Source organism: Kitasatospora sp. NPDC094019, from assembly GCF_044764505.1.
GTDB lineage: Bacteria > Actinomycetota > Actinomycetes > Streptomycetales > Streptomycetaceae > Kitasatospora.
Map to the genome: position 1 here is coordinate 115,344 of NZ_JBIWIF010000021.1, position 45,129 is coordinate 160,472.

General features: G+C 74.7%; 36 protein-coding genes and 1 rRNA gene (1 of these 37 cut by a window edge). 9 read left to right on the top strand and 28 right to left on the bottom strand.

Going from position 1 to position 45,129, the window contains the following annotated elements:
• The 3 genes from tesB to ACIQ9P_RS33370 form a co-directional block, all read right to left on the bottom strand.
• Positions 1–554, bottom strand: the 5' portion of a protein-coding gene (gene tesB / locus ACIQ9P_RS33360; RefSeq protein ID WP_402364795.1) for an acyl-CoA thioesterase II. The gene continues 307 nt to the left of window position 1, outside the view; only the first 554 of its 861 coding nucleotides appear in the window; it begins with the start codon at positions 552–554; its stop codon lies beyond the left edge, outside the window.
• Positions 555–735: 181 nt separating this feature from the next.
• On the bottom strand, positions 736–1,443 hold the full coding sequence (locus ACIQ9P_RS33365) for an alpha-ketoglutarate-dependent dioxygenase AlkB family protein (protein ID WP_402364901.1): 708 nt from the start codon (positions 1,441–1,443) through the stop codon (positions 736–738).
• 213 nt (positions 1,444–1,656) lie between these two features.
• Positions 1,657–2,457, bottom strand: a complete 801-nt coding sequence (locus ACIQ9P_RS33370; protein WP_402364798.1) for a transglycosylase family protein — start codon at positions 2,455–2,457, stop codon at positions 1,657–1,659.
• Between the two features lie 679 nt (positions 2,458–3,136).
• Here ACIQ9P_RS33370 and ACIQ9P_RS33375 point away from each other — a divergent pair.
• Positions 3,137–3,988, top strand: a complete 852-nt coding sequence (locus ACIQ9P_RS33375) for a hypothetical protein (RefSeq protein WP_402364801.1) — start codon at positions 3,137–3,139, stop codon at positions 3,986–3,988.
• A gap of 251 nt (positions 3,989–4,239) precedes the next feature.
• Positions 4,240–5,046 (top strand): hypothetical protein, encoded by an 807-nt coding sequence (locus ACIQ9P_RS33380; RefSeq protein WP_402364804.1) that lies wholly within the window; start codon positions 4,240–4,242, stop codon positions 5,044–5,046.
• Positions 5,047–5,217: 171 nt separating this feature from the next.
• On the opposite strand, the gene der is transcribed toward ACIQ9P_RS33380, so the two are convergent.
• The 3 genes from der to ACIQ9P_RS33395 all read right to left on the bottom strand — a co-directional run bounded on the left by der (position 5,218) and on the right by ACIQ9P_RS33395 (position 8,911).
• Positions 5,218–6,675, bottom strand: coding sequence for a ribosome biogenesis GTPase Der (der, locus tag ACIQ9P_RS33385; RefSeq protein WP_402364807.1), 1,458 nt, complete (start codon positions 6,673–6,675; stop codon positions 5,218–5,220).
• Between the two features lie 208 nt (positions 6,676–6,883).
• Positions 6,884–7,603: a (d)CMP kinase gene (cmk, locus tag ACIQ9P_RS33390; RefSeq protein WP_402364810.1), complete on the bottom strand. Its 720-nt coding sequence runs from the start codon at positions 7,601–7,603 to the stop codon at positions 6,884–6,886.
• 222 nt (positions 7,604–7,825) lie between these two features.
• Positions 7,826–8,911 carry a prephenate dehydrogenase gene (locus ACIQ9P_RS33395; RefSeq protein ID WP_402364813.1) on the bottom strand — a complete coding sequence of 362 codons (1,086 nt, stop codon included), beginning with the start codon at positions 8,909–8,911 and terminating at the stop codon, positions 7,826–7,828.
• 343 nt (positions 8,912–9,254) lie between these two features.
• On the opposite strand from ACIQ9P_RS33395, the gene ACIQ9P_RS33400 reads away from it, so the two are divergent.
• Genes ACIQ9P_RS33400 through ACIQ9P_RS33410 form a run of 3 tightly spaced genes read left to right on the top strand, consistent with a single transcriptional unit; the run spans position 9,255 to position 13,557 of the window.
• Complete coding sequence (locus ACIQ9P_RS33400) at positions 9,255–11,498, top strand: DUF4139 domain-containing protein (protein WP_402364816.1); 2,244 nt, start codon at positions 9,255–9,257, stop codon at positions 11,496–11,498.
• 3 nt (positions 11,499–11,501) lie between these two features.
• Positions 11,502–13,139, top strand: a complete 1,638-nt coding sequence (locus ACIQ9P_RS33405; RefSeq protein ID WP_402364819.1) for a DUF4139 domain-containing protein — start codon at positions 11,502–11,504, stop codon at positions 13,137–13,139.
• Between the two features lie 55 nt (positions 13,140–13,194).
• Positions 13,195–13,557, top strand: coding sequence for a DUF952 domain-containing protein (locus ACIQ9P_RS33410; RefSeq protein WP_402364822.1), 363 nt, complete (start codon positions 13,195–13,197; stop codon positions 13,555–13,557).
• Between the two features lie 78 nt (positions 13,558–13,635).
• On the opposite strand, the gene ACIQ9P_RS33415 is transcribed toward ACIQ9P_RS33410, so the two are convergent.
• The 10 genes from ACIQ9P_RS33415 to ACIQ9P_RS33460 form a co-directional block, all read right to left on the bottom strand.
• Positions 13,636–14,619, bottom strand: a complete 984-nt coding sequence (locus ACIQ9P_RS33415; protein WP_402364825.1) for a transcriptional regulator — start codon at positions 14,617–14,619, stop codon at positions 13,636–13,638.
• 216 nt (positions 14,620–14,835) lie between these two features.
• Positions 14,836–16,269, bottom strand: a complete 1,434-nt coding sequence (locus ACIQ9P_RS33420) for a pseudouridine synthase (RefSeq protein ID WP_402364828.1) — start codon at positions 16,267–16,269, stop codon at positions 14,836–14,838.
• Between the two features lie 63 nt (positions 16,270–16,332).
• Positions 16,333–16,926 carry an SMC-Scp complex subunit ScpB gene (locus ACIQ9P_RS33425; protein WP_402364904.1) on the bottom strand — a complete coding sequence of 198 codons (594 nt, stop codon included), beginning with the start codon at positions 16,924–16,926 and terminating at the stop codon, positions 16,333–16,335.
• 356 nt (positions 16,927–17,282) lie between these two features.
• On the bottom strand, positions 17,283–18,284 hold the full coding sequence (locus ACIQ9P_RS33430) for a segregation and condensation protein A (protein ID WP_402364831.1): 1,002 nt from the start codon (positions 18,282–18,284) through the stop codon (positions 17,283–17,285).
• Positions 18,285–18,540: 256 nt separating this feature from the next.
• Positions 18,541–19,173 (bottom strand): hypothetical protein, encoded by a 633-nt coding sequence (locus ACIQ9P_RS33435; RefSeq protein WP_402364834.1) that lies wholly within the window; start codon positions 19,171–19,173, stop codon positions 18,541–18,543.
• Positions 19,170–20,237 (bottom strand): ParA family protein, encoded by a 1,068-nt coding sequence (locus ACIQ9P_RS33440; protein WP_402364837.1) that lies wholly within the window; start codon positions 20,235–20,237, stop codon positions 19,170–19,172. Before ACIQ9P_RS33440 ends, ACIQ9P_RS33435 begins: the two co-directional genes overlap by 4 nt.
• A gap of 471 nt (positions 20,238–20,708) precedes the next feature.
• Entirely contained in the window at positions 20,709–21,824 is a 1,116-nt protein-coding gene (ald, locus tag ACIQ9P_RS33445) for an alanine dehydrogenase (protein ID WP_402364840.1), read from the bottom strand.
• 261 nt (positions 21,825–22,085) lie between these two features.
• On the bottom strand, positions 22,086–24,137 hold the full coding sequence (locus ACIQ9P_RS33450) for an AAA family ATPase (protein WP_402364843.1): 2,052 nt from the start codon (positions 24,135–24,137) through the stop codon (positions 22,086–22,088).
• Between the two features lie 394 nt (positions 24,138–24,531).
• Entirely contained in the window at positions 24,532–25,182 is a 651-nt protein-coding gene (locus ACIQ9P_RS33455; RefSeq protein ID WP_402364846.1) for an NUDIX domain-containing protein, read from the bottom strand.
• A 94-nt stretch (positions 25,183–25,276) separates the two neighbouring features.
• Complete coding sequence (locus tag ACIQ9P_RS33460) at positions 25,277–26,962, bottom strand: CTP synthase (protein WP_402364849.1); 1,686 nt, start codon at positions 26,960–26,962, stop codon at positions 25,277–25,279.
• A gap of 774 nt (positions 26,963–27,736) precedes the next feature.
• Here ACIQ9P_RS33460 and ACIQ9P_RS33465 point away from each other — a divergent pair.
• Entirely contained in the window at positions 27,737–29,752 is a 2,016-nt protein-coding gene (locus ACIQ9P_RS33465; protein ID WP_402364852.1) for a glycoside hydrolase family 15 protein, read from the top strand.
• A 19-nt stretch (positions 29,753–29,771) separates the two neighbouring features.
• Here ACIQ9P_RS33465 and ACIQ9P_RS33470 read toward each other — a convergent pair whose 3' ends face one another.
• The 3 genes from ACIQ9P_RS33470 to ACIQ9P_RS33480 form a co-directional block, all read right to left on the bottom strand.
• On the bottom strand, positions 29,772–30,941 hold the full coding sequence (locus tag ACIQ9P_RS33470; RefSeq protein WP_402364855.1) for a glycosyltransferase family 4 protein: 1,170 nt from the start codon (positions 30,939–30,941) through the stop codon (positions 29,772–29,774).
• Positions 30,942–31,119: 178 nt separating this feature from the next.
• On the bottom strand, positions 31,120–32,853 hold the full coding sequence (gene recN, locus ACIQ9P_RS33475; RefSeq protein ID WP_402364907.1) for a DNA repair protein RecN: 1,734 nt from the start codon (positions 32,851–32,853) through the stop codon (positions 31,120–31,122).
• 198 nt (positions 32,854–33,051) lie between these two features.
• Positions 33,052–33,849 carry a YitT family protein gene (locus ACIQ9P_RS33480; RefSeq protein ID WP_402364858.1) on the bottom strand — a complete coding sequence of 266 codons (798 nt, stop codon included), beginning with the start codon at positions 33,847–33,849 and terminating at the stop codon, positions 33,052–33,054.
• Between the two features lie 135 nt (positions 33,850–33,984).
• On the opposite strand from ACIQ9P_RS33480, the gene ACIQ9P_RS33485 reads away from it, so the two are divergent.
• Positions 33,985–35,508 (top strand): PLP-dependent aminotransferase family protein, encoded by a 1,524-nt coding sequence (locus ACIQ9P_RS33485; RefSeq protein ID WP_402364861.1) that lies wholly within the window; start codon positions 33,985–33,987, stop codon positions 35,506–35,508.
• Positions 35,509–35,563: 55 nt separating this feature from the next.
• Here ACIQ9P_RS33485 and ACIQ9P_RS33490 read toward each other — a convergent pair whose 3' ends face one another.
• The 4 genes from ACIQ9P_RS33490 to ACIQ9P_RS33505 form a co-directional block, all read right to left on the bottom strand.
• Entirely contained in the window at positions 35,564–36,466 is a 903-nt protein-coding gene (locus tag ACIQ9P_RS33490; RefSeq protein WP_402364864.1) for an NAD kinase, read from the bottom strand.
• Positions 36,467–36,558: 92 nt separating this feature from the next.
• Positions 36,559–37,365, bottom strand: a complete 807-nt coding sequence (locus tag ACIQ9P_RS33495; protein ID WP_402364910.1) for a TlyA family RNA methyltransferase — start codon at positions 37,363–37,365, stop codon at positions 36,559–36,561.
• A 45-nt stretch (positions 37,366–37,410) separates the two neighbouring features.
• On the bottom strand, positions 37,411–37,632 hold the full coding sequence (locus ACIQ9P_RS33500) for a hypothetical protein (protein ID WP_402364867.1): 222 nt from the start codon (positions 37,630–37,632) through the stop codon (positions 37,411–37,413).
• Positions 37,625–38,446 (bottom strand): hypothetical protein, encoded by an 822-nt coding sequence (locus ACIQ9P_RS33505; RefSeq protein ID WP_402364870.1) that lies wholly within the window; start codon positions 38,444–38,446, stop codon positions 37,625–37,627. The genes ACIQ9P_RS33500 and ACIQ9P_RS33505 overlap by 8 nt, the downstream gene beginning before the upstream one ends.
• A 184-nt stretch (positions 38,447–38,630) precedes the next feature.
• Here ACIQ9P_RS33505 and ACIQ9P_RS33510 point away from each other — a divergent pair, with 184 nt between their 5' ends.
• A complete protein-coding gene (locus tag ACIQ9P_RS33510; protein ID WP_402364872.1) occupies positions 38,631–38,978 on the top strand; it encodes an SCP2 sterol-binding domain-containing protein in 348 nt (115 codons plus the stop codon).
• Positions 38,979–39,015: 37 nt separating this feature from the next.
• Here the strand turns inward: ACIQ9P_RS33510 and ACIQ9P_RS33515 are convergent, their stop codons facing one another.
• Both ACIQ9P_RS33515 and ACIQ9P_RS33520 read right to left on the bottom strand, forming a co-directional pair.
• On the bottom strand, positions 39,016–40,056 hold the full coding sequence (locus ACIQ9P_RS33515) for an HAD-IIA family hydrolase (RefSeq protein ID WP_402364875.1): 1,041 nt from the start codon (positions 40,054–40,056) through the stop codon (positions 39,016–39,018).
• Between the two features lie 102 nt (positions 40,057–40,158).
• On the bottom strand, positions 40,159–40,776 hold the full coding sequence (locus tag ACIQ9P_RS33520; protein WP_402364878.1) for a tetratricopeptide repeat protein: 618 nt from the start codon (positions 40,774–40,776) through the stop codon (positions 40,159–40,161).
• Positions 40,777–40,869: 93 nt separating this feature from the next.
• Here ACIQ9P_RS33520 and ACIQ9P_RS33525 point away from each other — a divergent pair, with 93 nt between their 5' ends.
• On the top strand, positions 40,870–42,240 hold the full coding sequence (locus ACIQ9P_RS33525) for a DUF1015 family protein (protein WP_402364881.1): 1,371 nt from the start codon (positions 40,870–40,872) through the stop codon (positions 42,238–42,240).
• 120 nt (positions 42,241–42,360) lie between these two features.
• Here ACIQ9P_RS33525 and ACIQ9P_RS33530 read toward each other — a convergent pair whose 3' ends face one another.
• The 3 genes from ACIQ9P_RS33530 to rrf all read right to left on the bottom strand — a co-directional run.
• Positions 42,361–43,233 carry a tetratricopeptide repeat protein gene (locus ACIQ9P_RS33530; RefSeq protein WP_402364911.1) on the bottom strand — a complete coding sequence of 291 codons (873 nt, stop codon included), beginning with the start codon at positions 43,231–43,233 and terminating at the stop codon, positions 42,361–42,363.
• Entirely contained in the window at positions 43,125–44,918 is a 1,794-nt protein-coding gene (locus tag ACIQ9P_RS33535) for a hypothetical protein (protein WP_402364914.1), read from the bottom strand. The genes ACIQ9P_RS33530 and ACIQ9P_RS33535 overlap by 109 nt, the downstream gene beginning before the upstream one ends.
• Before the next feature lie 124 nt (positions 44,919–45,042).
• Positions 45,043–45,129, bottom strand: a 5S ribosomal RNA gene (gene rrf, locus ACIQ9P_RS33540); the annotation flags it as partial.

The following is a 45,129-nucleotide window of genomic DNA, read 5'->3' on the forward strand; positions in this document are numbered from 1 at the left end:
CCGTTGGTGCGCAGCCAGACGCCGCTGCGCGCCTCGACGCCGGCGAGCTCCTCGGTGCTCCAGCGCAGCCGGTCGACGTAGCGGATGTCGAACGGCTGGCGCCGGCTGATGAACGGGGGCAGCTCGCCGAGCCGGGAGCCGACCTCGTCCAGCGCGCTCGGCAGCTTCTCCGGGGCGGGCACCTCGGGCATCGGGTACTGGTGCTCGATGCTGTCGGGCTCCGGGGCGTGGAAGTCCGCGGTCAGCGCGAAGATCGACCGGCCGCCCTGGATCGCCAGCACCCGGCGGGTGGTGAACGAGCGGCCGTCCCGGAGCCGGTCCACCTGGTAGACGATCGGCACCCCCGGCACGCCGGGCCGCAGGAAGTACGCGTGCAGCGAGTGGACCGGCCGGTCGTCGTCCACGGTGCGCCCCGCCGCCACCAGCGCCTGGCCCGCGACCTGCCCGCCGAACGTGCGCTGCAGCGCCTCCTCGGGGCTTCGCCCGCGGAAGATGTTCAGCTCGATCTGCTCAAGGTCCAGCAGTGCGACGAGATCGTCGACAGGGGTAGCCATGGGACACGTCCTCTCCGGGCCGCCACCCGGGCCGGAGGTCTTCCGCCCCGCTGTCGGCAACCCGTTCTCTCGAATTCTCCAGCTCAATCGAATTCCTCAGCGAGCCGGGACATTCCCCTCCCCCGGGCCGACCGCACCGATTCACTCGAACGAGTTCGAACAGTAGCCCCTGCGCGGACGGTCACAGACCCGACTGCCGGACGGTGATGTTGAGCCGCCCGGTCAGCCCCAGCGCCGGGTCCGCGGTGCCCGGCAGGGTCCGCACCACACCGTGGTACGCGAACCGGGCCGGGCCACCGAACACCAGCAGGTCGCCCCCGCGCAGCTCCAGGTCCGTCCACGGTCCGGCCCTGGTCTCCGTGTTGCCGAGCCGGAAGACGCAGGTGTCGCCGAGCGACAGCGAGACCACCGGGGCGTCGGCGCGCTCGTCGCGGTCCTGGTGCAGACCCATCCGGGCACCGTGCGGGTAGTGGTTGACGATCGCGACGTCCGGCTCGTAGCCGACCGCCCCGGCGATACCGCCGACCGCACCCGCACCCCCGAGGTCGCCGGTACCCCCGACACCGCTGTCGGCGCCGGTACCGCCGCCGTCGACGCCCGCCCCGTACGCCTCGGCCACCGCCCGCCGGGCCAGCTCACCGAGCTCGGGCGGGAAGGGTTTGACCGGGGTGCCGTCCTCGGCCAGGCGCCGATAGCCGTACGGGTACCAATGAAGGCCGAGGCTGACCATCCGGACGGACATCGTCCCGCCGGTGGGCATCCGGACGGTGTGCATGCCCGCCGGCGGACGGGCCCAGCCGCGACAGGCGGCGAGCAGACGCAGTTGCGCCGCCGCGTCGAGCCAGCCGGGGAGCAGCACCGCCCCGGGGGCCGGCTCGAAGCGTCCGATCCCGGACCGTCCGCTCCCGGAGGTGGCGTCGAAGAGGTCGCCGAACAACTCGCCCTGGGTCACGCCCCCCATCCTCCCGCACGCCTCCGACAACGGCCGGAAACCCCCGACGGCCGTCCTCCCGCGGTGCGGGAGGACGGCCGTGGCGGCGTGGACCGGCGGGGTCGGACCGGACACTGCCGGACCGGACGCCGCCGGATCGACGGGGTCGGATCAGACGGTGAGGGTCTGGCCCGGGAAGATCAGGTCGGGGTTGGCGCCGATGACCTTGGCGTTGTTGTCGTACAGGGCGTGCCAGTCGACGCCCTGGGCGGCGGCGATGGTGCTCAGGGTGTCGCCGGCCTTGACGGTGTAGTTGCCGTTGACCTGCTTGGCGTCGTTCGAGGTCCAGGACTTGCCGGACTTCGCGGCCTTGTCGGCCTTCGGCGCGGCGTCGGTCTTCGGCGCGACATCGGCCTTCGGCGCGGCCTTGGGGGCCTCGACGGCCTTCGGGGCGGCGGTCTTCGGGGCCTCGACGGCCTTCGGCGCGGCCGGCTTCGGAGCCTCGGTCGCCTTGGGGGCGGCCGGCTTCGGGGTCTCGGTGGCCTTCGGGGTGGAGGTGTCGACCGCGGCGGCGGCGCCGCCCTTGGTCAGACCGGCCTTCACGGAGCAGACGGGCCAGGCGCCCGGGCCCTGCGAGGCGAGGACCTTCTCGGCGACGGCGATCTGCTGCGCCTTGGTGGCCAGGTTGGCCTGCGAGGCGTAGGCGGTGCCGCCGAAGGCGGCCCAGGTGCTGGAGGTGAACTGCAGACCGCCGTAGAAACCGTTGCCGGTGTTGATGGCCCAGTTGCCGCCGGCCTCGCACTGGGCGACAGCGTCCCAGGTGGAGACGGAGGCGGCCGAGGCCGAGGTGGCCGTGACGAGGCCGGCCACCGGCAGGGCCGCGACAGCGGCACCCGCCACGACAGCCATCCGGACGCGGTTGCGCTTGGTGGCGGTGGTGGTGGCAGCGGCGGTCTCGTTACGGAAGGTCATGAGGTTCCTCTCGACAGCCCCGGGAGGGCATGCGGAACCAAGCCCTGGAGGGTCTGGAATCGCTCGCCGCGTCCGTCGGGCGGCCGGAGACGTGTCGGACGTTCCGTGCCGCCCCGGCCACCCTCCACACACCGGCGACCTGTTCGAGCGGTCGCGTCGGCGGGCACCGCCGGCGCCGGTGCGAACCGGCGGGCTGTGCGTCGGGGGTGAACCCGGGTGGTGCTCGTTGCACCGCCAATGAAGCTACGAGGCGGGCGGCCGGGGTTCAAACAGCCGGAGGTCTCCCCAGCTCAGCACGGCGTTACCGGCGGTAACGACCATGCAATTATGTCCAATTTGTCCGTTTTAACCGTCATTTCCTAGATCAAACATCGACGGGCCGTGACTCACCTCACCGTTCCATTCCGGCAGTCCCGTCTCCGAGATCGACAGATTGCGACGCCGAGAACACCCTCCGCGATCGGATCCGAGGCAATTCCCGTCACCCCTGCCCCCCACCCGTGACCCCTGCCACAAGGGCCCGTTGGTAAGGGCGGCCGGGCCGCCGCCGCCTCCCGGCTCGAACAGGCCCGATCCTCCGGCTCCACCGCGTTCGACCCCCGGGCCCGCCCCGGAACCCCCGGGGACCCGCCCCGACCGTCCCCGCACCCGTATTCCCACACCGCACCGAGGAGACCCAGTGCCGCGCATGCTCGACGTCAGCGACGAGGTCCGATCCGAGATCGGCGACGACGAGGCCGACCGCCTGCTCGGCGGCGCCCACGCACCCGACAGCTACGAATGCACCTCCTGCCGCACCCCCGGCGACACCCTCCTGGAGCCGACCAGCACCGTGCTGTTCGTCGGCGACGAGACGGCGGTGCTCGCCTTCGCGCACGCCCGCTGCATCCCGTCCCAGGTGGTTCCGGTCGCCGAGGAGCAGTTGGCCGGCGCCGTCCGCAGCATCAGCCAGGCCCAGAGCGACGTGTCCGCCGACGCCGCCCGGCTGCAGCCGTCCCTCCCCGCCCAGGCCGCCCCCGCGCCGGCGTCCGACCCGGCCGGCCGGCCGGGCACCCCCGGCCAGGCCGCGATCCTCGGCATCACCTGCGGTCTGGTGCTGCACGGCGACACCGGCCACGCCTCGCTGGTCGTCGAGCCGACCGGACCGGTCGGCCGCCCCGGCAACACCACCGGTGAGGACGAGTTCCTCGACCTGCTCCAGGACGCGGGCTTCCAGCCGGTCACCGACCTCGACCGGACGCCGGACCAGCTGCCCGGCTGGTCGGTACTGGTCGCGATGGGCAAGCTGCACGCGATCCTCCAGCCGGCCGCGGCCGGGGGCAGCACCGGCTGGTGGCAGGCCCACCAGCCGCTCCAGGTGACCGACGCCTGGCGGTTCGCGGCCAACCAGCTCGGCGAGGTCACCATGTACGCCGTCCCGGCGGGGACGGTCGGCCGGCAGCCGCGGGAGGACCTGCTGCGCCAGGCGCTGGAGCGCGCGGTGGCGCTCGGCCAGGTCGTCTCCGCCTCCCTCCCGCTCGCCGGCACCTGAGCCGCGTCCGGGACCGCCGGGCCGGAACCGCTGCCGCCACAGGCACCCGGACCCCCGACGACCGGAACCCCCGCCGGTGGAGGCCGCCGCCCGAACGCGGCCCCACCGGCGGCGGCCCGGGCAGCCCCGACACCCTGGCCTCACACCCCGGCCTGACCCCGGCCGGTCCCCTTCCCCGACCGCCCGGCCCGGCCGGGCCCGCGGGCCCCCGCACCCCGCATCCCCCGGCGTCCTCGCTCGTTGGGCCCTGCGTGTACAGCTACGACGTCCCCGCAGCCCCCCGGCGGTCCACCGCCTCCCGCGCGATCCCGGGCATGCGCCCGTCGTACGACGCCGAGCACCCGCACTCGGCGACGCCGATCTACGACGAGCTGTACTCCGAGTACCGGCGCCTCTTCCGCGCCCTGCCCGGTGACCGCTCCGGTGAGGAGGACCTCGTCTTCGCGGGCTTCGCCGTCCGCGACAACGGACCGGGACGGGCCGACCACCGGGGCTACCCGCCGCAGCACCAGGCGTTCCAGACCTGGGCGGGCCAGGCGATCGGCCTCCCCCAGTTCATGCCGAGCCAGCCGGGCAGCCCCGACCACAACGGCCCCGCCGAGCACCACGGCCACACCGGACAGCACGGCGGCACGGGCCACAGCAGCCACACCGGCCAGCACGGCCAGCACGGCCACGGCGGACTCCCCGCCCTACCCGCCCAGATCCACGCGCACGACCAGGGCCACACCCACACCGGCCACACCGGTCACGCGCCGAGCCCGTACGCGACCGGCTTCCACCCCGTCGCCGCCCAGGCCCCGTCCCACCCCCAGAGCCCGGCCCAGGCCCAGTTCGGCACCGGCCAGGGCTGGGTGGCGGCCGGCTACCTCGGCTCCGTCCCTCACTCGACGGCGGCGCACCTGCCCGCGCCCGCCCCGGTGACGGTCCCGGTCCCGGCCCCCGTGCCGGCCATGGGCACCGCCCACGGCCCCGGCGGCGGACCCGGCACCACCAGTGGCGGCCGCCACCGCAGCCTGCTCTCCCTCCCTCCGGGCCGCAGCGGCGACCACCACTGACCCACCGCGCGTGCGGCACCCGCCCCGCACCCGCGGACCGCGCCCGGCCGGACACGACGAAGGACCCCGCCACCCGGTCCGAAGACCGGCCGACAGGGCCCTTCCGCCCGGGCTTCCGCCCGGCTCACCGCCGCAACGGCTCCACCGGAGCGTCAGCCGTCACCTCTCGCGTCACTTCTTCCGGCTGCGCTTCTCCCGCACCCGCACCGAGATCGAGATCGGCGTCCCGACGAAGCCGAACTCCTCGCGCAGCCGACGCTCGATGAAGCGCCGGTAGCCCGCCTCCAGGAAGCCCGAGGCGAACAGCACGAACCGCGGCGGGCGCGCGCCCGCCTGGGTGCCGAACAGGACGCGCGGCTGCTTGCCACCGCGGATCGGGTGCGGGTGGGCGGCCACCAGCTCACCGAGGAAGGCGTTCAGCCGCGCGGTCGGGATCCGGGTCTCCCAGCCCGCCAGCGCGGTCTCGATCGCCGGGACGAGCTTCTCCATGTGCCGGCCGGTCTTCGCCGAGACGTTGACCCGCGGCGCCCACTGCACCTGGACGAGGTCGCGCTCGATCTCGCGCTCCAGGTAGTAGCGGCGCTCCTCGTCGAGCTGGTCCCACTTGTTGTAGGCGATGACGACGGCGCGACCGGCCTCGACGGCCATCGAGATGATCCGGGTGTCCTGCTCGGCGAGAGTCTCGCTGCCGTCGATCAGGACGACGGCGACCTCGGCCTTCTCCAGCGCGGCGGAGGTGCGCAGCGAGGCGTAGAAGTCGGCGCCGGCGGTCATGTGGACCCGGCGGCGGATGCCGGCGGTGTCGACGAACTTCCAGGTCTTGCCGCCGAGCTCGATCATCTCGTCGACCGGGTCACGGGTGGTGCCGGCCAGCTCGTTGACGACGACGCGCTCCTCGCCGGCGACCTTGTTCAGCAGGCTGGACTTGCCGACGTTCGGCCGGCCGATCAGCGCGACCCGGCGCGGACCGCCGGGGGCGAGGTCGCCGAAGGTCTGCGGCGGGGCTTCGGGCAGGGCGGCCATCACCGCGTCGAGCAGGTCGCCGGAGCCACGGCCGTGCAGGGCGGAGACCGGGTAGGGCTCGCCCAGGCCGAGCGACCAGAGGTAGGAAGCCTCGGCCTCGGTGGACTGGCCGTCGACCTTGTTGGCGCAGAGCACGGTCGGCTTGCCGGCCCGGCGGATGATCTTGATCAGGGCCTCGTCGGTGTCGGTGGCACCGACGGTGGCGTCGACCACGAACAGCACCGCGTCGGCCTGCTCGATGCCCAGCTCGGCCTGGGCGGCGACCATGGCGTCGATGCCGAGGACGTCGATCTCCCAGCCGCCGGTGTCGACGACCTTGAAGCGGCGGCCGTTCCAGGTCGCCTCGTAGCTGACGCGGTCGCGGGTGACGCCGGGCTTGTCCTCGACGACGGCCTCGCGACGGCCGATGATGCGGTTGACCAGGGTCGACTTGCCGACGTTCGGGCGGCCGACGATGGCCAGCACCGGAAGCGGGATGTGGGTGCCGTCGCCGAAGCCGTCGACGTCGTCGAGGTCGAAGCCCTCCTCGGCGGCGAGCGCCATGAACTCGGCGTAGTCGGTGGCGTCCAGCTCGCCGTTGCCGGCGGCGGTGTGCTCTGCGGTCATGTTCGTACTGTCCGTTTCCCGGCGCGGCCCTTCCCAGGGGCGCGCCGTGCGTTCCTGCCCCTCCGGGGCAGCGCGAATGGTTCCGGGTGCCACCGTGGCAGCCCGTGGTCGTCGGAAGCGCCTCTCGGCCGCTCCCGACGGAAGCACTTCCCGGCAGTTCCTGCCGGGAGCTCTTGTCAGTGTGCCGGAGCGGAGGCTCCGGCCGGTCTCAGACCGTCGACAGCGCGGTCCCGGCCCGCTGCTCGACCAGCGTGGTGATCCGGTCGATCACCTGTTCCAGGGTGAGCTCGCTGGTGTCCACCAGCACGGCGTCCGCGGCCTGGGTGAGCGGCGCGGTCGCCCGCGAGGAGTCCGCCGCGTCCCGGCGGGCCAGATCGGCGGCCATCGCGGTGATGGTCGCCTCGTCCAGGCCCTTGGCCCGCAGCTCGGCCGCCCGGCGCTCGGCCCGGGCCACCTCCGACGCGGTCAGGAAGACCTTGACGGTGGCGGTCGGGAAGACCACGCTCCCCATGTCCCGGCCCTCGGCGACGATGCCGCGCCCGGCGACCCCGGCGCAGCCGCGCTGCAGCTCGACCAGGCGGGCGCGCACCGCGGGCACCGCGGAGACGGCGCTGACCTGGGCGGTCACCTCCGGGCCGCGGATCGGGCCGGAGACGTCCCGGCCGTCGACCGTGATGGTCGGGCCGTCCGCGTCCGTGCCGGACACGATCACCGGCTTGCCGCAGGCGACGGCCACCGCTTCCGGGTCGGCCACGTCGATGTCGTTGGCCAGCATCCACCAGGTCATCGCCCGGTACATGGCACCGGTGTCCAGGAAGCTCAGGCCCAGCCTGGCGGCGACCGCCCGGGAGACGGTCGACTTGCCGGAGCCGGAGGGTCCGTCGATGGCGACGACGACCGGGGCATGCGCTCGGTCGGCAGTGTCCACGGCCCGAACCTCTCTCTGGATCTCTGATGTCTGAGCACGGCGACCCGGATCTACGGGGCGACCGGGGATTGTCTCCTCCAAGGTTAATGGACCGGCGCCCGACCCGGCCCCGCCGGTGCCGGCCCCCTCCGGGCCGGGGCCGACACGACAACCCGGTCCCCGGAAATCGGTCCCGGACACCCGGTCCCCGAAGCCCGCTCCCGGACACTCACTCCTGGACGCTCAGTCCCGGACGCTCCACCCGGTCGCCCGCAGCGCCACCGTCAGCGCCCGGACCGCCCCCGGCGCCACCGCGAGCTGGACGAAGCCCACCTGCTGGCCGGTCGAGTGCTCGATCACGACGTCCTCGATGTTGACGCCGGCCGCGCCGACCTCACCGAACAGCCGGCCCAGCTCACCGGGCTGGTCGCCGAGCACGACGGCGACGGTCTCGTAGCGGGTGGGCGGTGCGCCGTGCTTGCCCGGGATCCGGGCCTGGCCGGTGTTGCCCCGCCGCATGACCGCCTCGATGTCGGCCGCGCCGCCCCGCCGCTCGGCCTCCTCGGCGGCCTGGAGGGCGCGCAGCGCGGTGACGGTCTCGCCGAGGTCGGTGGCGAGCTCCGCCAGCACGTCGGCCACCGCGCCCGCGTTGGCGGACAGGATGTCCACCCACATCGCGGGGTTGGAGGCGGCGATCCGGGTGACGTCCCGGACGCCCTGACCGGAGAGCCTTATGGCGGTCTCGTCGGCGTGCTCCAGCCGGGCGGCCACCAGCGAGGAGAGCAGCTGGGGGGCGTGCGAGACCAGGGCGACCGCGCGGTCGTGGGCCGCGGCGTCCATGACGATCGGCATGGCCCCGCAGAGCGCGACCAGTTCCAGGACGGCGTTCAGCGTCCCGGTGTCGGTGTCGGGGGTCGGGGTGAGCACCCACGGCCGGCCCTCGAACAGGTCGGCGCGGGCGGCCAGCGGGCCGGACCGCTCCCGGCCGGCCATCGGGTGGCTGCCGAGGTAGTGGACGGTGTCGCAGCCGAGCGCGGCGACCTCGGCCCGCGGGCCGGCCTTCACGCTGGCGACGTCGGTGTAGTACTGCGCCAGGCCGCGGCGCTGGCAGTCCGCGAGCACCTTGCCGACCAACGCGGGCGGGACGGCGATGATCGCCAGGTCCACCGGGCCGTCGGCCGGCTCGGTGATGCCGGCGCCCAGCGAGGCGGCGGTGCGGGCGGCGTCCGGGTCGGCGTCCTCCAGATGGACCGTCAGACCCCGTCCGGTGAGGGCGAGCGCGGCGGAGGTGCCGATGAGTCCGGTACCGACGACGACAGCTGTGCGCATGGCGGGTGGCTCTCCTCACAGAACGGAACGGAACAGCACGGGCGACACGGAACGACGCGGAACCGAACCGCGAACCGGGCCCGCCTCATCCTCCCCCATCGCCCCCACCCGCGCGGCCACCGTCCGGCCCCGACACCGGCCGCCACCGCGACCGCAACCGCTCCGGGCCCCGCGGCCGTCCCCCCTCACGCGGACCCGCACCACCCGCGCACCGGCCGACCGCACGCCACGCACGTCGGAAAACCGGGGACGCGGGAACCGGCACACGGCAGGATGGGCCGCCCGGGAGAAGGCTCGGCGCGCGGGCTCGGCGCCGAAGGTACGCGACGAAGGGGTTGGCCGGGTGAACGATCAGCACAGCAGCGACCAGCATCGACCGCAGGACAGCAGCACCACCGTTTCCTCCACCGGGGGCGCCGGAGCAGGAGACGAAGCTGGAAACGGCGCAGGAACCACCACCGTCCCGGCCGTCCCCTCGGTCCTGGACTCCGTCGTCGTCCACGCCGCCGGCGCGGTCTGCCGCCGCCTGGCCCGGGTGGCCCTGCCCCCGGACGGGCGGGTCCGGCTGACCGGCCTGCCCGGAAGACTCGACGAGCGCTCGCTGCGCGCCCGGGTGCTCTCCGGACCGGCCGGCACGGCCGTCACCGAGGCCCGGGTGGAGGCGGTCGCCGAACTCCGCGACCCCTCCGAGCTGCCCGAACTGCGCCTGCGGCTGGACGCGGCCCGGGAGCACGAGAGCACGCTGCGGGAACGCCTCCGACTGGTGCTCGCCGCCGTCGCCGAGACCACCGCGCTGCGTGCCGTCCCGCCGGCCCGGCGCCGCGACGACCCGCTGCGCCGCACGCCCGCCGACGCCTGGCTCGAACTGGCCGACTTCGTCGACGAACGCCTCTCGCGGCTCCACCGGCGCACCGAACTGCTCACCAGGGACATCGAACTCGCCGAGCACGAGACCGAGTTGCTCGCCGACCGGATCGCCCGCGCGACCACCGCCGACCCGCAGGAGGCGATCACGACCGCGATCACCGCCCTGCTCACCCTCACCACCGCCCCGGCCCCCACCGACACGGACACCGCCGACACCACCGACACCGCCCCCGAGCTGGACATCGAGCTGGAGTACACCGTCCAGGCCGCCCGCTGGGTGCCCTCCTACCGACTGTCCTACCGCCAGGGCGACGACACCGGCGACCTGGTCCTGCGCGCCTCCGTCGCCCAGCAGACCGACGAGGACTGGACCGGCGTCCGCCTCGCCCTCTCCACCGCCGACCTGGAACGCCGCACCGACCTGCCCAAGCTGCGCTCGCTGCGGATCGGCCGCAGCCAGCCGGCCCCGCTGCCCTCCGGCTGGCGCGAGCCCCCGGCCGGACTGTCCGACCTGTTCTCGGCCTACGACGCGGTCGGCCCACGCCCGGTGGCCGACCGCCCGCTCCGCTCGCCCCGGGCGCCGCTCGCGATGCCGGTCCCGGTCAGCCCGACCGTCGCCGCGCCGCCCCCGGCCCCCGCGGCGGCCTCGTTCCCCGCACGCCCGGCCGGCGGCGGAGCGCGCGGCGGCACCCAGGTCAGGATGCACCCGGCCCCGGAGCCGCCCGGCTTCGCCGGCTACGGCGGGGTACCGCTGCCGCCCGAGGCCCGCCGCGTCCGCTCGGCCTTGACCGCCGAGGGCGGCGGAGCCGCCGGCCCCTCCGGATTCGCCGAGGAAGCCGACTTCCTCCTCGCCGACGCGCCCGCCCCGTTCGCTCCCCCGCCCGGACCGCCGGTCCCGGACGAGCGGCTGCTCGACTACCCCGTGCTCGAACTGCTCGGCCCGGACGGCGACCCCGACCGGCGCGGCACCCTGCACCGGGCGTTCCGTCCGGGCACCGGCGCCCGGACGGCGGCCGGCCCGTACGGCGCCAGGCTGCAGCGCCTCCCGATGCCGCCGCACGCGGTGCCGCCACAGGTCTCGACCGGCTCCTTCGAGTACCGCTACGACGCCGCCGCTCCCGCCGACATCCCGTCCGACGGCACCTGGCACACCGTCACGATCGACGACATCGCGGTGAGCGTCCGGCCGGAGTACGTCGCCGTACCGGCGGTCGAGGAGCGGGTCTACGCGACCCTGGTGCTCACCAACGGCACCGCCCGCGCGGTGCTCGCCGGCCCGGTCGAGGTGACCGTCGACGACGAGTTCCTGCTCACCGGGGCCCTGCCCACCCTCGCCCCCGGCGGTGTGCGCCGACTGGGCATCGGTGTCGCCGAGTCGGTCGAGGTGACGCGCCGTACCGAGCTGCACGAGTCCACCGCGGGCATGCTGAACAGCAGCACCGTGCTCGACCACCGGGTGCGCGTCGAGCTGGCCAACCGGCTCGGCCGCCCGGTCACCGTCGAGGTCCGCGAACGGGTACCGGTCAGCTCCGACGCCGATGTCCGGATCGAGGAACGGCCCGGCTGGCACGCACCGGACGAACCGTCCGCCGAGTGCCCGCCCGGCACCCGGCTCCGGCGGGTCGACCTGCCGCCGGGCGGCCGGGCCGAGCTGGACGGCGGCTACCAGATCAGGATCCCGGCCGGAAAGGCCATCGTCGGCGGAAACCGGAGGAACTGAACGATGACCGTCACCCCCCTCCCCGGCGCCGCGAGCGCGGACGCCCCGGGGCCCGGCGCCCCGAACACTCCGGGCGTCCCGACCACCCCGGGCACCCCGCCCCCCGTGACGGCGCTCCCCGTCACCACCGTCACCTGCCTGGAGGACCGCGCCCGGATCGGGCGGACCGCCACCGCGGACCTCGCCGCCGGCGTCCAGCGGCTGCGGCTCGGCCCGCTCACCGCCCTCGCCGTCGACCGCACCCTGCGCGCCGAGTCGGACACCCCGGGCGTCCGCGTCCTGGACGCCCGGATCACCCGCACCTGGACCCCCCGCCCACCACTGCCGCCCGGCCCCGACGACTCCGAGCTGCGCCACCGGCTGCACGACCTGGAGGTCCGGATCCGTGAGGAGGAGCGGCTGGCCGACCGGCTGGAGGCCCGGCTGGCCCTGCTCGCCCAGCTCAGCACCGACCTGCTCCGGGAGGTCGGCGAGGGCGCCGGCGCCGGCGAGGTCGAGCGCACCCGCTGGCACCGCGAGCTGGACCGGGTCGACGCCGGCCGCGAGCAGCACGGCGAGGAGCTGCGGGCCTCCCGGGTCCGGCTGCGCCGGCTGGAGGTGGACCGCGCCGCGGCGCTCGGCGCCCTGGAGGAGTCCGAGGAGCGGCCCGCCGAACTGGTCGCCCACCTCGACCTCACCGTCGAGGCCGCCGCGGCCGGTCCGGCCCGCCTCACCGTGCACCACCTGGTGCCGTGCGCCCTGTGGCGGCCGTCCTACCGCGCCACCCTGGCCGACGGCGTGCTGCGGCTGGAGTCCGAGGCCGTGGTCTGGCAGCGCACCGGCGAGGTCTGGAACGGGGCCCGGCTGACCTTCTCCACCGCCCGGTCGGCGCTGGCCACCGAACCGCCGTCGCTCGTCGAGGACGTGCTGACGCTGCGCGAACGCACCAGCGAGGAGAAGCGCGCCGTCGAGGTCGAGCTGCGCGAGGAGGCGATCTCCGAGCTGGGGCCGGACGGCGTCGTGCCGGGCGTGGACGACGGCGGCGAGGTGCGGGTGCTGAGCGCCCCGGCCCCGGCGACGGTGCCGTCCGACGGGAAGGCGCACCGGGTGCCGCTGGCCTCCTTCGACGGTCCGGCGCGCAGCGAGTTCACCTGCGTGCCGGAGCTGTCGCCGCTGGTGACCCAGGTGGTCCGGTTCCGCAACACGGCCGGGCACCCGCTGCTCGCCGGGCCGGTCGAGCTGGTCCGCGGCAGCGGGTTCACCGGGCGCGGACAGCTGCCGTTCACCGCGGCGGGCGCCGACACCGAGCTGTCCTTCGGCAGCTCGGACGGCTACCGGGTGGTGCGGGAGACCGAGGAGCGCCGGTCCACCGCGGGTCTGAGCCAGCGTTCGGTGACCACCCGCACGGTGCGGCTGCACCTGTCCCGGTTCTCCGGCCCGGAGGAGCGGGACGAGCAGCTGGTCGCGGTGCGCGAACGCGTACCGGTCTCCGAGGTGGCGGCGGTGGAGGTGCGGCTGCGCAAGGAGGAGTGCTCACCCGTGCCGGACGCCTCCGACGCCGAGGGCATCGTCCGCTGGGACGTTCCGCTCGGCCCGGGCGCCCGCCGCACGCTGACCCTGGTGTACGAGGTCTCCGCCTCCGCGAAGGTGGCCGGCCTGTGAGCGGCGGCGGCCCGGGCGTCCGTCCGGGCCCGGCCGGAACAGGTACAACAGGAGCATGATCCTGCACCTCGCTCCCCTGGACGACTGGCTGGCCGACCCCGGGCGGCCGTACGCGACCGCCTCGCTGCTCACCGACGGGTTCATCCACTGCTCGGCGGACGAGCCGACCGCGCTGGCCGTGGCCAACGCCTTCTTCGCCGACACCCCCGGACCCCTGATGGTGCTGCTGATCGAGGAGTCGCTGGTGGAACCGATGGTCAAGTGGGAGGCCCCGAACGGCGCACCGCCGTCCGGGGCCACGCCCGGGGTGCTGTTCCCGCACATCTACGGGCGGCTGAACCGCACGGCGGTGGTCGGTCTGGAGAAGGTCGAACGCGGGCCGGACGGCCGTTGGGCGTCCCTCTCCCCCTGGAGCTGACTCCCCGCCCGGCCCACCGGCACCGGCCCGGCCGCCGCCACGCCAGCACCGGAAGCAGGGCCGGAACCGGGGCCGGAGCTACAGCCAGCCCCGCTCCCGGGCCGCCATCCCGGCCTGGAAGCGGGTGGTGGCCCCCAGCTCGCGCATCAGCGACTGGAGCCGGCGCTGGGTGGTCCGGGCGCTCCAGCCCAGCGAGCGGGCGATCGACTCGTCGGTGAGGCCGGCGGCCAGCAGGCCGAGCAGTTTGCGGTGGTCGGCCTCCGGCTCCAGCGCCCCGTCACCGGCGCCGAGCGCGGACTGCAACTGGACGGCGCGCTCCCACTCCGCCTCGAAGAGCGTGTCCAGGGCCTGGAGCAGCGCCGAGGGGTGGATCACGTACGCGGCGTCGAGCACGCTGTCACCGACGCTGATCGGGATGATCGCCATCCGGTCGTCCGACATCACCATTTTCATCGGGAGCACCGGCCGGACCCTGGCCTCCTCCCCGTCGGCGACGCCGACCAGGATGTTCTTCTCCAGCCGGCCCGGCCAGGCCACCGCCTCCCGGTCGTAGATGGTCCGGAACCGCACGCCCTCCCCCAGCCGCTGCCGCTGCAACGGGATGTTGGCCACCGGGTCCTGGATGTAGGGCGGGCAGTCGAAGCCGCGGATCTGGTACTGGCTGGTCCCGGTGATGTGCTCCAGCCGCTGGGCTATCGCCTCGCCGCCGGTCAGCACCTCGACCGAGTGCGCCGGGTCGGTGTACCGGGAAGCCTCCCGGAAGGCGTCCATCAACCGGTGCATCTCGGCCCGGGCGTGCCGCAGTTCGGACTCCCGGTGGCCGATCAGGGTGCCGATGGCGACGTCCGGGGCGACCGGCAGGAAGCGCTGGCGGTCCACCGGGGCCCGGGTGGCCATGCCCTGCTGGGCCAGCCGGTCCAGGGCCCGCAGGCTCTGCTGGAGGGTCAGGTCGCAGAGCCCGGCGAGGTCCTCGGCCGTGGACTGCGGGTTGGCCACCAGCGCCGCGTAGACCCGCCCGTCCGGCCCGGCCAGTCCCAGCGCGCTGAGTGGTGCATCGGACACGGCGTCGCTCCCGGTTCGCCTCTGGCCCCCCGCACGGGGTGGCGCACTCCCGCCACCCGGCGGATCGCGGTCAGGTGGCAATCCTCGGCCACGGATCACCGGGCTGACAAGGTGATCACCCCACGACGCGGTCCGCCGCGCAGCGGATACGCCGAACGACGGAGGGCCTCCCCGCCAGGTGGCGGGGAGGCCCTCCGGGGACCGCTGGGCCGGCTGTTACAAGCCGACCTCGTTCATCAGCTGACCGACCTCGGGGTTGGTCAGCCGGCGCAGCCAGCCGGACTTCTGGTCACCGAGCGCGATCGGACCGAAGTGGGTGCGCACCAGCTTCTCGACCGGGAAGCCCGCCTCGGACAGCATCCGGCGGACGATGTGCTTGCGACCCTCGTGCAGGGTCACCTCGACCAGGTAGTTCTTGCCGACGTTCGAGACCACCTTGAAGCTGTCGGCGCGGGCGTAGCCGTCCTCCAGCTCGATGCCCTTGGCGAGCTGCTTGCCCAGGTCGCGCGGGATCGGACCCTGGATGGCGGCCAGGTAGGTCTTGGTCACGCCGTACCGGGGGTGGGTGAGGCGGTGCGCCAGCTCGCCGTGGTTGGTGAGCAGGATGATGCCCTCGGTCTCGGTGTCCAGGCGGCCGACGTGGAACAGCCGGGTTTCCCGGTTGGTCACGTAGTCGCCGAGGCACTGGCGGCCGTCCGGGTCCTCCATGGTGGAGACGACGCCGGCCGGCTTGTTCAGCGCGAAGAACAGGTACGACTGGGTGGCGACGGTCAGGCCGTCCACCTTGATCTCGTCGTTCTGCGGGTCGACCCGCTTGCCCTGCTCGGTGACGCGCTTGCCGTTGACCTCGACCCGGCCCTGGTCGATCAGCTCCTCGCAGGCGCGGCGGCTGCCGATGCCGGCCCGGGCCAGCACCTTCTGCAGCCGCTCGCCCTCGGGCTCGCCGAAGGTCTTCGGCAGCTTCACGGCCGGCTTGTCGTGGCGGGCCAGCACCGCGTCCTCGATCCGGGCCTGGAGCTCGCGCGAGCGCTGCGGCTGGCGCCGCGGGTCGCCCGGGGCGCCCTGGCCCTCCCGGCGCGGGCGCGGGGCCGGGTTGGGCCGACGGCCGCTGAAGCCGCCGCGGGCCGGGGTGGCGTTGGGGCCGCCGCCGAACTCGGGGCGGTCGTACCGGCGCTCCTCGGGCCGCAGCGGGCGGTCCGGGAAGCGGCGGTCGTCACGACGGTCATCGCGCCGGTCGTCACGGCGGTCGTACGAGCCGGAGCCGGTACGACCCGCGCCGGAGCCACCGCGGGGCGCGCCGGAGCCGCCGCGGCCGGAACCGGAGCCACCGCCGTACGACCCGCCACGGCTCGCGCCGCCGCCGTACGAACCCCCGCGCTCGCCGGAGCCGCCGCGGCCCGAACCGGAGCCACCGCCGTACGAACCCCCGCGCTCGCCCGAACCGCCACGGCTCGCGCCGCCGCCGTACGAACCTCCACGCTCACCGGAGCCACCGCGGGGCGCGCCGGAGCCGCCGCCGTACGAGCCGCCGCGGCCCGCGCTCGAACCCGAGCCGCCCCCGTAGGAGCCGCCCCGGCCCCCGCCCTGTCCGCCGCGACTGCTGCCGCTGCCGCCGCCGCTGCTGTTCCTGCCGTTGCCACTGCTACGCATCAAAGTGTCCGTACGTCGTTACCGTCTGGGCTGTGCGGTCGTCTCGGCCGACCTCACCGCCCCCTACCGATCAGGCGCAGCCCGACCGGCCTCGCCACTGCCGTCCGCAGCCTTCGCGGCAGCGGCGGCGACCGCCTCCGCGATCATCGTGCCCTCAAGGGACTCCGCTTCCACGTCGTCGACCTCGGGCAGGAAGGGAGCAAGCTCCGGCAGCTCGTCCAGGCCGCGGAGCCCCATCCGTTCCAGGAAGTAGTTCGTCGTCCGATACAGGATCGCACCTGTTTCGGGCTCGGATCCGGCCTCTTCCACCAGTCCTCGCTGTACCAGGGTACGCATCACACCGTCACAGTTCACACCGCGGACGGCGGAGACCCGCGATCTGGACACCGGTTGCCGGTAGGCGACGACCGCCAGGGTCTCCAGCGCGGCCTGGGTCAGACGGGCCCGCTGGCCGTCCAGAACGAAGCGGTCGACGGCCGGAGCGCAGGTCGCGCGGCTGTGGAAGCGCCAGCCCCCGGCCACCTGCCGCAGGTCGAAGCCGCGCCCCTGGGCGGTGTACTCGGCGGCGAGCCCGCGCAGGGCAGAGGCCACTTCGGCGCGCGGCCGCTCCAGCACGGCGGCCAGGTGGGCCTCGGCGGCCGGCTCGTCGACGATCATCAGGATCGCCTCCAGCTCCGCCCGCAGGCCGGGCCCGTCCGCCGCCGGGGGGCCGCCGGGAGGGTCCCCGCGGAAGTCCTCGGGAAGGTCCTCGGCAAACTCCTCGGAAAAGTGCGCCGGAGAAGTCGACGGGGCCGACTTCTGGTGCACCACCTCCACCGGGGCCGCCTCCACCGCCACGGCCGCGACGGCGGCCATGACCGCGGGGACGGCCCCGGGAGGCCCGGGAGAAGGCGCCGGCCCGTCCTCCAGGACGCTCGGCGCGGGCTCCTGCCACTCCTCGGCCCTCGGCTGGCCCGGCACCCCCAGCGCCCGTCTGGTCGGCCGTCCACCGCCCGCCTCGCCGTTCCCGACCGTCATCGCTTGTCCTCCTCGCCCCGCACCGCTGCCGACGCCCCCGTCGAAGCCGTCGCCGACACCCCCGCCGAAGCCGTCGACGCCCCCTCCCCCGCCGGCCGGTCGAACTCGTCCGTCACCTCGATCGCGCCCCGGTCCGCCTCCGCCACCCAGCGCACCACCAGCTCGCCGAGCGCGTCCGGCTGCTCGAAGGCGAGCACCCGCTCCCGGTAGAGCTCCAGCAGCGCCAGGAAGCGGGCGACCACCACCATGGTGTCCGGCGCGTCCGCGACCAGCCGCTGGAAGGTGGCCTCGCCCAGCTCGGCCAGCAGGTCGACCACCAGTCCCGCCTGGTCGCGCACGCTCACCGGCGGGGTGTGGATGTGGTCGACGTAGACGGCCGGCGCGGGCCTGGGCGTCATCGCCCGGGCGGCGAGCTGCGCGAAGCGTTCGGTGCCGATGCCGATCACGACCTCGGGCAGCAGCGCGGCGTGCCGGGGCTCCAGGCCGACGCTGCGCGGTCGCCGGAGCAGCTCGGCGGCCCAGCGCTCGCCGAACAGAGCCGCAGCCCGCTTGTAGGCCCGGTACTGGAGCAGCCGGGCGAAGAGCAGGTCGCGCGCCTCCAGCAGGGCGAGGTCCTCCTCGTCCTCCACCTCGGCGGCGGGCAGCAGCCGGGCCGCCTTGAGATCGAGGAGGGTGGCGGCGACCACCAGGAACTCGGTCGCCGCGTCCAGGTCCCAGTCCGGCCCCATGGCCCGGATGTGGGCGAGGAACTCGTCGGTGACCGTCGCCAGCGCCACCTCGGTGACGTCCATCCGGTGCTTGGCGATCAGGCTCAGCAGCAGGTCGAAGGGGCCCTCGAAGTTGTCCAGCCGGACCCGGAAGCCGCCCTGCGGTCCGTCGGTGTCCGCTCCGCCACCGCTGTCGGCGCCCTCGGCGTCCACGGCGGGCGACGCGCCGGGCTCCGCCGCTGCGACGGCGGCGGCCTGGGCGACGACGGGGATCTCGGACGTGCTCGGCATGACGGTCCATCTTCGCCCGGCGGCCCCGGCCGCCCCGCATCGGGGCCACCGACACGCCGGTCCGCTCCGGGCCCCCGACCGACCGCGCGGCCCCGAGGCACCGGCCCGGCGCCCGCACGGCCGCCGTACCGGGGTCCGCCGACCCGACGGCGTCCCGGACCCGCCCGGACGACCCGCACGGCCCGCCACGGCCTCCCGCGACCACCGCACGGACCGACGGCCCGCCCCGGACCCCCCGCGGCCCCGAGGCGCGGGCTCAGCGCCCGCGCAGCCGCCGTACCAGGATGCTGGCCTCGCCGCGCTGCTCCAGGTCCGCCAGGACGACCGCGATGGCCTCCCGCACGATCCGGCCCCGGTCCACCGCCAGGCCGTGCTCACCGCGGAGCACCAGCCGGGTGTGTTCGAGGTCCATCAGCTCCTCGGCGGACACGTACACGGTGATCTTCTCGTCGTGCCGCTCGCGCCCGCTGGGACGGCGGGGGGCACGGCCACGCGGACGGGGCCGCCCCGCGGCACCCGTCTGTTCCTCGACCGCACCGGCGTGCTGGCGCGGGGCCGCGCCGCGGCCGCCCGGCTGCGCGGGGGCGGGCACGGACGCGCCCGCCGTACCGGCCTCGCGGCGGGTGCCCTGTCGGCCCTCCGCCTGCTCCCCGGCCCGGCCGGCGCCGCTCCCGGCGCGCTCCGGGTCCTCGCCGCCGTCGGCCGGGCCGACACCACCGGCCGCCGTGACCTCGTCGGCACCCTCGGCGCCGTCGGCGTCACCGGCGCCGTGGACCGCCCGGGCGGTCTCCGGTCTGGGGGCCTCGACGGCCGAACGCGACGCGAGGGACGGCGAGAGCGCCATCCCGCCGGTGGTTCGGAACAGCTCGTCGGCCCCCGGGAGACTCACTCGGCGGGGCGGCACCGGTCGAGCACCTCCCTGGCGAGCTGGCGGTAAGCGGCGGCACCGACCGAATTGGTCGCGTACGTCGTGATCGGTTCGCCGGCGACGGTGGTCTCCGGGAAGCGCACGGTCCGCCCGATGACGGTGTGGAAGACGTGCTCGCCGAACGCCTCGACGACGCGCGCCAGCACCTCGCGGCTGTGCACGGTGCGCGAGTCGTACATGGTGGCGAGGATGCCGTCCAGCCGCAGCTCCGGGTTGAGCCGCTCGCAGACCTTCTCGATCGTCTCGGTCAGCAGCGCGACACCGCGCAGCGCGAAGAACTCGCACTCCAGCGGCACGATCACGCTGTGAGCGGCCGTCAGCGCATTGACCGTCAGCAGGCCCAGCGAGGGCTGGCAGTCGATGATGACGAAGTCGTAGTCGGGCAGCAGCGGCTTCAGGGCGCGCGCCAGCGCGGACTCCCGGGCCACCTCGCTGACCAGCTGCACCTCGGCGGCGGAGAGGTCGATGTTGGACGGCAGCAGGTCCATGCCCGGCACGGCCGTCTTCAGCAGCACCTCATCGGCCGTCAGTCCGCGCTCCATGAGGAGGTTGTAGACGGTGACGTCGAGTTCCATCGGGTTGACGCCGAGTCCGACGGAGAGGGCGCCCTGCGGGTCGAAGTCGACCAGCAGCACCCGGCGGCCGTACTCGGCGAGCGCGGCACCCAGGTTGATGGTCGACGTGGTCTTGCCGACGCCGCCCTTCTGGTTGCACATCGCGATGATCTGGGCGGGGCCGTGCTCGGCCACCGGCGCCGGGATCGGGAAGTACGGCTGCGGACGTCCGGTCGGGCCGATCCGCTCGCGGCGCTGACGCGCGGCGTCGGGGGCGAGCGTGGCCGCGTACTCCGGGTCCGGCTCGTACTCGGCATCGGGATCGTCGTAGGCGCCGTAGGCGAATTCGCCGTAGGCCAGGCCGTGCGCCGGCAGTTCGACGTCGTAGTCGGTCACCGTGGTCACCTGTGCTGTGTTCTGGCGTGCTTCGAAAGTACGGAGAGCGACCGAGCCGACCTCGGCGGAGCCCACGGTGGCGTGCCTGGCCCCGGACTCCCCACTCGGCTGGCCGGCGGTGTGCTCCGCCAGCCCTGGCTGACCACCCCCGGGAGCAAATGTCGACTCATTCACAAGTCGTCTTACCTCCTTGGGCATCCAGGACTCTATGTCGATTCGTCAGCGTGGCAGCATGCCGACGGTTTGCGACTCTAGGCCGTTCAAGGCGTTCGCAGCAACACAATCCACGGTAGTGGGCCGGATGTGTCGACTATCGGGCAACCCTCTGTCAAGGGATGCGAGGGCCCTTGACCCTAACGTTTCTGCGGTGGGGTGACACGACCCACAGAAATTGACGACAGAGCGACCCGCCCGTTCCGCCCCCGAAGTCGTCACGGGCTTCACCCCTTGTTCACACCGTTCACGGGGACGCAGCGTGACCCCGTGGACGGGCATGCCGAAGCCCCCGGCCCGAGGTCATCGGGTCGGGGGCGACGCGGTTCGGGCTCAGGCGAGCACGGACTCCAGGGAGACCGACTCCAGGCCGAACGCCTCGGCGACGGCGCCGAAGGTGATCTGGCCCTCGTGGACGTTCAGACCCTTGGCGAGCGCGGCGTCGCGGCGCAGCGCGTCCTTCCAGCCCCGGTTGGCCAGCTCGACGACGTACGGCAGCGTCGCGTTGGTCAGCGCGTAGGTGGAGGTGTTCGGGACGGCGCCCGGCATGTTGGCCACGCAGTAGAAGACCGAGTTGTGGACCTGGAAGGTCGGCTCGGCGTGCGTGGTGGCGTGCGAGTCCTCGAAGCAGCCGCCCTGGTCGATGGCGATGTCGACGAGCACGGAGCCCGGCTTCATGCGGGAGACCAGCTCGTTGGTGACGAGCTTCGGGGCCTTGGCGCCCGGGATCAGCACCGCGCCGATGACCAGGTCGGCCTCGATGACGGCCTTCTCCAGCTCGAAGGAGTTGGACATGATGGCCTTGATCTTCGTGCCGAAGATCTTGTCGGCCTCGCGCAGCTTGTTGATGTCGCGGTCCAGCAGGGTCACCTCGTAGCCCATGCCGATCGCGATGGTGGCCGCGTGCCAGCCGGAGACGCCGCCACCGATGACGACGGCCTTGGCCGGGTGGGTGCCGGGGACGCCGCCGGGGAGGGTGCCGCGGCCGCCGGCCGGGCGCATCAGGTGGTAGGAACCGACCTGCGGGGCCAGCCGGCCCGCGACCTCGGACATCGGGGCGAGCAGCGGCAGGGCACCGTTGGCGAGCTGCACGGTCTCGTACGCGATGGCGGTGGTGCCGGAGGCGATCAGCGCGTCGGTACCGGCCCGGTCGGCCGCCAGGTGGAGGTACGTGAAGACCGTCTGGCCCTTGCGCAGGCGGTGGTACTCCTCCGCGATCGGCTCCTTGACCTTCAGCAGCAGGTCGGCGGTGGCCCACACCTCGTCGGCGGTGGGGAGGATGGTGGCGCCGGCGGCCACGTACTCCTCGTTCGGGATCGAGGAGCCGACACCGGCGTTGTCCTCGATGTAGACCTCGTGTCCGTTGCGGACCAGCTCATGCACGCCGGCGGGCGTGATGGCCACGCGGTACTCGTGGTTCTTGACCTCGCGGGGGATGCCGACCTTCACGGCTAAACACGTCCTCTTGCCATGGGGGTCCCTACCGGAGAAGACCGGCGGGCAACGCGCACGGGGGGAAGCCTCCGGATGGCACCGGGGCACGGCTCGATGCGCGCTTGAGTACGAGTGTAATGAAGCCCAGGCGGCCTGTCAGCCTTCCAAAATGAATAAATCTGCCGAGCTCATTGGCAGGTTCGTAGGCTTCCATCGCGATCTTCCTGCCAAAGCCGTGCCGACCGGACATCTTCGACAATACTCCCGAACCATCCCCTACCACCCGGCGGAGACCCGTTCCCGCAGCTCGGCGAGGGCGGTGGCGACGGCCTCCCGGCCCCGTTCGTCCCCGATGCGGCGCAGCACCGACAGGGACGCCCGGTACTCCCGCTCGGCCTCGTCGAACCGGCGCTGGGCCACGTGCGCCTCGGCCACCCGGGCCAGCAGCCGGGCCTCGGCGGCCTGGTCCCCCATCGACTGCCGGACACCCAGCGCCCGGCCGTACCAATCGGCGGCGCGCACGGCATCGCCGAGCGCCCGGTGACAGCCGGCCGCGCCCTCCAGCGCGCGGGCACAGAGCGCTTCGTCGTCGGCGGTCCTGGCGTGCTCCAGGGCGGCCCGGTAGTGCCCGGACGCCAGCTCCCAGCGGCCCGCGGCGGCCTGGAGGTCGCCCAGGTTGAGCAGCGCGGCCGAGGCCCGGCGCGGTCGGCCGTGGCGCTCGGCGACCGTCAGCACCAGCTCGTGCAGCTGGTGGAGGTCGGCCGGGGCGGCGGCGCCGGTCAGCGGCAGGGAGCGCAGCAGCGCGGTGACCAGCCGGCCCGCCGAGCCGTCGAGATCGCCCTGGCCGATCGCGTCGGCGACCGCGCCGAGCAGCGGGTCCCGCTCGCCGAGCAGCCACTCCCGGGCGTGGGCGGCGGACGTCAGCCGCAGCGGACCGGGCAGCGGATCGGGCCCGGGGGTGCCGGACGGGTCGAGCAGCGCCCGGGCCGCGTCGGTGAGCCGGACCAGCCGCTCCAGCAGCCTGGCCCGGGCCAGCTCGATCTCGGCGGGCCGGTCGTCCCGCTCGCGCAGCCGGACCAGCCGGGGGTGGAGCCGGCCGGGGACGCGGTAACGGGCGGTACCGTCCGCGGCGGGCGGCTCCTCGGCGAGCAGCTCCCGCTCGGCGAGGGCGGCCAGGGTGGTCGCGGCCTCCGGGGCCGGGCAGCCCACCAGGGCGGAGGCGGTGCGCGGATCCGCGGACTGGGCGGGGGCCAGGGTGAGCGCGCGCAGCATCCTGGCCTGCGCGGCGGTCAGACCCGCGTAGGCCAGGGTGAAGGCGCCCACCAACGGGTCGTTGTCGGGCACCGGGACGGGCTCGGCCGGTTCCGGACCGGGCCGGACCCAGGCGGCCGGGTCCCGGGCCGGCTCCGCCGGCGGGGCCACCGCGGCGGGCCCCGCCTTCGCCCGCTGCGCCTTGCCCGGCTCCCCCTTGCCCTTCCCCTTCGGCGCCGGCGGGTGGGCGACGGGCTCGGCCGACTCCTTCGAGCCCTCCGGCTCCGCCTTCCCGGCCTCCGCGACGGCCCGCAGCAGCTCCTTCGCGGCCTCCGTCACCGCCAGCTCCGGCTTGCCGCGCAGCCGTCCGGCCATCAACCGCAGCGCCGCCGGCTGGGAGCCGCAGGCTTCCGCCAGGTCCGCCGCGCCGACCGGGTCGCAGCCGATCCTGGTGCCGCCGACCAGGTCGCCGAGCAGTTCGGCCACCGCCGACCGGTCGAGCCCGCCGAGGATGACCGGGTCGATGTCCTCGATCCCGGTGAGCGGCCCGGCCGTGGTGGCGAGCACCAGGCAGCCGGGCTCGTCCGCGAGCAGCGGCCACAGCTGCCCGGCGTCCCGGACGTCGTCCAGCACCAGCAGCACCCGCCGCCCGGCCAGCGCCGCGCGCAGCGCGACGCACGCCGGGTCGTCCCGGCCGTCCCCGGCCGCGCCGGGCAGTGGGACCTCGGCGGTGTCCGCGCCGAGCTGCTCCAGCAGCCGCCGGGCGGCCCTGGCGGGCGGCACGCGGCCGCCGTCGGCGGCGGACAGCCGGGCGAACAGCACCCCGTCGGGGTACTGGCCGGCGACGGTGACGGCGAAGCGGACGGCCAGCGCCGTACGGCCCGAACCGGGCCGTCCGGCCAGCACCAGCACCGGGCTGCGGCCCTCGGCCGGACGCGCGGCGGCGGCCCGGAGCGCGGCCAGCTCGGTGCGCCGGCCGACGAACAGGGCGGGGCCGGCCGGCAGCCGGTCCAATCCGGGAACGCGCTCGGCGGGCGCACCGGTCCCGGCCTCCATGGTCGCCGTCTTCCTCGCCACCCGTGCCACTCCCGACGTCAATCAGCGCTCACCGGCGGCCGCCCGCAACGGACGCCCCGTCTGCGAAGCGTAGTTCGACCACCCGCCCCGACCGAGGTGACATCCGGTCGTACGAACCGGTAAATCACCCCCCCGGCCGAAACCCGGACACCGGACCGCCGGAACTCACCCGCCCGCGCGGCGCCGGAAACCGTGACCGGGGACCACCTCGCCCTCGTCCTCACGCCCCGAGCCCCCCACCGACCCGCCCTGACCCCCGCCCGGCACGGACCGCGAGCGAGCCGAAGGGGCGCGCCGGTGCCGAAAGGGAGAAGCGAGGACGACGCGACGAAGGAGCGGCGTTGGAGCGCCGACCGTCGGCACCGGATCAGAGCGCCCCGGAGGTGAGCCGAGCCTAAAAAGAAGAGAAGGGCCTGGCGGGCCACGGCGAGTCCGCCGCCCGCAGGCCGTCCAGCCCGCCCGGCCCGTGCAGGGCCGCGTACAGCGCCAGGGTCCCGGTGATCAGGGTCGGGTTGTGCAGCTCGCCGGCGTGGATCAGCCGGATCAGCTCCTCGACCGGCACCCGGGCGGACTCCAGCTCCAGTTCCTCCCCGTGCGCCTCGTACCGCTCGCCCTCCGCCTCCGAGAGGTCGGTGGCGAGGAAGAGCCGCAGCGCCTCGTCGGTGCCGCCGGGCGAGGTGTAGAAGTCGACCAGCACCCGCCATTCGCCGGCCTTGCAGTGCGCCTCCTCGTACAGCTCGCGCTGGGCGGCGTGCAGCGGGTTCTCGCCGGGCACGTCGAGCAGTCCGGCGGGCAGCTCCCAGAGGCGCTGGCGGACGGGGTGGCGGTACTGGCGCAGGATCAGCACCCGCTGCCGGTCGTCCAGGGCGAGGACGGAGACCGAGCCGGGGTGGGTCTGGTAGTCCCGGCGGGCCCAGCTGCCGTCGGGCATCAGGACCTCCTCGGTGCGCACTCCGGTGACCCGGCCCTGGAACGGGGTGGTGCTCCCCCGGACCTCCCACTCCTCGGCCACGTCGGCGACATCGGCGGTGCTGCGGTCGTCCATCACGCTCTCCCCTTTTCGTCAGTACGACACAATCTAACGCCGAACGGCGGCCCCGCAGGAATCGCGGGGCCGCCGTCCGGGGAACGGACCGGGACTACTGGGCGTCGTCCGGGGCCGTCTTGATCTCGATCGCGGCCTTCACCAGACCCGCGAACAGCGGGTGCGGGCGGGTCGGCCGGGACTTCAGCTCCGGGTGGGCCTGGGTGGCCACCAGGTAGGGGTGCACCTCGCGCGGGTACTCGACGTACTCGACCAGGTCGCCCTTCGGGGAGAGGCCGGAGAACTGCAGGCCGGTCTTCTCCAGGTCCGCCCGGTACGCGTTGTTGACCTCGTAGCGGTGGCGGTGGCGCTCCTCGACGTACTGCTCGCCGGCGTAGACCTCGCGGACGATCGAGCCCTCGGCGAGCTTGGCCGGGTAGAGGCCCAGGCGCATGGTGCCGCCCAGGTCGCCCTTGCCGTCGACGATGGCCAGCTGCTCGGCCATGGTGGAGACGACCGGGTGCTTGGCGGCGGCGTCGAACTCGGTCGAGTTGGCCTCGGGCAGGCCGGCCAGGTTGCGGGCGGCCTCGATGACGACGCACTGGAGGCCCAGGCAGAGGCCGAGCAGCGGGACCTTGTTCTCGCGGGCGAAGGTGATCGCACCGACCTTGCCGTTGACGCCGCGGTCGCCGAAGCCGCCGGGGATGCAGATCGCGTCCACGTCGCCGAGCTGCTCGCGGGCACCCTCGGGGGTCTCGCAGTCGTCCGAGGTGACCCACTTGATCTCGACCCGGGCGTTGTTGGCGAAGCCGCCGGCGCGCAGCGCCTCGGTCACCGACAGGTAGGCGTCCGGGAGGTCGATGTACTTGCCGACCAGGGCGACCTTGACGATGTGCTGCGGCTCGTGGACGCGGCGCAGCAGGTCGTCCCAGGTGGTCCAGTCCACGTCGCGGAACGGCAGGTCCAGACGGCGGACGACGTAGGCGTCCAGGCCCTCGCCGTGCAGCACCTTGGGGATGTCGTAGATCGACTTGGCGTCGATGGCCGCGACCACGGCCTCCTCGTCCACGTCGCACATCAGCGAGATCTTGCGCTTGATGGCCTGCGGGACCTCGCGGTCGGCGCGCAGCACGATGGCGTCGGGCTGGATGCCGATGTTGCGCAGCGCGGCGACGGAGTGCTGGGTGGGCTTGGTCTTCAGCTCGCCCGAGGGGCCGATGTACGGCAGCAGGGAGACGTGCACGAAGAAGACGTTGTCCCGGCCGACCTCGTGGCGGACCTGGCGGACGGCCTCCAGGAACGGCAGCGACTCGATGTCGCCGACGGTGCCGCCGACCTCGGTGATCACCACGTCGACGTCCTCGGTCGCCATCCGGCGGATCCGGGACTTGATCTCGTTGGTGATGTGCGGGATGACCTGGACGGTGTCGCCCAGGTACTCGCCGCGGCGCTCCTTGGCGATGACCGTCGAGTACACCTGGCCGGTGGTGACGTTGGCCGAGCCGTGCAGGTTGGTGTCGAGGAACCGCTCGTAGTGGCCGATGTCGAGGTCGGTCTCGGCGCCGTCGTCGGTGACGAAGACCTCACCGTGCTGGAACGGGTTCATGGTGCCCGGGTCCACGTTGAGGTACGGGTCGAGCTTCTGCATCGTCACGCGCAGGCCGCGGGCCTTGAGCAGGGCACCGAGGCTGGAGGCGGTGAGGCCCTTGCCGAGAGACGAGGCGACACCCCCGGTGACGAAGAGGTGCTTGGTCGTCACGGCGCGGCCGTTCGATGCCTTGCCGGAATGGGGCTGTGCCAAGAGGGGGCTCCCGTGGGTCGCGTGTCGAAGGTGACGTGGTGGGAGGCTCGCGGCTCGCCGTCGCGACGGGGGAGGGCGGTGCTGCGCACGGGGCCCTGAGGGTCGTCGGTTCGGCCGGTCCGGGGCGTTTGATCCCACCGGTCCACGGGATACCAGGGTATCAGTGACCCGGCCCGAACGCGTTCCGGCCCACCGTCGGCGGGCCCCGGGACCCCGGTTTCCGGGCGGGGAACCGCGAGGGCGCTCCCGGGGCGCACGCCAGGCGCACCACCGGCGCACCACACGGCGCAACCGTCACATCCGTCGCACCACCGGCCCGTCCGGGCCACCCGGCGGCGGCCCGGGAGCCCTCGGCCGGGCCATCGGCGATCCCCACTTCGAGCCATCCGGAGCTGATCCTTCCGAGCCATCCTGACCTCCGCTCCCGCGATGCGCGGTATTTCCGCCGAAATGCGGCGCCACACCGCGCTGCGCCCGCGTGCTTCGCCCCTTTCGTCCGTCGTAAGCTGCTCGGACGCATCGCCGACAACACGAGCACGCGGAGGGCGTGGGAGGGTCAGGAACCTCTCGGTCCCCGATGCGCGACCGGACCTCCCCCTTGTCCCGCTCCTCCCACCCACCCAGAGGCTCGACCGAGCCCTCGCGGATGCTCCGGCAAGGCCCGCCACCACCCCCCGGAGGGCCGGACGTCCCGGGGTGGCCCCGGTCCCGCGGTCCCGCTGCTCCCCCTCGGATCGCCGATGCGTCGTGACCACATTGCGAACTGGAGATCACGTGGCCGGCCGTATCGAGGACTACGCACTCATCGGGGACATGCAGACCGCCGCCCTCGTCAGCAGGGACGGAGCGGTGGACTGGCTCTGCCTGCCCCGGTTCGACTCGCCGGCGGTGTTCGCCGGCCTGCTCGGCACCGACGAACACGGCTTCTGGCGGATCGGCCCCGCCGAGGCGGTGGCCACCGCACTGCCCCACCCGGCCACCGCGCCCGCCGCCGACCCGGCCGGAGCCCCGGCCGCGCGGCCGGGGCTCGGCGACACCGGCGACCAACGGGTGCCGCCGCCCACCGCGGCCGCCCCCGCGGTGCCCGCCGACCGCCGCCGCTACCGGGGCGACTCACTGATCCTGGAACAGGAGTGGGACTCCCAGGGCGGCACCGTCCGGGTGATCGACTTCATGCCGCCCCGCCCGCTCGCGGGCAAGGACGCCGTGCCGCAGATGATCCGGATCGTCGAGGGCGTGGCCGGCACCGTCCGGATGCGCTCCGCCCTGCGGATGCGCTTCAGCTACGGCCGGGTCGTCCCCTGGGTGCACCGGGTGGAACAGCCGGACGGCGGCCACCGCACCGTCGCCGTCGCCGGGCCGGACTCGGTCTGGCTGGACGGCGAGGCCGACACCTACGGGCGCAATCTCACCACCTACGCCGACTTCACCGTCCGGGCCGGCGAACGGATCGCCTTCGCCCTCACCTGGCAGGCTTCCCACCTGGAGGCGCCGACCGCCCCGGACGCCGAGGAGATGCTCGACGCCACCGCCGGCTTCTGGCACGAGTGGGTCGGCCAGTGCACCTACCAGGGCCCCTACCGGGAGGCCGTGGTCCGCTCGCTGATCACCCTCAAGGGCCTCACCTACGCCCCCACCGGCGGGATCGTGGCCGCCCCCACCACCTCACTGCCCGAGGACATCGGCGGCGAGCGCAACTGGGACTACCGGTACACCTGGCTCCGGGACGCCGCGATCACCCTCTCCTCGCTGCTGCGCACCGGCTACCGCGACGAGGCCAGGGCCTGGCGCGAGTGGCTGCTGCGCGCCGTCGCGGGCGACCCGGAGAACCTGCAGATCATGTACGGCATCGCCGGCGAGCGCGAGCTCACCGAGTCCTCGCTGGACTGGCTGCCCGGCTACGAGGGCTCGCTGCCGGTCCGGGTCGGCAACGGCGCGGCCGGCCAGCTCCAGCTGGACGTCTACGGCGAGGTCGTCGAGGCGCTGCACCTGGCCCACATGACCGGCCTGGTCCGCAACGACCACGCCCACCACCTCCAGCTGCGGCTGATCGAGTACCTGGAGGACCACTGGCAGGAGCCGGACGAGGGCATCTGGGAGGTGCGCGGGCCGCGCCGGCACTTCGTCCACTCCAAGGTGATGGCCTGGGTGGCGGTGGACCGCACCATCAAGCTGCTGGAGCAGACCCCCGAGGACGCCCCGGCCGGCGACCAGCTGGAGCGCTGGCGGGCGCTGCGCGACACCATCCACCGGGACGTCTGCGAACGGGGCTACGACCCCGGACGCAACACCTTCACCCAGTACTACGGCGGCAAGGAGCTGGACGCCTCGCTGCTGCTCATCCCGCAGGTCGGCTTCCTGCCCCCGGACGACAAGCGGGTCATCGGCACCATCGAGGCGATCCAGCGCGAGCTGTCCACCGAGGACGGCTTCGTGCTGCGCTACCCGACCCACGACGAGAGCGGCAACAACGTCGACGGCCTCTCCGGCCACGAGGGCGCCTTCCTGGCCTGCTCGTTCTGGCTGGCCGACGACCTCGCCATGATCGGCCGGGTGCAGGAGGCGCGGGAGCTGTTCGACCGGCTGCTGTCGCTGCGCAACGACCTCGGGCTGCTCGCCGAGGAGTGGGACCCCCGGCTCAAGCGCCAGGTCGGCAACTTCCCGCAGGCGTTCAGCCACGTCCCGCTGATCGACACCGCGCTGCGGCTGACCGCCTGCGGCGGGGCCTACCTGTCGGCCCAGCCGGACGGCCCGGCCGCCGACCGGGCCGGCGAGCAGGCCACCGTCTGACCCGCCGCCACCGTCGCGCTCACCCGTTGCGCTGCACCAGCTCGTCGTAGGTGCTGAGCACCTGGGCGACGGTGGCGGCCTCGTCCGGCCAGGTCCGCGCCTGCTGCCGGCCGGCCGCCACCAGGCGCTCGCGGCGCTCCGGGTCGGCCAGCAGCTCGCGCACCGCCCGGCCGAGCGCCGCCGCGTCCCCGGGCGGGACCAGCACGGCGGCGTCGCCGACGAGCTCGGGGATGCCGCCGACGGCCGTGGCGACCACCGGCACGCCGGCCCGCATCGCCTCCTGCACCACCAGCGACCGGGCCTCCCAGCGGCTGGGGAGCACCAGCAGGTCGGCGGCGGCCAGCAGGTCGGACACATCGGTGCGGTAGCCGAGCAGCCGCACCGGCAGCTTCTCGGCGGCCACCCGCTCGCGCAGCCCGGCGGCCTCCGGGCCGTCACCGGCCAGCAGCAGCAGGGGTTCGGGCGTCAGCGCGGCCAGGTCGCGGGCCGCGTCCAGCAGCAGTCCGAACGCCTTCTGCGGGACGAGCCGGCCCACCGCGAGGACCAGCGGTCGGTCCGGACCGCCGTCGAGCAGTGCCGCCCGGGCCCCGGCCCGGGGCAGCCGCGCCTCGGGCATCGGCGGGGCCGCGACCGGGCCGAGCCGGGCATCGGTGGCGCCGAGCTCGCGGGCCCGGGCCACCAGGTCCGAGGAGGCGCCGAGGACGAGGTCGGCGGCGCGCGCCACCCGGCGCTCCATCAGCCGCTGGAGGCGGCGCTCCATGCCCGTGGCGTCCAGCGCGTGGTGCGAGGTGACGACCAGCGGCGTCTCCGGGCGCAGGCCCGGGAATCGCCCGGCGGTGCGCAGCGCGAGGTCGGACAGCAGCCCGGCGCGCAGTCCGTGGGCGTGCACGACGTCGGCGCCGGTGAAGGCGCGGCGCAGCTCGCCGATCGCGGTGGCGTCGCTGCGGGCACCCGCGGTCGGGGTGATGTCGACCAGGTGGAACCGCGCACCGGTGCGGGAGAAGCCGAACAGCGCGTCCGCCCCGGCGGGGGCGCACACCGTGACGGTCACTCCGTGCGCGACCAGACCCTGTGCCAAGGAGCGCACATGCGCACCGATGCCGCCGCTGCTGGCGGCCAGGACGAGCACCGCGTGCAGCTGCCCCGGTTCGGGGGTGGCCGCGGCTGCCCGGGCGGCGGAATGGTCCACGTCGTCTCGCATCCGACTCGATCAGCTACGCGCGCCCCGGGCGGGGGTTGCCCGCCGGCGGCGCTCGGGACAGGAAGGGCCAGTGTCCAGCCGCCACCATGCCAGGTCGGCGGCCCTCTTGGACAGTCGGCGCCCCCGGCGGGGCGCGTCGTGGCCGGTCCGCGAGGGCCGCCCGGGTTCAGCGGTGGCGGGGGGCGCGGGCCGCGGCGAGCAACTCCTCCGCGTGCGCCCGGCCGAGCTCGGAGTCCTCCAGGCCCGCCAGCATCCGGGAGAGCTCGCGGACCCGCTCCTCGTCGGTCAGCACCTTGACGCCGCTGCGGGTCACGGTGCCGTCGTTGGTCTTCTCGACCACCAGGTGGCGGTCGGCGAAGGCCGCCACCTGCGGCAGGTGGGTGACGACGACGACCTGGGCGCTCTCGGCGAGCTTGGCGAGCCGGCGGCCGATCTCCACCGCCGCCTTGCCGCCGACGCCCGCGTCCACCTCGTCGAACAGATAGGTGGGAACGGGGTCGGCCCCGGCGAAGACCACCTCGACGGCCAGCATCACCCGGGACAGCTCTCCGCCCGAGGCGCCCTTGGCGATCGGCCGGGGCTGGGCGCCGGGGTGCGGGGCCAGCAGCACCTCGACCTCGTCCACGCCGTGCGGCCCGTAGGCGACGGTCCGGCCCTCGATCTCGATCCCGGACAGGTCGTCGACCTGACTGATCGCGAAGGTGACCCGGGCGTGCGGCATGGCCAGTTCGGCGAGCTCGGCGGAGACGGCCGCCGCGAAGCGCCCGGCGGCGGCCTGACGGGCGGCCGAGACCTCGGCCGCCAGTTCGGCCAGCTCGCCGCGCAGCGCGGTCTCCCGCGCGCCGAGCTCGTCGATCCGCTCGTCGTCGCCGTCGAGTTCGGACAGCCGGGCGGAGCCGGAGTCGGCCCAGGCGATCACCTCGGCCAGCGAGTTCTCCGGACCGCCGTACTTGCGCAGCAGCTGGGCCAGTACGGACCGGCGTTCCTCGACGGCGGCGAGGCGGACCGGGTCGGCGTCCAGGTCGTCCGCGTAGCCGGCCAGGTCGCCGGCCACGTCGGCGAGCAGGTAGCCGACCTCGTTGAGCCGGTCCGCGAGGGCGGCGAGCCGCTCGTCGTGGTGGCGGACGGCGTCCAGCGCGCGGCGGGACTGGGCGAGCAGAGTGCCCGCGTCCAGCGCCTCCGGGTCGGCCGGGTCGCCGGCCAGGGCGGCGTGGGAGAGGGTCGCGGCGGAGGAGAGCGCGTCGGCGTGGCCGAGCCGCTCGGCCTCGGCGGACAGGCTCTCGTCCTCGCCGGCCACCGGTTCGGCGGCGGCGACCTCGTCGAGGCCGAAGCGCAGCAGGTCCGCCTCCTGGGCGCGCTCGCGGGCCCGGGTGGTCAGCTCCTCCAGCGTCGAGGAGACCTCGCGCAGCCGCCGGTACACCTCGCGGTAGCGGGCCAGCGGCTCGGCGACCGCCTCGCCCGCGTACCGGTCGAGGGCGCCGCGCTGGCGGGCCGGGCGCAGCAGCCGCTGCTGGTCGGTCTGGCCGTGCACGGCCACGAGGTCCTCGCCGAGCTCGGCGAGCAGGCCGACCGGGACGGACCGGCCGCCGACGTGGGCGCGGGAGCGGCCCTCGGCGGAGACGGTCCGGCTGATCAGCAGCGCGCCGTCGTCGAGCTCGGCACCGGCCTCGACCGCGCGGGCGGCCACCGGCGATCCGGGTGGCAGTTGGAGACGCCCCTCGACGACCGCGCGCTCGCTGCCGTTGCGCACCAGGCCCGGGTCGGCGCGGCCGCCGAGCAGCAGTCCGAGGCTGGTCACCACCATGGTCTTGCCGGCTCCGGTCTCCCCGGTCACCGCTGTGAAGCCGGGGGCCAGTTCGACGACAGCGTCGTCGATGACCCCGAGATCCCGTATCCGCATCTCGTCCAACACGGAGACGACCTTACGAGGTTCCGCACCCGCCGCGCGACGAGCGGCAACGACGCGCGGCAACTCGGTGCCCCCAAGTTCATCCGTTCCGGGCGTTTCCGGACCCGCCGCGCCGGTGGCCGGGCCGATCCTCCGTGCCCGGCCCACTCGGGGCACCCGACCCGGACAACCCCGCCCGACCCGCCCGACCTACGCGGTCGGCCCGGCCGCCCCGGCCCGCCCGGCCTGCTCGGCGGTGGGCACGGTGCACCACGGCAGGAAGAACTGCGCGAGCGGGCCGATCGCCAGCGCGTACGCGACGGTGCCGACCCCGGCCGTGCCGCCGAGCAGCACGCCCACCGCCAGCACGACCAGCTCGATCCCGGTGCGGATCAGTCGCAGCGAGCCCCCGGTCCGCCGGTGCAGCCCGGTCATCAGCCCGTCCCGCGGCCCCGCGCCCAACCGGGCGCCGATGTAGAGCCCGGTGGCCAGCCCGTTGAGCACGATAGCGGCGACCATCGTCGCGATCCGGGCCGGGAGCGCCTCCGGCGAGCCGACGAAACGCAGGGTGAGGTCCATCGCGCCGCCGATCAGCAGCACATTGGCGACCGTGCCGACCCCGGGCAACTGGCGCAGCGGAATCCACAGCAACAGCACCAGGGCCCCGCAGATGGTGACCCAGGCGCCCACCGAGAGGCCGAAGCTGCCCTGGAGGCCCTGGTGGAACACGTCCCAGGGGTCGAGCCCCAGGCCGGAGCGGAGCATCAGCCCCATGCTGCCGCCGTAGAGGGCGAGGCCGACGGCCAGCTGGGGCAGCCGGCGGCCCAGGGCGTGGGTGTCGCCCAGCACCCGCAGCAGCGGGCCGGGCCGGGCGCCGACGGGGGCAGCGGCGGCGGGGGACGGCGACGCGGACTCGGACGAGGCCGAGGCCGAGGCCGAGGCCGAGGGCGAGGGCGAGGGCGCGCGCTCGGACGGGGACGGGGACGGGAGGGTGCTCGTGGTGGCCATGGAATCTCCGGGCAGGTGATGCTGCACCGCCGGCGGACCGGCCCGGCGGTGGCGGTCTCGACGGCCGCCCTGCCATGATGGCCAAGCCAATAGCGCCCACGACAGGGCCAATCACGAGTAAGTGGACTGATCACCTTGGCCGACTGGCAGACCACCGTCGCTCCCCCGGCACTCGCCCGGCTGCTCGCCACCGCCCGGCTGCCCGAACCGCCCGCCGCCGCCCGCCGACCCGCCTACCGCTCGCTCGCCGCCCGGATCCGGCTGCTGGTCTCCGAGGGCCGACTGCCGGTCGGCGCCCGCCTGCCCGCCGAACGCGAACTCGCCCTGGCCCTGGGACTCAGCCGCACCACCGTCGCCACCGCCTACGAGGCCCTGCGGGCCGAGGGGTACCTGCACAGCCGCCGCGGCGCCGGCAGCTGGACCGCCCTGCCCGAGGGCTCGGCCCCGCCCGGCGACGCCCTGCACCCCGTCCCGCCGGACGAGCAGGGCAGCATCCTGGACCTCGGCGTCGCCGCGCTGCCCGCCCCGCAGCCCTTCCTCTCCGCGGCCGCCGCCCGGGCCGTCGACCAACTGCCCGCCTACGCCGCCGGCCACGGCCACTACCCGACCGGCGTCCCGGTGCTGCGCGAGGCCGTGGCCCGCCGCTTCACCGAGCGCGGCCTGCCGACCACCCCGGACCAGATCCTGATCACCATCGGCGCGATGGGCGCCCTGCACCTGGTCCGGCAGGCCCTGCTCGGCCGGGGCGACCGGGTCGCCGTCGAGGCCCCCAGCTACGCCCACACCCTCCAGGCGCTGCGGATCCACGAGGCCCGCCCGGTCCCCGTCCCGCTCCTCGGCGCGTCCCCCGGGCCGGGCCCCGGGGCCGGACCGCGCTGGGACCTCGCCGAGTGGCGGCGGGTCCTCGGCGGGGCCGCGCCGAAGGCCGCCTACGTGATCCCCGACTTCCACAACCCCACCGGCGCGCTGATCGACGAGGAGCAGCGCCGCGAACTGCTCGCCGCCGCCCGGTCGGCCGGCACCGTGGTCCTGGTCGACGAGACCACCGCCGAGCTCGGCTGGGGCGTGCCCGAGGGGGCGCCGCTGCCCCGCCCGACCGCCGCGCTGGACCGCGCCGCCCAGGTGGTCACCGTCGGCTCGGCCGGGAAACTGCTCTGGGGCGGCCTGCGGATCGGCTGGGTGCGCGCCGCCCCGGCCCTGATCCGCCGGCTGGCCACCACCCGGGTCTACAGCGACGTCGGCGCCCCGGTGCTGGACCAGCTGATCGCCGCCGAGCTGCTGGCCGAGGACCTGCCCGCCGTCCGCGCGCACCAGCTGACCCGGCTGCGGGACACCGCCGAGGCGTTCGCGACCGCCCTGCGCGAGCAACTGCCGCACTGGCGCTTCACCGTACCGCCGGGCGGACTGTCGTTCTGGGTCGCCACCGGCGGAGTGTCGGGCACCGCGCTGGCCCGGGCCGGTGAACGGTCCGGGGTCCGGCTCGCGGCCGGCAACCGGTTCGGCTCCGACGGCGCCTTCGAGCACCACATCCGGATCCCGCTCACCGTTCCCGCCCCGGCGGTACCGGCCGCGGTCCGCCGCCTGGCGGAGACCGCCGCCCGCGCCGAGGAGGACGGCGGGTGGCGGGGCACCGACGACAACCAGCCGCTCGCGGTCTGACGGAGCGGGCGGACCGGGCGACGCCGAGTCACCCGGTCCGCCCGCTCCGCGGAACTCAGGCGGTCTCCGCCCGGCCGCGCCAACCGGTCACCGGCAGCGCGAACTTGGCCACCAGCCGGTCGGTGAACGGCGCGCGGTGCAGCCTGGCCAGCCGCACCGGCGTCTGCCCCCGGCGCACCTCCACCCGCGCCCCGGCGGGCAGTTCGACCGAACGCCGGCCGTCGCACCACAGCACCCCGTGCGGGGTCTTCGGCTGCACCTCCACCGCCAGCACCGAGTCCGGCGAGGCCACCAGCGGCCGGGCGAACAGCGCGTGCGCGCTGATCGGCACCATCAGCAGGGCCTCCACCTCGGGCCAGACCACCGGCCCGCCACCGGAGAACGCGTACGCCGTCGAGCCGGTCGGCGTCGCGCAGACCACGCCGTCGCAGCCGAAGTTGGAGACCGGACGGCCGTCCACCTCGGTCACCACCTCCAGCATCCGCTCCCGGGCCGCCTTCTCGATCGACGCCTCGTTCAGCGCCCAGTCGTGGTGCACCGCGTCGCCGTTGGTCCGGACGATCACATCGAGGGTCATCCGCTCCTCGACCTCGTAGTCGGCGTCGACCACCCGCTCGACCACCACCGCCAGGTCGTCCCGCTCGGCCTCGGCCAGGAAACCGACCCGGCCCAGGTTGATGCCGAGCATCGGCAGTCCGTGCTCGCGCGCCAGCTCCGCCCCGCGCAGCAGGGTCCCGTCCCCGCCGGCGACCAGGATCAGCTCGCAGCCGTCCGCCGCGCCCGGCCCCCCGACCACCCGCTCCACGCCGTCCGGCAGGTCCAGGTCGACCGCCTCGGCCGCCAGCAGTCTGATCCGGATCCCCGCCTTCAGCAGGCCGTGCACCAGTCCTTCGACACTGCGCAGCGCCGCCTCGCGGCCCGTGTGCGCGATCAGGAAGACCGTACGTTCATCACTCATGCCCGCTGCCCTCTCCCTATGCCGGCCGGGTCGTCGTCCGCCCGGTACGGCCGCGCCACCCAGCATGACGGACCGGACGTCCGCAGAGCACCCTATCGGGGGCCTTCGGCCACAGCCCGGTCCGCCTCCGCCGGGTCCAGCGGCGGTGCGTCCCGGCGCATCCAGAGGAAGTACTCGACGTTGCCCGACGGCCCCGGCAGGGGGCTCGCGGTGACCGCCCGCACGCCGAGACCGAGCTCCCACGCCTGCCCGGCCACCTGGCGCACCATCTCGGCGCGCAGCTCCGGGCTGCGCACCACCCCGCCGTTGCCGAGGCGCTCCTTGCCGATCTCGAACTGCGGCTTGACCATCAGCACCAGGTCCGCGTCCGGGGCGGCGCAGGCGGCCAGCGCGGGCAGCACCAGGCCGAGCGAGATGAAGGACAGGTCCCCCACCACCAGGTCGACCCGGGTGCCGCCGATCATCTCCGGGGTCAGCTCCCGGACGTTGGTCCGGTCCATCACGGTGACCCGGTCGTCGCTCTGCAGCGACCAGGCCAGTTGCCCGTAGCCGACGTCCACCGCCAGCACGTGGGCGACGCCCGCCCGCAGCAGCACGTCGGTGAACCCGCCGGTGGACGCGCCCGCGTCCAGCGCCCGGCGGCCCTCGACGACCAGGCCCTGCGGCACGAACGCCGCGAACGCCCCGGCGAGCTTGTGGCCGCCGCGCGAGACGTAGTCGGGATCGTTGTCGTCCTCGGCCACCACGACCGCCGCCGCGGTCTCCACCTGGGTGGCCGGCTTGGTCGCGGTGGTCCCGCCGACGGTCACGCGGCCGGCCGCGATCAGCTCGGAGGCGTGCTCCCGGGACCGGGCCAGCTTGCGGCGGACCAGTTCCGCGTCGAGTCGGCGTCGTGCCACTGCCACTGGTGTTTCAGCTCCTACGGTGGTTCCCGCCCGCCCCGGTCAGTCCCGGTCGAGCGCGGCCAGCGTGTCGGCGAGCCGCTGATGGACATCTTCGTACACCGCGACGTGCGCGTCGGTCGGCACCCCGTCCAGCGCCGCCAACCGGGCCAGCCCGGCGTCCACCGCCGGGTGCCCGGTGGGCGTGAGCCCGACGCCGAGCGGCAACGGCTCACCCGGGGCCGGGACGGGGGCGCTTCGGCTCTCCGGCCCGGGATCAGGCATCGGGCTTCTTCGTGGTGGCGGTCCGGCGGACGGTGGTCTTCCGGGTCGCGGTGCGCTTGGCGGGCGGCTGCTCCGCCCCGGCCTCGGCCGGCTTCCTCGCCGCCGTGGTCCTCTTCGCGGTCGCGGTCTTCTTGACGGCCGTCTTCTTCACCGCCGCCTTCTTGGCCACCGCCTTCTTCGGCGCCGCCTTCTTCGCGGCCGGCGCGGCCTTCTTCGCGGCCGCGGGCTTGCGCGCCGCCGCCTTCTCCGCGGCGGGCCTCTCCGCGGTGACCCGCTCCGCCGTGGGCTCCTCCGCCACCGCCGTCCCGTTCGACGGCACCGGCGGGTCGACCTCCACCGGCTCGTCCACCGCGATCCGCTCGGCCCCCGCCGAAGCCCTCGTCTCCTGCTCCCAGCCGTCCTCGAACAGCCCGCCGGCCCGGGGCGCCGGCGGCGGCCCGGCCTGCTCCGGCCGCGCCCCCTCGCCCTCGTCCTCGTCCTCGACCTCGCGCAGCTTGCTCTCCAGATAGGCCAGCACCACGCCCACCTTGGTCACCTGGTCGCCGACCTTCTCGAAGACCTTCTCGACCTCACCGCGCGCCACCCCGACGGCCAGGTCCACCCCGGCCCGCCCGGCGGTCACCGCCTCCTCGGCGAGCGTCTGCAGCGACTGCGCCGACGGAGGGAACTGCCCGCCGAAACGGCGCTCCACCTCCGCGACGTCGACCCCGCTGCGCTCCAGCAGACCGGCCGCCGTCCCGACGACCCGCTTGCCGACCTCCTCCACCAGTACGGCCGCGGCCGCCACCGCTCCTCGTACCGTCCTCGGCAGCATCCGGGTGCCTCCCATTCGCCTGCGCGCGTCGCTCCGTCGCCACGGTGCCCGGACGGATCCGGGCATCCCACCGACGACGCTACCGCCAAAACCCTCCTGCGGTACCGTGGCCCGGCAGTCATCCGCCGCCGGACCCCGCCGACCGCAGGGGCGCGGCGGCCCGTCCGGGGAGGGATCCACCGCCATGGCCGACGCCGAGGAGTGCCGCGAGGCACTGGAGCAACTCAGCCGCAACCTCGCCAAGGCCACCGGCGACGTCCGCACGGCGGCCGGCCTCGACCGCTCGCTCAGCTGCCGGATCACCGACCTCGACCTGACCTTCACCGGGCGGCTGCGCGCCGGAAGCATCCAGGACGTCGAGCAGCACCCCGGCGGCCCCACCGAGAAGGCGGACATCCGGCTCACCATGGGCAGCGACGACCTGCTGGCCCTGGTCGGCGGCCGACTCAACTTCGCCTCGGCCTGGGCCGGCGGCCGGATCAAGCTGGAGGCGGGCTTCCGCGACCTGCTGCGGCTGCGCACCCTGCTCTGACCCGACCGCCGACCGGCCACCGGCGGCGGCCCCGAACTCAGAACCCCAGCTCGGCCAGCGCCTTCCGCCCGTCCACCGGCTCGCCGTCCGCGTCCAGCGCCGTCCAGGCCGCCGCGCACAGCGCCCGCAGACCGTCCCAGCGATCCGCCCCGACGCCCTCCAGCCGCAGCGCCCCGTCCCGCGCCACCGCGAGGAACCCGCCGCAGCCGAAGCCGCCGTCCTCGGCCGTGACCGGCGCGTGCGCGGTCAGCAGACCCCGCAGGTCCTCCGCCAGATATGTCGGCCGGTGCTCCGCCGGTGCCGCCAGCAGCTGCGCCGCCGTCGTCACCCCGGTGAACACCAGCAGGCTGTCCACGCCGCCGTTGAACGCGCCCTCGATGTCGGTGTCCAACCGGTCACCGACCACCAGCGGTCGCTTCGCCCCGGTCCGCAGCACCGTCTCGCGGTGCATCGGCGGCAGCGGCTTGCCCGCCACCTCCGGCTCCACACCGGTCGCCGCCCGCACCGCCGCCACCAGCATCCCGTTGCCCGGCGCGATCCCGCGCGCGGTCGGCACCGTCACATCCGTGTTGGACGCCACCCACGGCAGCCCGGACTGCACCGCGTAGGACGCCTCCGCCAGCTGCGTCCACCCCACCGAGGCGTCGAAGCCCTGGACCACCGCGGACGGCTCCTCGGCCAGGGTCCGGACGGCGACCAGACCCCGCTCGGCCAGCGCTTCCTCCAGGCCGAGTCCGCCCACCACCAGTACCTTCGCGCCGGCCGGCAGCTTCTCGGCGAGCACCCGGGCGGCGGCCTGGGCGGAGTTGATCACGTCGGCCGGCTCGGCCGGCACCCCCAGCTCGGTCAGGTGCTCGGCGACCACCCGGGGCGGCCGGGAGGCGTTGTTGGTCACGTACGCCAGCCGCATCCCGGCGCCGCGGGCCGAGTCCAGCGACTCCACCGCGTGCTCGATCGCGTTCGGGCCGGCGTACACCACGCCGTCGAGGTCCAGCAGCGCCGTGTCGTACGCCTCGGTCAGCGGCAGCTCGCTGCCGCCCGGGGCGGTCCGTCGCACGGTAATGGCCGTCTCGGTCATGCCTGCTCCACCTCACTCATCGCGTCACTCGTCCTCGTCCGTCGGGAGTCCGGGCGGTGCCCCGCCCCGACCGGTGCGGCGGCCCCCGGACACCGCGCCGGCTCAGCCGTCGTGCCGGTCCCGGCCGGACCGCTCCGGATCACCGGTCGGCTCCGGACCCGCCGTGGTTCCCGGGCCCGGCCCGTCCACCCCGGCCGAAGGCCCCGAATACCCCGGCGCCCCCGGCAGCAACGGGCCGAACGCCCCTTCCCGGGCCGCCAGCGTCGCGCGGGTCTGCCGCAACGCCGCCCGGTAGTGGTCGTTCTCCGGCCGCATCGCCACGGCCAGCGCCAGGTGCTCGGCGGACGTCTCGAAATCACCGAGCCGGGCCGCCGCCACACCCCACCCGAACTGAGCGTAGTCGTCCGAGGGATCGGCCAGCGCCACGGCCCGGAAGTTCTCCAGCGCCGCCACGTACGACCCCGCGTCGAACTGCGCCCGCGCCAACGCCTCCCGGATGCTGCGCGACCCCGGCTCGGCGGCCGCCGCCCGGGCCAGCAACTGCTCGGCCGCCGCCGGGTTCCCCTGCGCCAGCATCCGGGCACCCCGGCGGAACCACTCGTAGACGTCCCCCTCCGGCTCGCCGAACCGCTGCTGCGAGCCGGACGAAACCACCCCGCCACCACCGGCGTCCGCACCGCCACCAGCGCCGTCGTCCACCCGCTCGTCGCGCTCCTCCACCCCGAACCTCGCCCTCGGTCACGACACCCGGCCACCGGACCGGCACGGGTGTTCCGATCTCTGAACAACGCGTACCCGGTTACGATGCCCAGAATGAGCACACCCAGTGCAGAAAGCGGAGTGGAGTCTCCGCAGGGCGGCCCCGGCAATCCCGGGCACGTCGCCACCGCAGGTCTGTCCCTGTCCCCCTTCCGCGGCCTCCGCTACGACCCCGACCGGGTCGGCGCGCTCGCCGCCGTCACCTCACCGCCGTACGACGTCGTCGACCCCGGCCGACGGCTCGACCTGGAGACCGCCGACCCGCACAACGTGGTCCGGCTGATCCTGCCGCGCCCCGAACCCGAGGACACCGGCGACCGCCCCGACCGCGACACCCGCTACCGGCACGCCGCCCGGCTGCTGCGCGAGTGGCAGCGCGAAGGCGTCCTGGCCGCCGACCCCGAGCCGGCCCTCTACGTCTACGAGCAGCGCGTCCCCGCCGCCAACGGCAGCGCCGAGGTCCTCCAGCGCGGACTCATCGGCGCCCTCGCCGTCAGCGGCAGCGAGGCCGGCGTGGTCCTCCCCCACGAGGACGTGATGCCCCGCCCGGTCGCCGACCGGGTCGGCCTGATGCGCACCACCCGGGCCAACCTCGAACCGCTGCTGCTCACCTACCGGGGCGGCGGCGGGGCGTCCGCCGTGGTCGAACGCGCCGTCCGTGCCGAGCCCCTGCTCACCACGACCACCACCGACGGCACCCACCACCGGCTGTGGGCGGTCACCGACCCGGCCGAGATCGCCGAGGTCGGCCGCGACCTGGCCACCTGCCGCGCCCTCATCGCCGACGGCCACCACCGCTGGGAGATGTACCTGCGGCTCCAGCGCGAACACCGGCACCTGCCCCGCAGCCCCTGGGACCGCGGCCTGGTGCTGCTGGTCGACACCGCCCGCTATCCGCTGCGGGTGCGGGCCATCCACCGGGTGCTCTACCGGCTGCCGGTCGAGGAGGCCCTGGCCCGGCTCGGCGGCCAGTGGCAGGTCAAGGAGATCCCCGGCCCGCTCGACAACGCGCTGCAGACCCTCGCCGAGCAGAAGCGGCACGGCGGCAGCGGCTTCCTGCTCACCGGCGGGGACGGTGTCTACCACCTCGTCACCGACCCCGACGAGGCCCTGCTCGACGCCACCGTGCCGCAGGACAAGCCCGAGGAGTGGCGCCACCTGGACGCCACCGTCCTGCACGCCACGCTGCTCGACCACACCTGGCGGGTCCCCGACAGCCCCGACGACATCGGCTACCTGCACACGGCGGCCGCCGCCGAACGCGAGGCCGCCCGCAGCGGCGGAACGGCCGTCCTGCTCCACCCGGTGAGGGAGAGCGTGGTCCGCCGGCTCGCCGAACAGGGCGTCACCATGCCGCGCAAGTCCACCTCCTTCGGCCCGAAGCCGGCCACCGGCCTGGTGCTGCGCAACCTGGAGCTGGGCTGAGGCCGTACCGGCCCCGAACGCAGTGAGGCCCTGCCGCACCCCGGATCTCCCGGGGTGCGGCAGGGCCTCACTCGTGCCACGCCCCGACCGCCGGCGAGTACCGGCGGTCGGGGCTGACGACTACTTGTCGTCGCGCTCGGCGGAACGCTCCGGCACCACGCCGTCGAACTCCTCGTCGATCTCGAGGTCGTCCTCGTCGTAGAACTCCTCGACGTCCTCCTCGTCCTCGAAGATGACCCGCTCGTCCGAGGTCTCGCCACCCTTGCGGGCGGCCGGCTCGGCGGCCTGGCCGGCCTCCTCCTCGGCGAGCTCAGGGTCGAGGGCGTCGATGAACTCCACACCGTCGATCTCGGCGAGGCGCTCGGCGGCGTTGGTGGTGCCGTCCGTGTCCGCCTCGACGGCCTTGGCGAACCAGTCCCGGGCCTCGTCGCCACGGCCGGCGGCGATCAGCGCCTCGGCGTAGGCGTAACGCAGGCGCGCGGTCCACGGGTGCACCGCGGACGAGGCCAGCTCGGAGCTCTGCAGGGTGACGACGGCGGCCTCGAACTGCTCCATGTCGCCGCGCGCACCGGCCGCGACCAGACGCATCTCGACCTGGCCGGCCTTGTCCAGCTGCTTGACCTCGGGCTCGCCGGCCATCGCCAGCGCCTTCTCCGGGCGGCCCAGGCCACGCTCGCAGTCGGCCATGACCGGCCACAGGTCCGCGCGACCGGTCATCCGGCGGGCGGCGCGGAACTCGGTCAGCGCCTCCGAGTAACGCTGGGTCACGTACGAGGCGAACCCGGCCGCCTCACGGACGGCGGGGACGCGGGAGGCCAGTCGCAGCGCGACGCGCGAGTACTGGTACGCCTCCTCCGGCTCGTCGTCGAGCAGCCGGGCGACCATCACCAGGTTGCGCGCGACATCGTCCGCGAGGGTCTTGGGCAGGCTCTTGAGCTCCTGGCGCACATCCGCGTCGATCTCGAAGCCGGTGACGTCCTCGGGGATCGGCAGACGCTTGACCGGCTCGTAGTTGCCCCGGCGGTCGTCCTGGTAGTCCCGGCCGCCGCCGCGCTCGTCGCGGCCGCCCCGGTAGCCACCGCGGTCGTCGCGGTCACGGCCGTAGCCGCCGCCCGACGGGCGGTCACCGCGGTCGTCACGGCGGAAGCCGCCGCGGTCGCCGCCACCGTAGGGGCGGTCGCCACCGCGGTCGTCGCGACGGAAGCCACTCGGCCGGTCGTCGCGGCGGAAACCGCCACCGCTGGGGCGGTCGCCACCGCGGTCGTCGCGGCGGAAGCCGCCACGGTCGTCACGGCCACCACCGAAGCCACCACCCGAGGGACGGTCGCCACGGTCATCGCGACGGAAACCGCCACCACCGGACGGACGGTCACCACGGTCGTCGCGACGGAAACCGCCCGGACGGTCGTCACGGTCACGGCCGAAGCCACCACCGGAGGGACGGCCGCCACCGTAACCACCGCCCGAGGGACGGTCGCCACGGTCGTCACGGCGGAAACCACCGCGGTCGCCGCCACGGTCGTCACGGCCGCCACCGAAGCCACCGCCCGAGGGACGGTCGCCACGGTCGTCACGGCGGAAACCACCGCGGTCGCCGCCACGGTCGTCACGGCCGCCACCGAAGCCACCACCGGACGGACGGTCGCCACGGTCGTCACGGCGGAAACCGCCACCGCTGGGGCGGTCGCCACCGCGGTCGTCACGGCGGAAGCCGCCACGGTCGCCGCCACGGTCGTCACGGCCACCACCGAAGCCACCACCCGAGGGACGGTCGCCACGGTCATCGCGACGGAAACCGCCACCACCGGACGGACGGTCACCACGGTCGTCGCGACGGAAACCGCCCGGACGGTCGTCACGGTCACGGCCGAAGCCACCACCGGAGGGACGGCCGCCACCGTAACCACCGCCCGAGGGACGGTCGCCACGGTCATCGCGACGGAAACCGCCACCACCCGAGGGACGGTCGCCACCGCGGTCGTCGCGACGGAAGCCGCCACGGTCGTCACGGCCACCGCCGTAACCACCACCGGAGGGACGGCCGCCACCGTAACCACCGCCCGAGGGACGGTCACCGCGGTCATCGCGACGGAAGCCGCCGCCACCCGAGGGACGGTCGCCACGGTCATCACGGCGGAAACCACCACCACTGGGGCGGTCGCCGCGGTCATCGCGACGGAAGCCGCCGCCACCCGAGGGACGGTCGCCACGGCCGCCACCGAAGCCACCACCGGACGGACGGTCGCCGCGGTCATCGCGACGGAAACCGCCACCACCCGAGGGACGGTCACCACCGCGGTCGTCGCGACGGAAGCCGCCACGGTCGCCGCCACGGTCGTCACGGCCACCGCCGTAACCACCACCGGAGGGACGGCCGCCGCCGTAACCGCCGCCGGAGGGACGGTCGCCACGGTCATCACGGCGGAAACCACCACCACTGGGGCGGTCGCCACGGTCGTCGCGGCGGTCGTCGCGGCGCGGAGCACGGTCGTTGGACCAGCCCTCGCGAGACCGGGGCTCGTAGCCGCGGCCGTCGTCCGATCGACGCTCGGGACGGTCCTGGGGCTGGTTCGCCATCGTGGTGACTCCTTCTGCTTCTTCATCTCCACCGCGCATCGGGCAGTACCACTGCCCTCTCGCGGCTCGGCGCCGGCCTCCTGGCCGTACGCCTTCTCCATTGTCCGGCATCCAGGGGCACCCCGCGTCCGGGCGGAAGTCCCTGTTCTACCGGTCGTACACATGCGCAACGCAAAAAAGCCGCGGCCCCCAGCGAATCGCTGGGGGCCGCGGCTTTGAATGATTGTTCGGCGGCGTCCTACTCTCCCACAGGGTCCCCCCTGCAGTACCATCGGCGCTGTGAGGCTTAGCTTCCGGGTTCGGAATGTAACC

Bases quoted from the DNA above. Each gene is read 5' to 3' on its own strand.
- ACIQ9P_RS33505 (WP_402364870.1), bottom strand. From the start codon at position 38,446: ATGCTGCCGAGGACGGTACGAGGAGCGGTGGCGGCCGCGGCCGTACTG.
- ACIQ9P_RS33455 (WP_402364846.1), bottom strand. From the start codon at position 25,182: ATGGACGACCGCAGCACCGCCGATGTCGCCGACGTGGCCGAGGAGTGG.
- ACIQ9P_RS33425 (WP_402364904.1), bottom strand. From the start codon at position 16,926: ATGATCGTCGACGAGCCGGCCGCCGAGGCCCACCTGGCCGCCGTGCTG.
- ACIQ9P_RS33525 (WP_402364881.1), top strand. From the start codon at position 40,870: ATGAGCACACCCAGTGCAGAAAGCGGAGTGGAGTCTCCGCAGGGCGGC.
- ACIQ9P_RS33420 (WP_402364828.1), bottom strand. From the start codon at position 16,269: ATGCGTAGCAGTGGCAACGGCAGGAACAGCAGCGGCGGCGGCAGCGGC.
- ACIQ9P_RS33430 (WP_402364831.1), bottom strand. From the start codon at position 18,284: ATGCCGAGCACGTCCGAGATCCCCGTCGTCGCCCAGGCCGCCGCCGTC.
- recN (WP_402364907.1), bottom strand. From the start codon at position 32,853: ATGCGGATACGGGATCTCGGGGTCATCGACGACGCTGTCGTCGAACTG.
- ACIQ9P_RS33500 (WP_402364867.1), bottom strand. From the start codon at position 37,632: ATGCCTGATCCCGGGCCGGAGAGCCGAAGCGCCCCCGTCCCGGCCCCG.
- ACIQ9P_RS33510 (WP_402364872.1), top strand. From the start codon at position 38,631: ATGGCCGACGCCGAGGAGTGCCGCGAGGCACTGGAGCAACTCAGCCGC.
- ACIQ9P_RS33535 (WP_402364914.1), bottom strand. From the start codon at position 44,918: ATGGAGAAGGCGTACGGCCAGGAGGCCGGCGCCGAGCCGCGAGAGGGC.
- der (WP_402364807.1), bottom strand. From the start codon at position 6,675: ATGACCGCAGAGCACACCGCCGCCGGCAACGGCGAGCTGGACGCCACC.
- ACIQ9P_RS33480 (WP_402364858.1), bottom strand. From the start codon at position 33,849: ATGGCCACCACGAGCACCCTCCCGTCCCCGTCCCCGTCCGAGCGCGCG.
- ACIQ9P_RS33395 (WP_402364813.1), bottom strand. From the start codon at position 8,911: ATGCGCACAGCTGTCGTCGTCGGTACCGGACTCATCGGCACCTCCGCC.
- ACIQ9P_RS33490 (WP_402364864.1), bottom strand. From the start codon at position 36,466: ATGAGTGATGAACGTACGGTCTTCCTGATCGCGCACACGGGCCGCGAG.
- ACIQ9P_RS33515 (WP_402364875.1), bottom strand. From the start codon at position 40,056: ATGACCGAGACGGCCATTACCGTGCGACGGACCGCCCCGGGCGGCAGC.
- ACIQ9P_RS33405 (WP_402364819.1), top strand. From the start codon at position 11,502: ATGACCGTCACCCCCCTCCCCGGCGCCGCGAGCGCGGACGCCCCGGGG.
- ACIQ9P_RS33370 (WP_402364798.1), bottom strand. From the start codon at position 2,457: ATGACCTTCCGTAACGAGACCGCCGCTGCCACCACCACCGCCACCAAG.
- ACIQ9P_RS33410 (WP_402364822.1), top strand. From the start codon at position 13,195: ATGATCCTGCACCTCGCTCCCCTGGACGACTGGCTGGCCGACCCCGGG.